Origin of the sequence: Rhodococcus sp. 05-2254-6, from assembly GCF_002258565.1 — a bacterium.
Lineage (GTDB): Bacteria > Actinomycetota > Actinomycetes > Mycobacteriales > Mycobacteriaceae > Rhodococcoides.
Window position 1 is genome coordinate 57,672 of sequence record NZ_NOZF01000140.1, and the last position, 57,671, is coordinate 115,342.

Sequence of the window (57,671 nt, forward strand, 5' to 3'; positions counted from 1 at the left end):
CGTTCTGTGGACCGGATGGGCGTCACGCTGGGGGACCGATGCGTACGCCAACGCGGACGCGGACGGTGTGACGCACCAACCCGGGTTCTCTCCGGAAGCAGCGCAGTGGTTGATCGACACGGGCAGGCTAGCCGACAGAGGTGCCCTCGGCACCGACACCTTCGGACCCGATCTGGGCAACGACGACACCTATCCGGTGTCGGTCAAGCTCTACGACCGGCGTCGGATCAGTCTGGAGAACCTGACCAATCTGGAGTCGATTCCGACCACGGGTGCCTACGTTCTGGTCGGCGGCCCGATCAACCGAGCCGGATCCGGTTCACCTGCAACCATTTTCGGCCTGGTCCCCAGGGTCGCCTGATCGGAGGTGCTCGGCACCGCGGTGAGTGCACCCGCGGTGTCGTAGGCGTAGATGCCGGCCTTGCCCTCGCGTTTGGCCTCGTACATCGCTCGGTCGGCCAGCCGCATCAGCTCGTCCTCGTCGGCGGTGTCGGAGCCGGCCACGCTCGTGCTGTCGTGGGGTGTGCGGTCGAGCTGACCGATCTGCACCACGCCCACGCACACGCCGACCGACACCGAATGGCCGTCGATCTCGTGGGCGGTCCGCATCGTCTCGGCGATGCGGACCGCCGTCGCGCGACCGGCATCGAGGTCGGCGTACACCAGGGCAGTGAACTCGTCGCCGCCGAAGCGGGCCACCACTCCGTCCACGACGCATCGCTCGAGGCGGCGTGCGAGTTCGACCAGTAGTCGGTCGCCGCCGCCGTGTCCGAATCTGTCGTTGACGCTCTTGAAGTCGTCGAGGTCGATGAGCAGCAGGACGGCGCGGCCTCGGCCCGCTCGGGCGTCGTTCACCGCCGCCCGAAGGTGTTCGTCGAACGACGACCGGTTGAGCAATCCGGTCAACCCGTCGTGATGCGCGCGGTACGTCAACTCGGCCTGCGCCCGAGTCAGGCTTCGCAGCAGATTGTCGTTCTGCACCAGGGTGATCACCTGGCGAACGAGTGAGAGCAACACCACTGCAACCCCGAGTACCACCACGGTCGAGTCCAGCTCCCCGGTCTGCACACGCAGTATCGCCAACACGATCCCGATCGCACCCATGAGTGCGTACGGCAACAGCAATTGCGTTCTCGCGCCGGTGACGGCCTCGGTGCAGTCCGACTCGGTGGGCTTCGATTCGTGCAGCGACGATCCGTACAGCGACGAGCTGTGTGTCGACGAGTCACGCGGTGCCGGGTTGTCGTCCACGGTCCTCGGGGCAGCAGCCGCGAGAGCGATGAGCGCTGTGCCTGCGATGAATCCGCCGTCGGTCAGAACCGGCATGAAGTCCGCACCGGTGGCGACGAGATACGCGTAGATGCTGTCGGATATCGCCATCATCAGGATTCCGGCGCCGAGCAGGGTGAGCTGCGTCCGATATCGCGCGGCGATCCTCGGGATCACGGCGAGCAGCACGATCATGGCCACGAGTACCAGGTCGGTGATGGGGTACATGATCGCCACCAGGAACTCGATCGAGTCGGATTCCGACGAATGCACGACCGCGCCGAGCACGGTTGCCCAGGAGAGAACGAAGAGCGACCCGACGACGACGGCCCCGTCGAGCAACGACATCACCCAGACATGGCGTGCACTGGAGGCAGCCCGCCAGGGCGACGGGCCGACGAAGGCCAGCAGGGCAGGCACGGCGAGGATCGGGAAGAGAAAGAATCCGACGTCGGCGACGGACGCGGTCGGCAGCGGCATGCCGAGAGCGGATCGATAGAAGGCCCAGACCGCCATGCCTGCACTCCAGCAGGCCATTCCGGCGGCCATCAGAACGCGCCACTGCCGTTCGGTGCCCGTTCTTCTCGACGCCGTCCGCCAGCAGACGATCGTCGCCGTGATACCTCCCGCGAGCTGTGCGATGTCGTCGATCAGTACGGAGGTTCGTTGGCCGAGAACGTTGGAGCCGGCGAGCAGGACGATGGCGAGGACGCATCCGAGCACGACGGTCACGCATCGCCTCGTCGATCCGGCCACACGGCCTCCCTCGTTGGTGCGCGAGCGTGGTTGCGCGAGCGCGGTAGAGCCGGCCGCTGTTTCGGTCCGTTGGACGAGAGCTCGTACCGACCGCGTCATCCTAGCGAGCGAGAGCCGTCCAGGGCGCGTTCCTCGGAGTCGGAAACGTAGAGGTTGCCTCTGGACCTTGTCAAAGATCTATTGTCGATATATCGTCGATGTGTCAATCGATACTAAGGAGTACGACATGAATTACGCATTCGAAGGTTTCGCACACGAATTCGGACGTCGCGCAGGAGCACGTCGACACATGCGTGGCGCGCCGTTCCAGATGTGGGTCGCGCAGAGTGAGGACCGCGGCCCGTCGGACGATCACGGTCCACGAGAGCGCGGCCGCGGCAGGAGAGGTCACGGTGAACGGAGCAGGCACGGTGCCGGTGGGCCGTTCGGACGGGGACCGGAAGGCATGCGCCCCGGTTTCGGTCCCGGTGGTTTCGGTCCCGGTGGTTTCGGGCCGAACGCAGATTTCGGTCGAGGTCGCGGTCGGGGAGGGCGAGGGCGTCGCGGGGACGTGCGCGCTGCAATCCTCCTGCTGCTCGAGGAACGTCCGATGCACGGATACGAACTGATCCAGCAGATCGCCGAGAAGAGCAACGGCACCTGGAAGCCGAGTCCTGGCTCCATCTATCCGGCCCTGTCGCAACTCGAAGACGAGGGCCTGGTCCTCATCGACAAGGTGGCCGGCCGCAAGACCGCTGCGCTGACCGACGAGGGTCGAACACACATCGAGGCCCATCGTGCCGACCTGGGCAGCCCGTGGGACGACGTGGCAGAGTCCGTCGGAGTCGACGCCCGGGATCTTCGGGCGCTCATCGGCCAGTTGATGGGCGCAGCCGGTCAGGTCGCCGGAGTGGGCACACCGAAACAGGTGGAGCGGGCCGCCGAGATTCTCACCGAAGCCCGCAGGTCGCTGTATCGGATACTCGCCGAGGACGGTTCGACCGATCGAGATCCCGACGACACGGTCGACGCCCCCGACGCGCCGTGACCGGCAGGTGCGGAATCGTCCGCAGTGCTTGCGACTCCCTAGGATGGACACCCGAGATCCTTTCGTCCATCCCAGGGAGTTGCTCGAGTGCGCGTCGTCTTTGCCGGTACACCGGAGCCCGCGGTCCCGTCGCTGCGGGCACTGCTCGAGTCCGAACGCCACGAGGTGATCGCGGTGGTGACTCGGCCCGACGCCGCTGCCGGTAGAGGTCGCAAGACGATGCGCTCACCGGTCGGGCAGCTGGCCGACGAGCACGGAATCCCCGTGTTCACACCCGCGAAGCCCGCGGATCCGGATTTCGTCTCACAGCTCACCGAACTCGCACCCGACGTGTGTCCGGTGGTCGCGTACGGGGCACTGCTGCCGCAGCCGGTGCTGGACATCCCTCGCTTCGGCTGGATCAATCTGCACTTCTCGTTGCTGCCCGCATGGCGAGGTGCCGCGCCGGTACAGGCCGCCATCGCCGCAGGCGACGAGATCACCGGTGCCTCCACCTTCCTGCTCGACGCGGGAATGGACACCGGCCCGGTACTCGGCGTCGTCACCGAGCGGGTACGCGCAACCGACACGACGGGGGACCTGCTCACCCGGCTGGCGTCGAGCGGAGCAGACCTACTCGCTGCCACCCTCGACGCGATCGAGGACGGGACGGCATCGGCGCATCCGCAGCCCGAGGACGGGATCTCCTACGCGAGCAAGGTCAGCGTCGACGCCGCACGCATCGACTGGACGCGGTCTGCTGCATTCGTCGATCGGCACATCAGATCGGTGACCCCCGCACCGGGCGCATGGACCACGATCGGTGAACTCCGCGTCAAGATCTCACCGGTTCAGCACTCCGAGGACACGCTCGCGCCGGGTTCGATCGAGGTGCGCAAGTCCGGGGTGCACATCGGAACAGGTACGACGGCAGTGGTTCTCGGCGAAGTTCAACCGCAGGGCAAGAAGCTCATGAAGGCACTCGACTGGGCGCGCGGCGCTCGGCTGGACGATACGGCGGTAGCGCGATGACAGAACCCGACAGGCCTCGAAAGCGCGAGTCGAGTCCGGCCCGAAAGACCACCAAGAAGTCGCCCGGTGCGCGTGGTCCGAAGGGAAACCGGCCCCCGCAGGGCGGGGGACCCCGTGCCGTCGACGCGATCGACCCGGCCCGTCGCGCGGCCAGGGACGTGCTGAAGGCCGTGCGCGAGCGGGATGCCTACGCCAACCTGGTGCTGCCCGGTTTGCTGCGAGAGCGCAAGCTCGACTCACGCGACGCGGCACTGGCCACCGAACTCGCGTACGGCGCGTCCCGAGCTCGTGGTGTGCTCGACGCGGTGATCGCCCACGCCGCCGGTCGGCCCGCCGCCGAGATCGACGGACCACTACTCGACATTCTGCGGCTCGGCTCGTATCAACTGCTGCGTACACGGGTGGCTCCTCACGCCGCCGTCGCCACGTCGGTGGACCTGGCTCGGTCCGAATTCGGTTCCGGCAAAGCCGGTTTCGTCAACGCCGTGTTGCGGCGCGTGTCCGAACGCACGGCGGCGCAGTGGGTCGACGAACTTGCGCCCGAGGCGGGGGTCGATCCCGTCGGCCACCTCGCGTTCGAGTACGCGCATCCCACGTGGATCGCGCAGGCCTTCGCCGATGCACTCGGTGCCGACGCCGGTGAACTCGCCGCCGTCCTCGAGGCCGACGACGCGCGCCCCTCGGTGCACCTGGTCGCCCGGCCCGGAGAGATCTCCGCCGAAGAACTGGCGCTGATCACCGGGGGAGAAGAGGGGCCCTATTCGCCGTATGCCGTGCACCTCGACGGCGGTGATCCCGGCAAGATCGACGCCGTCCGTGACGGGTTGGCCGGAGTGCAGGACGAAGGCAGTCAACTCGTCGGCCGGGCGCTCACCCTGGCACCGCTCGTCGGCGAGGACGGTGGCCGGTGGCTGGACCTGTGCGCCGGACCGGGCGGTAAAGCTGCCCTGATCGGTGCCATCGCCGAAATCGACGGTGCCACGGTCGACGCCGTCGAACCGACCCCGCACCGAGCCGATCTGGTGTCGAAGACGACGAAAGATCTTCCGGTGACGGTGCACACCGTCGACGGTCGAGCGTCCGGACTCGACGGCGGCTACGACCGAGTGCTCGTCGATGCGCCGTGCACCGGACTCGGTGCCCTGCGACGCAGGCCCGAAGCACGCTGGCGTCGACAACCTTCCGACGTGGCGGCGCTCGTGACTCTGCAGAAAGAACTGCTGGCAGCGGCAATACAGCTGGTTCGCCCCGGTGGAGTGGTGCTGTACTCGACCTGCTCGCCGCATCTGTCCGAAACCACGGCCGTCGTCGCCGACGCGATCCGCCGCTACGGCGTCGAGCCGCTCAGTACCCGTGAGCTGGTGCCGGGTGTCCCACAACTCGGAGACGGCACGTCGGTGCAACTGTGGCCGCACCGACACGGTACGGACGCGATGTTCATGGCGGCGCTGCGTAAACCGATGTAAACAGCATGCCGATGTGATCAGTCGCCGGCCAGGAACGTCTCGGCCACATCCTTCGGGGCGTAGACCAGCCAGCCGTCGACGATCAGTTCTCGCAGTTCGTCGTCGCCGGTGTTGTCGATGTCGACCAGAAAGGCGGCGAACCCGTCGAAATGCGGGATGGTGAAGCACGCCCGCGGGTGGGCGGCGAGGATGGCTTCCTTTTCGTTCGGATCAGCGGTGCGGACCGCGAGGATCGGCCCGCTGGGCGGAATCTCGCTGCCGAACCGCTTCAGATCGGCCTTGCTGAACGGCCGAATCCACACGAAGACGTTCTTGCCCACCGACCATGCCGGATGGCCGTACCGAACACCCTCGGTGACCTCGGGCAACTCGGCGATCACCGTCGCCGCGTAATCCATGGTGGTCATGGGCGAACGATACCGGCTGGGCTAGGCTCGTCAATCGTGGTTTCCCCGATGATTGCCCCCTCGATCCTGTCCGCTGATTTCGCTCGTCTGGCTGCCGAAGCCGAGGCGGTGGCCGGAGCCGACTGGCTGCACGTCGACGTCATGGACGCGCACTTCGTGCCGAACCTCACCCTGGGTCTGCCGGTCGTGGAGAGCTTGCTGAAGGCGACGAACATCCCCCTCGACTGCCACCTGATGATCGAGGACCCGGCCCGCTGGGCTCCGCCCTACGCCGAGGCCGGGGCGTACAACGTCACCTTCCACGCCGAGGCAACCGACGACCCGTCCGCAGTGGCACGCGACATCCGCGCCGCGGGCGCGAAAGCAGGCCTGTCCGTCAAGCCGGGAACACCCATCGAGCCGTACCTCGAGATCCTGCGCGACTTCGACACCCTGCTGGTGATGAGCGTGGAGCCGGGCTTCGGCGGACAGTCGTTCATGCCCGAGGTGCTCTCCAAGGCGAAAGCTGTTCGGGCACTTGTCGATTCCGGTGATCTCCGGCTGATAGTGGAAATCGACGGCGGCATCAACTCCGATACGATCGAGCAGGCCGCGGAGGCCGGAATCGACTGTTTCGTGGCCGGATCGGCCGTCTACAACACCGCCGACCCCGCGGTCGCCGTGCGCGACCTCCGTGCCCGCGCCGCCCGCGCATCACATCACCTGTCGTAATGAACGGCCAGGGCGCAACACTGTCCGTCGCGGACGCCATGGCCCTCGCCGTCGAGGCATCCGAAGCCGCCCGGGGCATCAGCAGTCCCAACCCCCCGGTCGGCGCGGTGATCCTCGATGCCGACGGCATCGTCGTCGGCATCGGTTCGACTCGCCCGCCCGGCGGACCACACGCCGAGATCGTCGCGCTGGCCGAGGCCGGGGACCGAGCTCGCGGCGGTACCGCGGTGGTGACCCTCGAACCCTGCAACCACACCGGCCGCACCGGACCGTGCTCAATGGCCCTGATCGCGGCGGGCATCGCCGCAGTCGTGCATGCCGTCGCAGATCCGAATCCGCTCGCATCGGGCGGCGGAGACACCCTGCGCGCGGCGGGCATTCGCGTCGAACAGGGGACCGGCGAGACCGAGGTGCGGCAGGGTCCGCTGCGAGCCTGGTTGCACAAGCAACGCACCGGGCGGCCGCACGTGACGTGGAAATATGCCGCCACCCTGGACGGCCGTAGCGCGGCGGCGGATGGCACGAGCCAGTGGATCACCGGACCGCAGTCCCGGGCGCACGTCCACGCCGAACGGGCCAAGCTCGACGCCATCGTGGTGGGAACCGGCACCGTACTGGCCGACGACCCGCGCCTGACCGCACGACGTCCCGACGGGACCCTTGCGCCCCACCAGCCCGTCCGCGTCGTCGTCGGATCTCGGCCGATTCCGTCGACCGCGGCAATCCGTGGATCCGACGCACCCACCGTGTTCCTGGACACACACGACCCCGCCGCCGTGATCGACGCTCTGCACGAGCACACCGACATCCAGCTCGAAGGCGGTCCGACGTTGGCCGGAGCGTTCCTCGCCGCCGGGCTCGTGGACCGCGTCGTGGCGTACGTCGCGCCGGCCGTGTTGGGCAGCGGGCCCGCAGCGGTGGAGAATGCGGGTATCGGAACAATTGCCGACGCAATTCGGTTCCGCACGGAGACAGTCACCATGATCGGCAACGACATTCTGATCGGCGTCGTGCCCGAAGGAGCGAAGTAGATGTTCACCGGAATTGTCGAAGAGCTCGGCGAGATCGTGGCCAAGGACGAACTTCCCGACGCCGCGCGGTTCACCGTCCGCGGACCGGTGGTGACCTCGGATGCAGGCCACGGCGACTCCATCGCCGTGAACGGCGTCTGCCTGACCGTCGTCGAGGTACTGCCCGACGGCGGATTCACCGCCGACGTCATGCAGGAAACTCTGAACCGCTCGAGCCTCGGTGCCCTCGATGTGGGCAGCCGCGTCAACCTCGAGCGGGCAGCCGCGCTCGGCAGCCGCCTCGGTGGGCACCTGGTGCAGGGCCATGTGGACGGCACCGGGACCATCATCGGCCGGTCCCCGTCGGAGAACTGGACGGTCGTGCGCATCGCACTGCCCACCTCGGTCGCACGCTACGTCGTCGAGAAGGGCTCGATCACCGTCGACGGCGTCTCGCTCACCGTCTCCGGACTCGGTGCCGACGACGGTGCGCACTGGTTCGAGATCTCCCTGATCCCCACCACCCTCGACCTGACCACTCTCGGCACGGCCGAGGTCGGAACGCCGGTCAACCTCGAAGTCGACGTCATCGCCAAGTACGTGGAGCGGCTGCAGACGATCGACGCACAGTAAGTACTGTTGACGTGCACGCAATCGATGGTGCATCGGAGAATTTCCAGGGCGCTGAGCCAGGCCCGAGACGTATGGAGCACACCGTGGTGACCAGGTTCGACAGTATCGAGCGCGCAGTTGCGGACATCGCTGCGGGCAAAGCAGTGGTGGTCGTCGACGACGAGGACCGCGAGAACGAAGGCGACCTCATCTTCGCCGCCGAGAAGGCCACCCCCGAACTGGTCGCCTTCATGGTCCGCTACACCTCCGGTTACCTCTGCGTTCCGCTCTCCGGTGAGGACTGCGACCGGCTCGGCCTGCCACCGATGTTCGCCACCAATCAGGACAAGCACGGCACCGCGTACACCGTCACCGTCGACGCCCGCGAAGGCATCGGCACCGGAATCTCGGCATCCGACCGGGCGGCCACGATGCGACTGCTCGCCGATCCCGACACCGGAGCCAACGACTTCACCCGGCCGGGCCACGTCGTACCCCTGCGCGCCAAGGACGGCGGAGTGCTGCGTCGCCCCGGCCACACCGAGGCGGCCGTCGACCTCGCCCGCATGGCAGACCTGAGGCCTGCAGGCGTCATCTGCGAAATCGTCAGCCAGAAGGACGAGGGCGCGATGGCACAGACCGACGAACTGCGCGTCTTCGCCGACGAACACGACCTCGCTCTCATCTCCATCGCCGACCTCATCGCCTGGCGTCGCAAGCACGAGAAGCACGTCGTCCGCGTCGCCGACGCCCGAATCCCCACCAGCCACGGCACCTTCCGCGCCGTCGGCTACCAGAGCATCTACGACGAGGTCGAACACGTCGCGCTCGTCCGCGGCGACATCGCGGGCCCCGACGGGGACGGCAACGACGTGCTCGTTCGAGTGCACTCCGAATGCCTCACCGGCGACGTGTTCGGATCACTGCGCTGCGACTGCGGACCACAGCTCGACGCGGCGCTGGAAATGGTCGCCGCCGAGGACCGCGGCATCGTGCTGTACATGCGCGGACACGAAGGTCGCGGCATCGGTCTGCTGCACAAGCTCCAGGCCTACCAACTCCAGGACGCAGGCTCCGACACCGTCGACGCCAACCTGCAGCTCGGACTCCCCGCCGACTCGCGCGACTACGGAATCGGTGCCCAGATCCTCGTCGACCTCGGCGTGTCCTCGATGCGGCTGCTGACCAACAACCCCGCCAAACGAGTGGGACTCGACGGCTACGGACTGCACGTGACCGAGCGAGTGCCGATGCCGTTGCGCGCCAACGCCGAGAACCTCACCTACCTGCGCACCAAGCGCGACCGCATGGGCCACGACCTCACCGGGCTCGACGACTTCGAAAATGGTCATTCCGCAGGCTCCACTCCTGCCAACGAGAATGGGGCCACATCATGAGCGGCGAAGGCGAACCCACCCTGCAGCTGGCAGGCGCGAGTGATCTCAAGCTGGCGATCGTGGCCGGTCAATGGCACCAGAAGATCTCCCAGGCGCTGCTCGACGGTGCACTTCGCAAAGCCGAGTCGGCGGGGATCGAGGACGTCACGGTCATCCGTGTCGCCGGAGCCATCGAACTGCCCGTCGTCGCGCAGGCGCTGGCCCGCAACCACGACGCCGTCGTCGCTCTCGGCGTCGTCATCCGTGGCGGCACACCGCATTTCGAGTACGTCTGCGACGCCGTGACGGCCGGGCTGACGCGTGTCTCGCTCGACGAGGGCACTCCGGTCACCAACGGCGTGCTCACCACCAACGACGAGCAGCAGGCGCTCGATCGCGCCGGACTGCCCGGTTCGTTCGAGGACAAGGGCGCACAGGCCACGGCGGCCGCGATCGACACGGCGCTGACTCTCAAGCATCTCCGCCAACCCTGGACGAATCAGGAGTTCACGTGACCGGCAGCGCACCGTCCGCCGAGTGGGACATGGTGGTGAAGTCGCGTAAGTCGGCCCGCTACGCCATCGCGACCGCGGTACTGCTCGTGGTGGCGCACTCGACCGTCGCCGTCCTGCTGCGAGTGTCGCCGACCGGGGTGTACTTCAGAACCGCCGACCAGCTCGCGATGGCGGGAATCGGAGTCCTTCTGGGAGGCCTGGCGCTAGTGCTGACGCGCCCGCGCATTCGCGTCGGGCCGGCCGGTGTCGCGGTACGGAACCTGTTGTCGGAGCGTCTCATCGAATGGGATCTGGTGCGTGGCCTGTCCTTCCCGGACGGAGCCATGTGGGCCAGAGTCGACATTCCCGACGACGAGTTCATCAACGTGATGGCCATCCAGTCCAACGATCGTGACCACGCGGTCGCGGCGGTGAGACAGTTCCGCACACTCGAGCGTAAGTACGCGCCCGCCGCCTCGGTTCCGGACATCGAGGTCGATCGGGACTGACGTCGGAACTCCGCACCACAGCTGAGCTGCGGATGCGGAGAACGTCGGACCCGACGGCTAACGTGGTTGCCGTGTCCGACCCCGCTACCTACCGCCCGGCCACCGGAACCATCCCGGTGGAGCCGGGGGTGTACAAATTCCGCGATCCGCACGGTCGCGTCGTCTACGTAGGAAAGGCCAAAAGCCTCCGCAGTCGGCTCAATTCCTACTTCGCAGACATCGCCTCGCTGCATCCTCGCACTCGCCAGATGGTCACCACCGCGGCTTCGGTGGAGTGGACGGTGGTGACCACCGAGGTCGAGGCCCTGCAGCTCGAGTACAACTGGATCAAGGAGTTCGATCCACGGTTCAACGTCCGATATCGCGACGACAAGAGCTACCCGATGCTCGCGGTGACGATGAACGAGGAATACCCGCGGTTGTTCGTCTACCGCGGACCGAGGCGCAAGGGCGTGCGGTATTTCGGCCCCTACGCGCACGCGTGGGCGATTCGGGAGACGCTGGATCTTCTGTTGCGGGTGTTCCCCGCCCGCACGTGCTCGACCGGAGTGCTGAAGCGCCACAATCAGATCGGCAGGCCCTGCCTGCTGGGTTACATCGACAAGTGCTCGGCACCGTGTGTCGGCCGAGTCAGCGCCGACGAGCATCGGCGCACCGTCGAGGACTTCTGTGACTTCCTGGCCGGTAAGACGGACAAGCTCGTTCGTCAGCTCGAGAAGAAGATGCAGGCTGCGTCCGAGGACCTCGATTTCGAGACCGCCGCGCGTCTGCGAGACGACGTCGGTGCGCTGCGTCGAGCACTGGAGAAGCAGGCAGTGGTGCTCGGCGACGGCACCGACGCCGATCTCGTCGCCTTCGCCACCGATGCCCTGGAAGCGGCAGTTCAGGTATTCCACGTCCGCGGCGGCCGTGTGCGAGGGCAACGCGGCTGGGTGGTGGAGAAGGCAGGCGAGGTGATCGAACGCCAGGACGAGGCCGATCTGCCCGCCCTGGTCGAACAGTTCCTGACGCAGTTCTACGGCGAGCAGGCAGCCCTGTCCGCACAGGCACCGGGCGGCGACGACGGTGGATCCAATGCCGTCCCGAGGGAAGTACTGGTTCCGGTCCTGCCGGACAACGCCGACGAGGTTCAGGTCTGGCTCAGTGAACTCCGGGGCTCGAACGTGACCTTGCGAGTTCCGCAACGCGGCGACAAGAAGGCGTTGGCCGAGACCGTCGAGCGCAACGCCAAGGAGGCCCTGCAGCAGCACAAGCTCAAGCGTGCAGGCGACTTCACGTCCAGATCGGCTGCGCTGCAGGGTATTCAGGAGGCGCTGGATCTGGATTCCGCACCACTGCGCATCGAGTGCATCGACATCTCCCACGTGCAGGGAACCGACGTGGTGGCCTCGCTCGTCGTCTTCGAGGACGGACTGCCCCGCAAGAGCGACTACCGCCACTACGCGATCAAGGAAGCGGCAGGCGACGGGCATTCCGACGACGTGGCGAGCATCGCCGAGGTGACTCGTCGCCGATTTTTGCGACATTCGGCCGACGGTACGGCCGAGGGAACAGGGGGCGATCTGGCCCCCGAAGCGGCCTTGGATCCGCAGACCGGCAGACCGCGAAAATTCGCGTATCCACCCAACCTGTTCGTCGTCGACGGCGGTGCCCCTCAGGTGGCCGCCGCCGCAGCGGTAATGGACGAGCTCGGCGTGACCGACGTCGCTGTGGTCGGTCTGGCGAAGCGTCTCGAGGAGGTATGGGTTCCGGGGGAGGAGGATCCGGTCATCCTGCCGCGCACGAGCGAATCGCTTTATCTGCTGCAACGGGTCCGAGACGAAGCGCACCGGTTTGCGATCACGTTCCATCGCAGCAAGCGATCACGGCGGATGACGGCGTCGGCCCTCGATTCGGTTCGCGGACTCGGTGAGTCGCGTCGAACAGCGTTGGTGGCACACTTCGGTTCGGTCGCCAACCTCAAGCGTGCAACGGTCGCGGAGATCGTCGAGGTTCCGGGAATCGGAGAGACCACGGCCAAGTCGGTGCTGGCCGCGCTGGGTTCCGACACGGACGACGCCGATGTAGGCGATGATGGCAACGCAAGTGCAACGACATCGGGCGAGAACACGGCGGAACATGCGATCGCACCGCGTGTGGAATCGGCGGGACAGGCTTCGTAGTGAGCGAACACCAGACACAGAGACATCCACCGTCCGAAGAACACCTCGAGCAGTCCATCGAGGGGGAGTCGCAGCACGACGAGATCGAGGTGGCGTTGGTCACCGGGGTGTCCGGTGCAGGATTGCGCACTGCGGCCAAGATTCTCGAGGATCTCGGCTGGTACGTCGCCGACAACCTACCGCCGGAGCTCATCTCCAAGATGGTCGATCTCGGACGCGAGTCCAAGCCCAGAATCGAGCGTCTGGCACTGGTGATGGACGTTCGAAGCCGCCTGTTCACCGGCGATCTGGGCTGGGTGGTGAAAGAACTCGACTCCAAGGGCGTGCGCAACAGAGTGCTCTTCCTGGATGCGTCCGACGCCGTGCTGATCCGTCGATTCGAGTCCAACCGGCGTAGCCATCCCCTGCAGAACGACGGTCAGGACGGAACGCTGACCGAGGGCATCACCGCCGAACGGTTGCGACTCGCTCAGGTCAAGGCAGCTGCGGATCTCACGGTGGACACCACGTCCCTGTCCGTGCATCAACTCCGGCGCAAGATCGAGACGGTGTTCGGCGCGGCCGAGACCACCGGAGTGGGCGTCACCGTGCAGTCGTTCGGCTTCAAGTACGGCCTGCCGATGGACGCCGACCTGGTCTGCGACGTGCGCTTTCTGCCCAACCCACATTGGGTGCCCGAGCTGCGCGAACATACCGGCCAGGACGCGGACGTTCGCGACTACGTGTTGGGGCAGGACGGGGCACGCGATTATCTGCAGACGTACACGCACCTGCTGAATCTGACCATCGAGGGATACGTGCGGGAAGGCAAGAGGTACATGACGGTGGCCGTTGGCTGCACCGGAGGGAAGCATCGAAGTGTCGCGATGACCGAGGCACTGGCGGCAATTCTCGCCGACCAGGGTGATGTGTCGGTGCGCGTGCTGCATCGGGATCTGGGTCGCGAATGAGCGAGGTCGACACCGAAGTACCGACAGCGGGCCCCAGGATCGTCGCGCTCGGCGGCGGGCACGGCCTGTACGCCACGCTGTCGGCGGCCCGGCTGCTCGGTCCCGACGTCACCGCCATCGTCACGGTCGCCGACGACGGGGGATCCTCGGGGCGTCTGCGGGCCGAGCTCGGCGTCATTCCGCCCGGAGACCTGCGCATGGCACTGGCTGCGCTGGCACGATCGGACGAGAGGACGCAGCTCTGGACGGACGTCCTGCAGCACCGCTTCGGCGGCACGGGCGCTCTGGCCGGGCATTCGGTGGGCAACCTCATCCTCGCCGGCCTCACCGAGGTACTGGGCGATCCGATCGCCGCACTCGACGAGATGGTGCGGATGCTCGGAATCGACGGACGGGTGCTTCCGATGTCGCCGATCGCACTCGACATCGAGGCCGATGTCTCCGGTCTGGAGGACGACCCACGTGTGAGCCGCGTCATTCGCGGACAGGTTGCGGTGGCGACGACTCCGGGCAAGGTTCGCCGCGTTCGACTGTTGCCACCCGAACCGCCTGCCTCGGCGGATGCACTCGCTGCGATCGATAAGGCCGACCTCGTGGTGCTCGGACCGGGATCGTGGTTCTCCAGCGTCATCCCGCACGTGTTGGTGCCCGATCAGCTCGCCGCGCTCGCTCGCACGAGCGCGCCGAAGGTACTGGTGTTGAACCTGGCACCGGAGCTGGGGGAGACCACCGGATTCTCCGCCGAGCGCCATGTCCACGTACTCTCCCAACACGCACCGGATTTGGGAATCGACTACGTGTTGGTCGATTCCGCCTCGGTCCCGGAAGGCAGCAACCGCGAGCACGTGGCGCGGGCAGCGGCCCGGCTCGGTGCCGAGGTCGTCTACGTCGACGTTGCCGAAAACGGCACCCACGCACATCATTACGGCAAGCTTGCTGCGGCTCTCGGTTCCATCGTGTCGTCCACCGACGGCACCGCACCGACTACCGCACGCAGAGAGGGGATCACTTCGTGGCCATGACAGCGGAGGTCAAGGACGAGCTGAGCAGGCTCACCGTCAGTCAGGTCAGTTGCCGCAAGGCCGAGGTGTCCGCACTCCTGCGATTCGCCGGCGGATTGCACATCGTGGCAGGCCGCGTGGTGGTCGAGGCAGAGGTGGATCTCGGGTCCATTGCGAGACGGCTGCGTCGGGAGATCTTCGAGCTGTACGGCTACTCCTCCGACGTGCACATGCTCGGAGCAGGCGGGCTCCGCAAGACCTCTCGCTACGTGGTGCGCGTGGCCAAGGACGGCGAGGCACTGGCGCGGCAGACCGGCCTGTTGGACCTGCGCGGTCGCCCGGTTCGCGGCCTGCCCGCCCAGGTGGTCGGCGGCACGGTGGGGGACTCCGAGGCGGCATGGCGGGGCGCATTCCTGGCGCACGGTTCACTCACCGAACCGGGTCGATCCTCGGCTCTGGAGATCAGCTGCCCGGGTCCCGAGGCAGCTCTCGCGCTCGTCGGAGCCGCTCGACGCCTCGGCGTGGCCGCCAAGGCACGCGAGGTCCGCGGCACCGATCGAGTGGTCGTCCGCGACGGCGAGGCGATCGGGGCACTGCTCACCCGCATGGGCGCACAGGACACCCGGTTGATCTGGGAAGAACGACGGATGCGACGCGAGGTCAGGGCAACCGCGAACCGGCTCGCCAACTTCGACGACGCCAACCTGCGCCGCTCGGCCAGGGCCGCCGTCGCCGCCGCAGCGCGCGTCGAGCGGGCCCTGCACATCCTCGGCGAGGACGTGCCGGATCATCTGGCCGCCGCGGGCTCGCTCCGGGTACAGCATCGCCAGGCGTCGCTCGAGGAACTCGGCCAGTTGGCCGACCCGCCGATGACCAAGGACGCTGTGGCAGGCCGAATTCGACGCCTGCTGTCCATGGCCGACCGCAAGGCGAAGGAAACCGGAATTCCGGACACCGAGTCCGCCGTCACCGCCGAGTTGCTCGACGAGGCATGACCGGCCCGATCACGTGATGCGCGCGCTCTGCCTGCGCGCACACTAGGGTGGGAACCGCGTGTGGCACCCCGCACGCAGGCACAATCAGACATCTGTTTTCACAACTTTTAGGAGCGAACAGTGACGATCCGGGTAGGCGTCAACGGCTTCGGCCGCATCGGGCGTAACTTCTTCAGGGCTGTCGATGCGCAGAAGGCGCTCGGTACCACCGACATCGAAATCGTTGCTGTCAACGACCTGACCGACAACGCATCGCTCGCACACCTGCTCAAGTACGACTCGATCCTGGGTCGCTTGCCGCACGATGTCTCGCTCGAGGGCGAGGACACCATCGTCGTCGGTGGCCAGAAGATCAAGGCGCTGTCGCTGCGTGAGGGCCCGTCCGCACTTCCGTGGGGTGACCTGGGTGTCGACGTCGTCGTCGAGTCCACCGGCATCTTCACCGACGCTGCCAAGGCACAGGGCCACATCGATGCCGGTGCCAAGAAGGTCATCATCTCCGCGCCCGCCAAGGGCGAGGACATCACCATCGTGATGGGCGTCAACGACGACAAGTACGACGGCAGCCAGAACATCATCTCCAACGCGTCGTGCACCACCAACTGCCTCGGCCCCATCGCCAAGGTTCTCGACGACGAGTTCGGCATCGTCTCGGGTCTGATGACCACCATTCACGCGTACACGCAGGACCAGAACCTGCAGGACGGCCCGCACAGCGACCTGCGTCGCGCCCGCGCTGCAGCCCTGAACGTGGTCCCGACCGGCACCGGCGCGGCCAAGGCCATCGGCCTGGTTCTCCCGCAGCTGCTCGGCAAGCTCGACGGCTACGCGCTTCGGGTACCGATCCCCACCGGCTCGGTCACCGACCTGACTGCGCTGTTGAAGAAGAAGGCAAGCGCCGACGACATCAACGCCGCCATGAAGGCCGCAGCCGAGGGCCCCCTCAAGGGCATCCTGAAGTACAACACCGATCCGATCGTCTCCTCGGACATCGTCACCGACCCGCACTCGTCGATCTTCGATGCGCCGCTGACGAAGGTCATCGACGATCAGGTCAAGATTGTCTCCTGGTACGACAACGAGTGGGGCTACTCCAACCGCCTCGCCGACCTCATCGGTCTCGTCGGCAAGTCCCTCTGACACCGATGGCTGTCAAGACACTGCAGGATCTGCTCGATGCCGGTGTCGAAGGCCGTGGCGTCCTCGTGCGATCGGACTTCAATGTCCCGCTCGAGGACGGCACGATCACCGACCCCGGCCGCATCCAGGCGTCGATCCCGACTCTCCGGGCACTGGTCGAGGCGGGTGCCAAGGTCATCGTGACCGCGCACCTCGGTCGTCCCGACGGCAAGCCCGACGCGAAGTACAGCCTGGCTCCGGTCGCAGCGAAGCTCGGCGAACTGCTCGGACGCCACGTTCAGCTCGCGGGCGACGTGGTGGGTCAGGACGCCGAGGCTCGGGCCGAGGGTCTGACCGACGGCGACGTGCTGCTGCTCGAGAACATTCGCTTCGATCCGCGCGAGACCAGCAAGGACGAATCCGAGCGAGCTGCTCTGGCTCGTGAGCTCGTTGCTCTGGCCGGCGACGACGCGGCCTTCGTCTCCGACGGATTCGGCGTCGTGCACCGCAAGCAGGCATCGGTCTACGACGTGGCGCAGTTGCTGCCCCACTACGCGGGCACTCTCGTCGCGGCCGAGGTCGAGGTACTGGCCAAGCTCACCGAGGACGCTGCGCGTCCCTACGCGGTGGTGCTCGGCGGCTCCAAGGTCTCGGACAAGCTCGGCGTCATCGAGGCGTTGGCCCCCAAGGTCGACACCCTGGTCATCGGCGGCGGCATGGCGTTCACTTTCCTTGCCGCGCAGGGATATTCGGTCGGCAACTCGTTGTTGCAGGAGGACCAGATCGGGGTCTGCAAGGACCTGCTCGAGCGTTTCGGTGACGTGATCCACCTGCCCGTCGACATCGTCGTCGGAGACAAGTTCGCGGCGGACGCCGAGGCGAAGACCGTGAAGGCATCCGAGATTCCGGACGGCTGGATGGGTCTGGACATCGGACCCGATTCGGTCAGCCGCTTCGCCGTCGTTCTTTCGAATGCCAAGACCGTCTTCTGGAACGGACCGGCCGGAGTGTTCGAGTTCGACAAGTTCTCGGCCGGCACCAAGGGCATCGCCGAAGCGATCATCGGAGCCACCGAGAAGGGCGCGTTCAGCGTCGTCGGTGGCGGCGACTCGGCCGCTGCGGTACGCACCCTCGGACTGCCCGACGACGGCTTCTCGCACATCTCCACCGGCGGCGGTGCATCCCTCGAATACCTCGAAGGCAAGCAGCTCCCCGGCCTATCCGTCCTGGAGGCGTAACGCATGGCACGTAAGCCGCTCATCGCGGGCAACTGGAAGATGAACCTCAACCACCTCGAGGCCATCTCGCTGGTGCAGAAGATCGCATTCTCGTTGCCCGAGAAGTACTTCGACAAGGTCGACGTGACGGTGATCCCGCCGTTCACCGACATCCGCAGCGTGCAGACCCTGGTCGAGGGCGACAAACTGCTGCTCACCTACGGTGCGCAGGACGTCTCGTCCGAGGACAAGGGTGCCTTCACCGGCGAGATCAGCGGATCGATGCTGGCCAAGCTGGGGTGCACCTTCGTCGTCGTCGGTCACTCCGAGCGACGCACGCTGCACAGCGAGGACGACGCCGTCGTGCTCGCCAAGACGAAGGCGGCCCTGAAGAACGGCCTCACTCCGATCGTGTGCATCGGCGAGGGTCTGAACATCCGTGAGGCCGGCGAGCACGTGGCCTACAACGTGGCACAGCTGCGCGGGTCACTCGAAGGACTGTCGGCCGACGACATCTCCAAGGTCGTCATCGCCTACGAGCCGGTATGGGCCATCGGTACCGGCCGGGTCGCGTCGGCGTCGGACGCTCAGGAAGTGTGCGGTGCCATTCGTGAGGAACTGAAGGCGCTGTCCTCGGACGAGGTCGCCGCGGGCGTGCGAGTGCTCTACGGCGGCTCGGTCAACGCGAAGAACGTCGGTGAGATCGTCGGACAGCCCGACGTCGACGGTGCCCTCGTCGGTGGCGCTTCGCTCAAGGCGGACGAGTTCGCCACGTTGTCGGCCATCGCCGCAGGCGGACCCCTGCCCTGATCGGCCATCGGCAACGCTGTATCGGACGGTTTTCGGACACCTCGCTTCGGCGGGGTGTCCGAAGCCGTTCGCGGGGCCAGGTAGGCTGCTGAAGGCATCGAATCGAGTTTGAGGTGGACATGGATCTGTTTCTGGATATTCTGCTGGTCGTCACCAGCCTGGCACTGATCTTGCTGATCCTGCTGCATCGCGGCAAGGGCGGCGGATTGTCCAGCCTGTTCGGTGGCGGAGTGCAGTCCAGCCTCTCCGGTTCCACCGTCGTCGAGAAGAACCTCGATCGCCTCACGGTCTTCACCGGCATCATCTGGCTCATCGCCATCCTCGGTATCGGCCTGGAGATCAAGTACACCTGATCGGATTCGGCTCCGAGTGCGAGTTGGTGACGGAGCGACGATACTGGGTGGATGAGCGAATCCTCCTACGAGTCAGTCGGTTCCCCAGCCTTCGTCCCACCGACAGCTCAGGGTCGGGAGTTGACAGAGCCTCTCCGTGAGGACATCCGCTATCTCGGCGGCATCCTGGGTGAGATCATTCGCGAGCACGAGGGCGACGACGTCTTCGAGCTGATCGAGTCGGCTCGCGTCGAATCCTTCGCGGTACGCAGGTCGGAGATAGAACGCGACGATTCCGTCGGACGCTACACCGACGTCGAAGTGGCACAGGCAGTTCCACTGATTCGCGCGTTCAGTCACTTCTCGCTGCTGGCCAATCTTGCCGAGGATCTACACCGCGAACGTCGTCGAGCGATTCACCTCGACCGCGAGGACCCGCCACAGGACAGCAGTCTCGACGCCACCTGGCTCAAGATCGATGCCGCAGCACCGTCGCGCGAGCAGGTGGGCGCGGCCCTGACGGATGCGTTGGTCGCGCCGGTGATCACCGCGCACCCCACCGAAACACGTCGACGCACCGTGTTCGATGTGCAGTCGAAGATCACCGAGCTGATGCGGCGCCGCGATGTCGCCGCTGCGGCACGTGAGGGCAAGGCCGCCACTGCGGCGAAGGAACTGGCCGCCATCGACGTACAGATCCGCAGGCAGGTACTGACCCTGTGGGAGACGGCTCTGATTCGGTTGTCACGGTTGAGGATTCAGGACGAAATCGAGGTCGGCCTCCGGTATTTCGAGTCCTCCCTGTTCGATGTCATGCCGGCGTTGAACGCCGACGTGCGGGCAGCGCTGCGGGCACGGTGGCCCGAGGAGGATCTACTGCCGCGCCCCATTCTCCGGCCCGGTTCCTGGATCGGCGGCGACCGCGACGGCAATCCGAACGTGACCGCAGAGGTGGTCCACACCGCGACCCATCAAGCGGGATACGTGGCGTTCGAGCATTACCTCGACGAATTGGTCGCGCTGGAGAAGGAATTGTCGATGTCCGCGCGTCTGGTGGATGTCACCGAGGATCTCGAGGCTCTGGCCGGCGCATCGACCGAGCCGGACGACCGTCGATCGGACGAGCCGTATCGCGTCGCCGTCGCCGGTATCCGGGCGCGGCTCACGGCCACCGCCCGGGCTGTGCTCGACGCGGTGCCGGTCTCCGGGATCGACCTAGGTGCGGAGAAGTACGCCGGTCCGCAAGACGTTCTCGACGACCTCGACGTGATCGATCGGGCTCTACGCGCCGACGGGGATGCATTGATCGCCGACGATCGTCTGCTGCGGCTTCGGCAGTCGGTCGAGACGTTCGGATTCCATCTGCAGGCGTTGGACATGAGGCAGAACTCCGAGACCCACGAAGAGGTGGTCGCCGAGCTGTTGGCCTGGGCCGGTGTCCACTCCGATTACATGTCCCTCGGCGAGGACGAGCGGGTCTCGGTTCTGTCGCAGGAACTTGCGACCAGGCGGCCGCTCGTCGGCCCCAACGCGCAGCTCAGTGAACTCGCCACCAAGGAACTGGGCATCGTCAGGGCCGCCAAAGAGGCCATCGATCACCTCGGCCCCGACACCATCCAGAACTACATCATCAGCATGTGTCAGTCGGTCAGTGACATGCTCGAAGCGGCGTTGCTGCTCAAGGAAGCAGGCATCTTCGACCCCGGCACCGACGGCTCGGCACCCACGTCGACGGTGGGTGTCGTGCCACTGTTCGAGACCATCGAGGATCTGCAGCAGGGCGCCGCCACCCTGCTCGCCACGCTCGACGTTCCGATCTACCGCGCGCTGGTGGCCGGGCGCGGCATGAACCAGGAAGTCATGCTGGGGTATTCGGACTCGAACAAGGACGGTGGATACCTCGCGGCGAACTGGGCGCTGTACCGCGCCGAGTTGGATCTGCTCGAGGCCTCACGCAAGACGGGTATTCGCTTGCGGCTCTTCCACGGTCGCGGCGGTACGGTCGGCCGCGGCGGCGGTCCCAGCTACGACGCGATCCTGGCGCAGCCGCCCGGAGTGGTACAGGGTTCGTTGCGGCTCACCGAGCAGGGCGAGATCATCGCGGCGAAATACGCCGAGCCGTCCATGGCGCGCCGAAATCTCGAGTCTCTGGTCGCGGGAACTCTCGAATCGACTCTGCTGGATGTGGAGGGTCTCGGAGACGGCGCAGAAGCCGCATACGACATCCTGGACGACCTCGCCGCGAAGGCGCGTGCGGCCTACGGCCGGCTGGTGCACGAGGAGCCCGGTTTCGTCGAGTACTTCCGAACGTCCACACCGGTCGCCGAGGTCGGTGAGCTGAACATCGGCTCCCGTCCGGCATCGAGAAAGCCGACGAACTCGGTGTACGACCTGCGTGCCATTCCGTGGGTGATGTCGTGGAGTCAGTGCCGGGTGATGCTGCCCGGCTGGTACGGCACCGGTTCGGCATTCGAGGAGTGGGTCGGCGACGACGATTCCAAGCTCGAGGTGCTGACCGAGCTGTACCGAAAGTGGCCGTTCTTCCAGACCGTTCTGTCCAACCTCGCGCAGGTCATGGCCAAATCGGATCTGGGCATCGCGGCTCGGTACGCGGAGTTGGTTCCCGACGCAGACCTGCGCGCGCGGATCTTCGGGATGATCGAAGCCGAACATGCAACGACGGTGCGGATGTACCTGAAGATCACCGGTCACAGTCGCCTGCTCGAAGACAACCCGTCGCTGGAGCGCTCGGTGCACAATCGCTTCCCGTACCTGGAGCCGCTCAATCAGATGCAGGTCGAGATGCTGCGTCGATACCGCAACGGTGACGACGACGAACGGGTCAAGCGAGGAATTCTGCTGACGATGAACGGTCTCGCGACGGCGCTGCGCAACAGCGGTTAGCCACGCACGAGGGGCGAGGAACCGGTTGTCGGTCGATCGCGTCCAACGAGGTATGACGCAGTGCAGTAGTTCGATCGATACCTGGAGAGACGGATCCGCCTACCGCGGGAGCAGTAGGCGGATCGGTCGTTCGATATCAGGATATGCCCGGGGCGTCGGCGACTACGACTGCGAGCGGCCGGGATGCGACCCCGACGCTGCCGACCCCGATTAGTCGGGTGGAATCAGACGGTGTCCAGCTTGGACGCTGCGCCGGCATCGAGGAACCAGACCGTCGATTCGGTGCCCAGCGCGCCTGCCGACGGGACGTCGTCGGAATCGGCTCCGCCCACCGCAGCGGCGACGGCGTCGGCTTTGTTCGCTCCGGAGACGAGCAACCACACGTGCTGTGCGCGGCGAACCGCAGGCAGTGTCAGTGTGATGCGCACCGGCGGGGGCTTGGGGGAGTCCTCGACCGCCACGACGAAGCGGTGCTGTTCACGCACTGCATCGGTGTGGGGGAAGAGTGAATTGATATGGCCTTCGCCGCCCATACCGAGGAGATGGACGTCGAACCGGGGCGTCGGCTCACCCTCCGATCCGGAATGCAGGATCTGTGCGTACGTTGCCGCGGCCACCTCGGGGTCGCTTCCGTGCGGTCCGTCCGATGCGGCCATCCGGAACACCCGATCCGGGTGGACATCGACGTGATCGAGCAGCGCCTCCGAGGCCTGGACCTCGTTGCGTTCGGGATCACCCGAGGGTAGGAAGCGTTCGTCGCCGAAATAGATGTCGACTTTGCCCCAGTCGATCGATCCGGAGTCCTCACGTAGCGCTTGCAGCAGCGCGATTCCGGTGCCGCCGCCGGTGATCACCACCGATGCGAAGCCGCGCTCGGCCTGCGCGGCCGTGACCACGTCGACGAAGCGAGATCGTGCAGCGTCGACCAGGGCCTGCGCGTCCAAGTACTGGAGTACCGATGTCTTACTCATAGCTCACTTTCGACAGTCCGTGCAGGGCGAGTTCGTAGATCTCATCCGTGTCGAGTCTGCGCAGTTCCTCGGCGAGGCACTCGCGAGTGTTGCGACGCGCCAGTGCGACCTCCGCGTCGGGCTGACCGGTGCGTCGCAGGGTTGCGGTCTTGCCGGTCTGCGGACGCGTCAGCGAGATGCTGCTGTTCTCTCTGATCAGCTCCACCTTCAGCTCACCCGCACGGCGGTGGACCGGCACGTCGAGTTTGGCGGCCAGCCAACCTGCCAGGATGTCGAGTGCGGGTTCTTCGGCCAGTCCGGACACCGTGGCCGAGACGACCGCCTCGAACGGAGCCTGGTCGAGCGCGGTGGCCAACAGGCCGCGCCAGTACGTGATGCGACTCCAGGAGAGATCGGTGTCGCCCTCGGTGTAGCTGCTGAGCCGACCCTTGATCGTCGCCGTGGTGTCGGGCGAGTTCGTGGCATCGGTGATCCGCCGAATTGCCAAGCGTCCCAGCGGATCCTTCGCCGGAACGGTCGGTGCCTCGTCCGGCCACCACGCCACGATCGGGGTATCGGGCAGCAGGAACGGGATCACCACACTGTGCTCGTGATCGGCGAGTTCGCCGTTCAGGCGCAACACGACGACCTCCGATGCACCGGCGTCTCCGCCCACCCGGATCTGTGCGTCGAGGCTCGATTCGGCGGATCGGTCTCCGTGGATGAGCACGATGACGCGGCACGGGTGCTCGCGGCTGGCCTCGTTCGCTGCGTCGATCGCCCGTTCGGCCTTGGCCGGATCACGGCTGGCGACGATCAGTGTCAGCACCCGGCCGATGGTCACCGCACCGCCTGCTTCGCGCACCTCCACCAACTTCTTGCCGACCTCGGCCGTCGTCGTGGCGGGGATGTCGACAATCACGGTCTTCTCCATTCGCGTCCGGTGCGGTGCATCATCTCGTCACCCGAGGAAGGCCCCCAGGTACCGGCTTCGTACGGTTCCGCGGTGCCGCCGGAAGCCCAGAATTCCAGAATGGGATCGAGGATCTTCCACGACAGTTCCACTTCGGCATTGACCGGGAACAGCGACGGCTCACCGAGCAGCACGTCGAGGATGAGGCGTTCGTACGCCTCGGGCGAGGATTCGGTGAACGCCTGGCCGTAGCTGAAGTCCATGCTGACGTCGCGCACCTGCATGCTCGATCCCGGCACCTTGGAGCCGAACCGCATCGTCACGCCCTCGTCGGGTTGGACTCGGATCACCAACGCGTTCTGACCGAGTTCCTCGGTCATCGTGGCGTCGAACGGCAGGTGTGGAGCGCGCTTGAACACCATCGCGATCTCGGTGACTCGACGCCCGAGTGCCTTGCCGGTACGAAGGTAGAACGGCACCCCACCCCAGCGTCGCGTATCCACCTCCAGGGTGATGGCGGCGTAGGTTTCGGTGTTCGACTCGGAGTCGAAGCCCTCTTCCTCCTTGAGGCCCTTCACTTTCTGGCTGCCCTGCCACCCCGCGGAATACTGACCGCGCGCCGAGGTTCGATCGAGTGGCTCGGCGAGTTTGGTGGCCGAGAGCACCTTGATCTTCTCCGATTGCAGCTCCTTGGGGTTGAAGCTCACCGGCTCCTCCATCGCTGTGATGGCGAGAAGCTGCAGAAGGTGGTTCTGGATGACGTCGCGGGCGGCGCCGATTCCGTCGTAATACCCTGCGCGACCGCCCAATCCGATGTCCTCGGCCATCGTGATCTGGACGTGGTCGACGTAATGCGCATTCCAGATCGGATCGAACAGCTGGTTGGCGAAGCGCAGTGCCAGGATGTTCTGCACCGTCTCCTTGCCGAGATAGTGGTCGATGCGAAACACGGTGTCCTCGGGGAACACTCGGTTCACGACCGCGTTGAGCTCTTTCGCGCTCTGCAGATCGTGTCCGAACGGCTTCTCGATGACGACGCGTCTCCAGTTGCCGTCCTTGCTCTGCGCCAGGCCCGAGCGCGACAGCTGCTCGAGGACGACCGGGAACGCGCTCGGCGGAATGGACAGATAGAAGGCGTGATTCCCGCCGGTGCCGCGGGTCTCGTCGAGTTCGGTCAGTGTTCGTGACAGCTCGTCGAACGCGGCGTCGTCGTCGAAGGAGCCTTGGACGAACCGGAATCCTTCGGCGAGGGTGTTCCACACCTCCTCGCTGAACGGTGTTCGCGCGTGATCGCGCACGGAATCGTGCACGATCTTGGCGAAGTCCTGGTTCTGCCATTCCCGCCGGGCAAATCCGACCAGGGCGAAACCGGGGGGTAGCAGCCCCCGGTTCGCCAGGTCGTACACCGCAGGCATGAGCTTCTTACGCGCGAGATCGCCGGTCACCCCGAAGATGACCATGCTGCACGGGCCCGCGATACGGGGGAGCCGCTTGTCTCGGGCGTCGCGGAGAGGGTTGCGCCAGTCCGCGGAGTGGAGAGGTTCGGTTTCTGCGGTGGGCACAGTCGATCAGCTCTTCTGACCTGCTTGGCGAAGCTGTTCGCCGGTGGCCTCGAGCAACTCGTTCCAGGCAGCCTCGAACTTCTGGACGCCTTCGTTCTCCAACGTCAGGAAGACATCGGAGATGTCGATACCCAGTGCCGAGATGCGGTCGAAGATCTCCTGGGATTCCGGTCCCTTGCCCGAGACCGTGTCGCCGACGATCTCGCCGTGATCGGCAACCGCGTCCATGGTCTTCTCCGGCATCGTGTTCACCGTGTTCGGCGAGACGAGCTCGGTGACGTACATGGTGTCGGGGTAGGCGTCGGACTTGACGCCGGTCGAGGCCCACAGCGGACGCTGCGGACGTGCGCCACTGCCGACGAGCTCGCGGAACCGAGGAGCGACCTCGAAGATCTGCTGGTACGCCACGTATGCGAGACGAGCATTGGCCAGCGCGGCCTTGCCCTTGAGCGCCTCGGCATCGGGAGTGCCGATCGCATCGAGTCGGGAATCGATCTCGCTGTCCACGCGGGAGACGAAGAACGACGCGACCGAGTGGATCTTGTCGAGGTCGTGACCGGCCGCGCGGGCCTTCTCAAGACCCTCGAGGTACGCGTTCATCACCAGCTCGTAGCGCTCGACGGAGAAGATCAGCGTGACGTTGACGCTGATGCCCTCGCCGATCACCTTGGCGATTGCGGGAATTCCGGCCTCGGTGGCCGGAATCTTGATGAGCAGGTTCGGGCGGTCGACGATCTTCCACAGCTCGACGGCCTGCTCGTACGTCTTGTCGGCGTCGTGGGCCATGCGGGGATCGACCTCGATCGACACCCGGCCGTCGACGCCTGCACTCGCCTCGTACTGAGGCATCAGGATGTCGCATGCTTCCCGGACGTCGTCCGTGGTGACCGTGCGGATCGTGGTCTCGACGTCGGCACCTTCACCGGCGAGCTTGGTCACCTGCTCGTCGTAGGCCTCGCCCGTGCTCAGGGCTGCCTGGAAGATCGACGGGTTGGTGGTCACTCCGACGACGCTCTTGGTGTCGATCAGGTCCTGGAGGTTGCCCGAGCGGATGCGGTCGCGGGACAGGTCGTCCAGCCATACCGAGATGCCGGCGGCGGAGAGCTCTGCAAGATTCTTGTTCTGGGTCATGAATTATCCCTTCACATTGGTGATGGAGCGCTGTGCGGCTGCGGTGACGGCCTCGGCCGTGAAGCCGAACTCGCGGAAAAGTGTTGCAGCGTCGGCAGATTCGCCGTAGTGCTCGAGCGAGATGATCTCGCCGAAGCCACCGACGATCTTCCACCACGGCATCGCGATGCCGGCCTCGATCGACACCCGGGCCTTGACGGTGGGCGGGATCACCTGATCGCGGTAGTTCTGATCCTGGCTCTCGAACCACTCGACGCACGGCATCGAGACGACGCGGGCGGCGATGCCCTGCGCCTCGAGCTGCTTCTGCGCCTCCACGGCGTACTGCAGCTCGGAGCCGGTGCCGATCAGGACGACGTCCGGGGTCGCCTTGGACGACTCGACGAGAATGTATCCACCCTTCGAGACGCCCTCGTAGCTGGTGCCCTCGAGAATCGGGATGCCCTGACGCGTCAGCGCGAGACCGACGGGTCCGCTGCTGCTGGACTTGGCCAGCACGGCCTGCCATGCGAATGCGGTTTCGTTGGCGTCACCGGGGCGAACCACCGACAGGTTCGGAATCGCCCGCAGCGCCGCGAGATGCTCGACCGGCTGGTGCGTCGGTCCGTCCTCGCCGAGGCCGATGGAGTCGTGCGTCCACACGTAGATGGGGTCGATGTCCATCAACGACGCGAGTCGAACTGCCGGCCGCATGTAGTCGCTGAACTGCATGAACGTTCCGCCGTATGCGCGGGTCGGGCCGTGCATGACGATGCCGGACAGGATGGCACCCATCGCGTGCTCACGGATGCCGAAGTGCAGCGTGCGGCCGTACGGCTCGGCGTCCCAGTCGTCGGTGGAGATCGACGTGGGGCCGAAGGACTTCGCACCCTTCATCGTGGTGTTGTTGCTGCCGGCCAGGTCAGCGGAGCCGCCCCACAGCTCCGGGAGGACAGGTCCGACGGCGTTGAGGACCTCGCCCGACGCCGCACGTGTCGCGACGGCTTTGCTGCCGGGCTCCCAGGTGGGCAGAACGTCGGTCCAGTTCTCGGGCAACGTGCCCTGGGTCAGGCGGTCCAGTAGCTTCTTGCGCTCGGGCTCGCGCGCGGCCCAGGCGTCGAATTCGACGGTCCACTCGGCGTGAGCCTTACGGCCGCGTTCCTGCAGCTTGCGGGTGTGGCCGATGACCTCGTCGGTGACCTCGAACGTCTTGGCGGGGTCGAAATCGAGTGCCTGCTTGACCTTAGCGATCTCCTCGTCGCCCAGTGCGGCACCGTGAACAGCACCGGTGTTCATCATGGTGGGGGCCGGGAAACCGATGATGGTGCGCAGGACGATGATCGACGGCTTGTCGGTGACAGCCTTGGCAGCCTCGACGGCCTCTTCGATGGCAGTCACGTTCTCACCGCCCTCGACCACCTGCACGTGCCAGCCGTAGGCCTCGTAGCGCGCGGCCGTGTTCTCGGACAGGGCGATGTCGGTGGAGTGCTCGATCGAGATCTTGTTGTCGTCGTAGAACAGGATCAGGTTGCCGAGCTGCTGCGTACCGGCCAGCGACGACGCCTCGGACGTGACGCCTTCTTCGATGTCGCCGTCGGAGGCGATCACGTAGATGAAGTGGTCGAACGGACTCTCGCCGAGTGCGGGCTCGGGATCGAACAGGCCACGCTCGCGGCGCGCCGCCATGGCCATACCCACGGCGGAGGCGAGTCCCTGACCGAGCGGGCCGGTGGTGATCTCGACGCCGTCGGTGTGGCGGAACTCGGGGTGCCCGGGAGTCTTGGACTTGTAGGTGCGCAGCGCCTCGATGTCGGCGAGCTCGAGTCCGAAGCCGCCCAAGTAGAGCTGCAGGTAGAGCGTCAGGCTCGAGTGACCGCACGAGAGGACGAATCGGTCGCGGCCGATCCAGTGCGTGTCGGTGGGATCGTGGCGCATGGTGCGCTGAAAGAGGGTGTAGGCCAGAGGGGCCAGGCTCATCGCGGTTCCGGGGTGGCCGTTGCCGACCTTCTGCACTGCGTCCGCTGCCAGAACACGAACGGTGTCGACCGCTCGGGTGTCCAGGTCCGTCCAGTCGCTCGGGTGGTGCGCCGTGGTGAGGACGTCAATATCGTCTGTGATCGACACGAGCAGAAATCTCCTGACATTCGTTCGAGTTGTGGCTCCGAGGAATCGTCGCTCGGCGTCCGCTGCAATGCGCCTGGGTGGAGCGCGCGCGCAGTCGGTGCCGAAGGACGTCCCCCACCAGCCTAGTTCCGTCCGACCCTACTGTCGTGCCTTCCCCCGGGCGATTGCGCGCGGGTTACTCGTAGGCGACGTATTCCTCACTTTGGGTGCCCTGCGAATTGGAGGTGCAAACCCAGCCGTCTACCATCGGTCGTAGTAGGCGTACGTTCGTCGGCTGCCGCGATAGTGAACGCGGGGGTCGGCGCGTGCGCGAAGGCGCCGAAGTGTCGCCATGAAGAGTCAACCCGCGTGCCGGTGGCATGCGAGCAAGTGGCCGAGCGCCAGAGAACGACAGTCGTGCGAGGAGACGCAGTGCGAATTGGGCAGCAGCCGGGCGGACACGGTTTCGCCGGCGGCCCCGGATTCGGAGCAGACGACGAGGGTGAGCCCACGCAGGCCGCGCCGGCGACGTCCGCCCCGCGCAGAGCACTCGCACTCTTTCTTGCGTATGTCGCGCTCACGAAGCCCCGGGTCATCGAACTCCTCCTCGTCACGACCATTCCGGCGATGCTGCTGGCCGACCGAGGAAACGTCGATCCCTGGCTGATCCTCACCACCCTCTTCGGCGGAATGCTGGCCGCAGCCAGCGCCAACACTCTGAACATGGTCGTCGACGCAGACATCGACAAGGTGATGAAGCGCACCGAGAAGCGCCCACTCGCGCGCGGTGCCATGCCCGTCTCGCACGCCCTGATCTTCGGGCTCGTCCTGGGTGTGTTCTCGTTCTTCTGGCTGTGGGCCACCACGAATCTGCTCAGCGGTGTGCTCGCCGTCGTGACGATCTGCTTCTACATTTTCGTCTACACGCTCGTGCTCAAACGGCGCACCTCGCAGAACGTGGTGTGGGGCGGCGCGGCCGGATGTATGCCGGTGATGATCGGTTGGTCCGCCGTGACCGGCACGATCGGGTGGCAGGCGCTGGTGATGTTCCTGGTGATCTTCCTGTGGACGCCGCCGCACACCTGGGCACTCATGCTCCGCTACAAGGAGGACTACCAGGCCGCCAACGTGCCGATGCTGCCTGCTGTCGCCTCGGAAACGAAGGTCACCAAGCACATCGTGCTCTACGCGTGGGCCACCGTTGCCGCAACGCTCGCGTTGGCCCCGGGCTCGGGCATCGTCTACGCAGCCGTCGCTGTGGCGTCGGGAGTGTGGTTCCTCGTCGTGGCCCACCGTCTCTACGCAGGCGTGCGTGCGGGAACACCGGTCAAGCCGCTCAAGCTGTTCATTCTCTCGAACGAATACCTGGCACTGGTGTTCTGCGGCTTGGCCGTCGACTCCGTTCTCGGCTGGCAGACGCTCGCTCAGATCCTTTCCTGAGCGAGCCGTCCGGCACAGTCGGCGTCAGGGAACCAGCACGATGGACCCCATCGTCTTGCGTGACTCCAAATCGATGTGGGCCCGAGCAGCATCCTCCAGCGCGTACTGCGCACCGATCTCGACCGTCAGAGCGCCGCTGGCCATCGCTGCGAACACATCTCCGGCGCGCCACTCCAGTTCGGCCCGGTTTCGGATGTGATGTGCGAGCGTGGGCCGGGTCAGGAACAGGGAGCCCGCGCCGTTCAGGCGCTGCGGATCCATGGGCGGGACGGGACCGCTCGCGGCACCGAACAGAGCCAGAGTCCCTCTGATCCGAAGCGACGCAAGACTTGCCTCGAACGTGTCGGCACCCACGCCGTCGTACACCGCATGGACACCCTCACCGTCGGTGATCTCACGCACGCGGGCGGCGATGTCGTCCTCGTAGCGCAACACGTGGGCGGCACCGGCCTGCGTCGACCGCTCGGCCTTGGCATCCGTGGAGACCGTGGTGATCACGTTCACGCCCTTCGCCACCGCCATCTGCGTCAACAACAGTCCGACGCCACCTGCGCCTGCATGTACCAGCACTGTGTCGCCCCGCTGGGCGGGATAGGTGGACTCGATCAGGTAATGCGCAGTCATGCCCTGGAGCAGCGCCGAGGCGGCCTGATCGGCAGGAACACCGTCGGGAACCGCGATGGCCGAGGAAGCGTCCACCAGGACGTATTCGGCGTAGCTGCCGGGTGCTGCGGCCCAGGCGACGCGAGCTCCCGGAGCAAAGTCCGTGACGTCCGCCCCGACCTGATCGATCACTCCGGACCCCTCGTCGCCGGGAACGTAGGGGAGTGCGCGCGGATACAGGCCGCGCCGAAAGTACGTATCGATGTAGTTGATGCCGATGGCGTCCGTCCTGACCAGGAGTTGAGCAGGTCCTGGCGTCGGTATCGGAACATCGACGACGTTCATGACCTCGGGTCCGCCGGTGTTGTCTATTCGAATGGCACGCATGAAGTCCGTTCTACACCGGCGCGTCGCACCCGGTGGCATCGATCCGCTCGATGTACGCACGCGGGCGAAGTTACCGATCAGTAACGACTGGACGGGTCGATGCGGGGACTGCGAACGGCCTCGGTATCGTGTCGGCATGGCTACCGAAATCGACAGTGCGGGCATCGAGAAGAACGAGTCGAACGACGTTCCCAAGGGAACGCTTGCGGCGGTGAAGAGCTTCCTCGCCGACCACGGCAACTCTGCCAACGTGGTGATTCAGCCGGTCGGTCGCGCCGGGACTCGGCTCACCATGGTCGGTGCCGACGGAGTTCTGGGGGACCAGGTGGTGGCGACGACCGCCATCGCCCGCGCGATCGTCGACGGTCTCGACCAGTTGACCGAGGCCGAATGGGACCGCGAGTTGACCAGTTCGGTCAATCCGGCACCCGGACACCACGAGAAGATGGCCGGGTGGGTAGCCCATCAGAAGAAGTTCCCGAAGGCGCGTAACCAGGCGATCGTCTGAGCGGAGAAAAGTCGCAAAACTTGTTCGATTCAGCGGGAACCATCTGGGCACCCGGTGCGTCGAAGTCAGTGGAGGGGCAGTCGGCCATCTGAGGGGGAGGTCGGCTGCCCCTCCACCCTGTTCGAAGATCGATCGATCGTCACGAGTGAACTGCGACGTCCTCGGCGGTCTCGATCTTGTCGGTCGCGGCTGGGCCGCGAGTTCGGCAGGCCGCCCAGACGGCAGCGGTGGCGGCGGTACACGCGCCCGCACCGGCCACATGGAAGGCGACGAGTACGGCTGGAACCCCGGTGAAGTACTGGACCAATCCGATCAGAGACTGTGCCAACACCAGAACGATCAGGACATTGAGTCGAAACGTGACCGTCTTGGGCGCACGAACGGCATACAGGGCGAAGGCCAGTCCGACGAGCAGCCCCAGGTAGCCGACCAGGAACTGCGAGTGCGCGTGCACCAGCGTCACGATCTCGATACCGAGGCGCGGTACCGGTTCCTCGATGCTCTTGTCGCCTGCGTGCGGACCAGCTCCGGTCACCATGGTGCCCGCGATCAGCACACCCGCCAGAGCGATCCCGGACAGTCCCGTCAGCGCTCGCAGAGCACCGGGCACCGTCGGCGTCGACTCCGATGCCGCATCGCTCTCGCCCACCTTGGCGTACAGCAGCGTGGCCAGCCAGACCATCGCCATCGAGACGACGAGGTGAACGGCGACGGTCCACCACAGCAGTCCGGTCAGCACGGTGAATCCACCGATCACGGCCTGCACGACGGTACCGAGTGGCATCAGCCACGCGAAGAACAGCACTCCGCGACGACGCCGCGCCCTGGTGACGGCGATGACGACAGCGGCAGCAGCGAGCACGACCACGAACGTGAGCAGGCGGTTACCGAACTCCACGGCCTGATGCAGAATCGGCACCTCGGACACTCCGACGGGGGTGAAGCTCCCGGGGAAGCACTGCGGCCAGGTGGGGCAACCGAGACCGGATCCGGTGACGCGAACGACTGCACCGGTGACGGCGATGCCGCCCTGCGTCAGGATCGCGATGAAAGCCAGAATTCGCTGTACGCGAAGCGACGGCAGTGGCAGGAGATCGACGACGCGCAGGAATACGCCATAGAGCTTCCGTGGGAGGTAAGGCACTCCACGATGGTAAACGCCGATCAACTACACAGCGTCGTTGGGTAGCGAGCGTGACTCAGGTGAACTTGAACGTGCGGACGGCGAGCGTGCTGCACACCGCAGCCCACACCAGCAGTACGACCACACCGAACACGTCGAACGACGACGCCACACCCCTGCTCAGTGCCTCGCCCAGTGCGCCGGACGGAACGATGCGTGCCACGTTCTGCAGTCCCTGGGGGATCTGGTCGTCGACGAACACAGCGCTTCCGACGCCCAGCATCACGAACCAGGCGACGTTCGCCAGCGCCAGCACGATCTCGGCGCGCAGGGTGCCGCCCAGCAGCAACCCCATGGACGCGAAGGTGACGGTTCCCAGAGCGATGATGACGGCACCGAGCAACAGCCCCGTCGCGCTCGGGCGCCATCCGAGAGCGACTCCGATCGAGCCGAGCAGAATCGACTGCAGGATCACCACGATCACCACGGCGGCGGATTTGCCGCCGATGATGCCCCACCGCGGAAGTGGTGTCGCCCCGAGCCGCTTGAGAGCGCCGTAGCGGCGATCGAAGCCGACGGCGATCGCCTGACCGGTGAACGCCGTCGACATGATGGCAACCATCATCACGGCCGGGACCACTCGGGCAACTCGGTCGACGCCGAGCTCGCCGAAGGGCAGCAGGGTCAATCCGATCAGCAACGTGATCGGGATGAACATCGTCAGCAGCAACTGTTCACCGTTGCGCAGCAACAACTTCAGCTCGAGGCGGGTCTGCGCGAGCAACATACGTGCAGCCGACGCGGGCTGCGGGCGAGGCGCGAACAGACCTGTCTCGAATCGGTTGTCGGCGAGCCGGGCTTCTCTGCGCACGGTCACTTCCTCAATTCTCTGCCGGTCAGTTCGAGGAACACGTCCTCGAGGCGGCGCTGGTCGACCTGCAGTTCGGTCGCCAACACGTCCTGCTGTGCACACCAGGACGTGACGATCACCAGGATCTGCGGCTCGATCACACCGGCGACCACATAGGAACCGGGCGTCGGTTCCGACGGTACGTAACCCGGGGGAAGAGCCGCGTCGAGCATGGAGAGTTCGAGTCCAGGGGGTGCGGTGAAGCGCAGTTGGCCCTCGGCACCCTGCTTGGTCAGCTCCGAGGGAGTGCCCGAGGCGACGACGCGGCCGTTGTCGATGATCGTCAGCCGGTCTGCGAGCTGCTCGGCCTCGTCCATCAGATGTGTCGTGAGCAGAACGCCGACTCCGTCTCGGCGCAGGGCGTCGATCAGCTCCCACACGAGCAGCCGGGCCTGGGCGTCGAGCCCGGCGGTCGGTTCGTCCAGGAACACCAGTTCGGGCCGTCCGACGATGGCGCACGCCAGAGCGAGCCGCTGCTGCTGCCCACCGGAGAGCCGCCGGTACGGGGTGCGGACGGCCGAGGTGAGGCCGAGGCAGTCGAGGAGCCATGCCGGATCGAGGGGGTCGGCGGAGTACGAGGCGACGAGTTGGAGCATCTCGCCGGCTTTGGAACCGGGGTATGCACCTCCGCCCTGGAGCATGACGCCGATGCGTGGCCGCAGCTGCGCCGACTGCGCGACGGGGTCGAGTCCGAGGACTCGGACCGAGCCGCCGTCGGGGACGACGAATCCTTCGCACATCTCGACGGTGGTGGTCTTTCCGGCTCCGTTGGGGCCCAGCAGTGCGAGAACCTCGCCGGGGCCGATGTTCAGGCTCAATCCGTCGACGGCACTGACACCGTCGTACGACTTGCGTACGTCGGTCAGCTGTACGACAGGTTGCGTCGCGTCGGACGTCCCGGAGATCACGAGGACTCAGCGTATTCGTCTGCGCTGCGGTCGCGTGCCGGTGGTCCGGTGCGGGTGGGCCACGGCATCCGGTTTCGCGTGAACAGGTAGAGCACTGCGATCGTCAGGATGGTCATGACTGCGGCCTGCACGATCTGGAACGGCTGGTACTCACTGCCGTTCGGCATCAGGATCACACTCACCAACGACGAGAAGGCGATGGCCGGACGCCGGAACGAGGAAGTGGTGGCCCATGCCGCCAGCGGAATCACCGCCCACAGCAGGTACCAGGGTTGGACCACGGGGAACAGCAGGACGACGGCACCGAGCGCGACGCCGAGTGCGCCGACCGGATGTAGCCGGCCGCGCAGAACGGCGATCAGCATGCGGACGACGATGATTCCCGCGACGACGGCAGCGATCGGGCGAGTGAGACCCAACACGGCGGTGGTGTGGTCGCCGAGGCCGAGGAGTACACCGACGAATCCGGTGCCCAGCCCGAGAATCGTGGGAATCGACATCCAGCTGCGCACCACGCCGGCGGTCCCCAGAGTGTTGATCCAGCCGAAGCCGAGCCCACTGCCCAGGCTCACCGCGACTTGGACCGCGACGGCGATCGAGCCGAGCAGGATTGCCGCGTACACCACGGATCTGAGGGTCCCGCCCCACCGCCTCGACAGGGCCATCCCCACGAAACCGAGTGCGATGAGCGAGGGAATCTTGATCGCAGACGACAGCGCGATCAGGCCTGCTCCGCCGACGAGGAATGCAATATCGGTGCTGCGGAGGGGACCCGAGCGCTCGATCGCGCGAAGCGCCAGTTCGGTACCGGCCAGCATGAGCCCGATCATCAGGGCCTCGTTGTGGATACCGGCGACCAGGTGGAACAGCAGCAACGGGTTCGCGGCACCGAGCCACAGTGCCGTCACCGACGCAACCCCGCAGCGTCGGGCGAGGCGGGGCAGCGACCAGACGATCAACGCCACGCCCGCCAGTGCGAGCAGACGATGCAGAAAGATGCCGGCGACGATGTTCTCGCCGGTCAGGTACGTGATGCCACGCCCCATCCACAGGAACAGTGGGCCGTAGGGTGCCGGGGTCTCCCGCCAGATGTTGGGAACCGTTCGGGTCAGTACGTTGTCGGCCCCGAGTGCATCGACCGGACCGACCTCGTACGGGTCGAGTCCGCGTGCGGTGATCTCGCTCTGAGCCAGGTACGAGTAGACGTCGCGCGAGAACATCGGCGGTGCCACGCACAACGGCAGGATCCACAGCAGCAACGTGCGGTCCATCTGGGAGCGGGTGAGTCGCCGCGGGGTCGCTCCCGATCGCAAGCGTCCCAACGCGAATCTTCCCAGCAGCAACCACGCGAGCACCACGATGACGGTTCCGGTCATCGTGACGGTCAGTGCGGTGGTCGCCATCCGGGACGGCAGGCTCAGAAGTCGGACGCCTGCGATCGGGTTCTGCAGCACCGGCTGCGCGCCTGCGCCGAGTGCTCCGATCGCCATCAGCAGTGCGCCCGCGGCACCGAAACGACGGATGTTCCTGAGCTGGTTCGTCTCCGCCGGATTCAGCCCCGGTGCCTCCTGCTCGTCTCCGTGCAGGGTGGCGACCACCCCGCCCGGAGGCGTGGGCTCGAGGCCGATGACTCGACGTGCCGGGGCCACGACGAACCTGTGGACGAATGCAGTCGGCGTGGACTTCGATGTGCCGGACACCGGGGGAGACCCGGGACCGCCCGCAGAAGGTGAGCTCTCGAAACTGGGCTCACTGTCGGTCGATGGCACAGTGGGAGCGTAGCGGGGCACTCGCTCACCACCTGCACCGTGCTCCACCCGACGACATGCGCATCGGCCGCCGCGCTGGGTGAGCAGCCCGCATAGGGCACCCTTGCTGGACCGAGTACAGCAATTCCGTCACACTGGTGTTGTGAAAACAACCGAGAGCTCGCTCGTGCGTCCGGGAAGTGTCGAGTCGTCGGCCTCCGGCGCAGGCGTTTCGTCGGTGCGACCCACGTCGGCGCCCGAGGGGCAGACGCGGAGCGCTGTGGTCACGCTGCTGCTCGAGGAAGGCCCCATCACCGCCTCGGACATCGGCACTCGACTGGGGTTGAGCGCGGCGGGTGTCCGACGTCACCTGGACGCACTCATCGACGCGGGCGAGGCCCGCATCACCACCCCCGCAGGTGCGCGGCAACGGGGCCGCGGCCGACCGGCGAAGTACTTCCAGCTCACTGCAGCCGGACGCAACCGTCTCGGCCACACCTACGACGATCTTGCCGGTGCCGCCATGCGGCAGTTACGCAAGATCGGCGGGGATGCGGCCATCGAGACATTCGCGCGGCAACGCGTCAACACCATCGTGGCCGACGTGGAGCCGGCCACGGGTTCCGATGCGCATGCCGTGGAGGACGCTGCCGACCGAATCGCCGACGCGTTCAGCGCGGCGGGCTTTTCTGCCACCACCCGTCAGGTGGGCAACGGTGTGCAGATCTGCCAGCACCACTGCCCGGTGTCGCATGTCGCCTCCGAGTTTCCGGAGCTGTGCGAGGCCGAGCAGACCGCGTTTGCCGAGATCCTCGGCACGCACGTGCAGCGTTTGGCGACCATCGCCAACGGCAATTGCGCATGCACGACGCACGTACCGCTGTCACCGACGCGGTATTCGAACACCGATAGTTCCGACAAGAAGACTCCCGACGCGCAGCCCCGTGTCGGAGAACGCCCACGCCTCCGGAAGGAGCCCGCATGACCGTCACACCAGACCAGGTGACACCCACCGCGCCGCTGACCCAGGACGAGACCATCGCCTCGCTCGGCACCTACGGATACGGCTGGGCCGACTCGGACGTAGCCGGTGAGAGCGCCAAGCGCGGTCTTTCCGAGGCCGTCGTCCGCGACATCTCGCAGAAGAAGAGCGAGCCCGAGTGGATGCTCGAGGCGCGCCTGAAAGCGCTCAAGACGTTCGAGCGCAAGCCGATGCCGAACTGGGGTTCCAACCTCGACGGCATCGACTTCGACAACATCAAGTACTTCGTGCGGTCCAGCGAGAAGCAGGCTGCCACGTGGGAAGACCTGCCGGAAGACATCAAGAACACGTACGACAAGCTCGGCATCCCCGAGGCGGAGAAGCAGCGCCTCGTCTCCGGTGTCGCTGCCCAGTACGAGTCCGAGGTGGTCTACCACTCGATCCGTGAGGATCTCGAGGCCCAGGGAGTGTTGTTCCTCGACACCGACACCGCCCTGAAGGAGCAGCCGGAGCTGTTCCGGGAGTACTTCGGCACCGTCATCCCCGCAGGCGACAACAAGTTCTCCGCACTCAACACCGCGGTGTGGTCCGGTGGATCCTTCATCTACATCCCGCCGGGCGTCCACGTGGACATCCCGCTGCAGGCCTACTTCCGGATCAACACCGAGAACATGGGTCAGTTCGAGCGCACGCTGATCATCGTCGACGAGGGTGCCTACGTGCACTACGTCGAGGGCTGCACCGCACCGATCTACAAGTCGGATTCGCTGCACTCCGCCGTGGTCGAGATCATCGTCAAGAAGGGTGGTCGGTGCCGCTACACGACCATCCAGAACTGGTCGAACAACGTCTACAACCTCGTCACCAAGCGTGCCAAGGCCGAGGCGGGCGCAACCATGGAGTGGGTCGACGGCAACATCGGCTCCAAGGTCACCATGAAGTACCCGGCCGTCTGGATGACCGGTGAGTACGCCAAGGGTGAGGTTCTCTCGGTCGCGTTCGCAGGCCCGGACCAGCACCAGGACACCGGCTCGAAAATGCTGCACCTGGCACCGCACACGTCCTCGAACATCGTCAGCAAGTCCGTCGCTCGCGGCGGTGGCCGGACGTCGTACCGCGGTCTGATCCAGATCAACAAGGGTGCACACGGCTCGCGCTCGACGGTCAAGTGCGACGCGTTGCTCGTCGACACGATCAGTCGTTCCGACACGTACCCGTACGTCGACATCCGCGAGGACGACGTGTCGATGGGCCACGAGGCCACCGTCTCGAAGGTCAGCGACGATCAGTTGTTCTACCTGATGAGCCGCGGCATGACCGAGGACGAGGCCATGGCGATGGTCGTGCGCGGCTTCGTCGAGCCGATCGCTCGCGAACTGCCGATGGAATACGCGCTCGAGCTCAACCGGCTCATCGAGCTGCAGATGGAAGGGTCGGTCGGATAAGTGAACAACCCCCTCACCGGAGTCATGGGTGCTGTGGCATCCGAGAATCCAGAGTCGGCCAAGGAAGACAAGTCGAAGCTCGTCGAGAACAAGGGCGCTCAGTTCACGTCCTACGACGTGAATGCGTTCGAGATCCCGTCCGGCCGTGACGAGCTGTGGCGTTTCACGCCGCTGCGTCGGCTGCGCGGCTTGCACGACGGTTCCGCTGTCGCCGACGGGGCCGCTCGGGTCACCGTCGGCGCCCCGGAGTCGGTGGTCGTGGAGACCGTCGGCCGCGACGACGAGCGACTGGGCAAGGCCGGGGTCCCGGCCGATCGTATTGCTGCGCAGGCTTTCTCCGCATTCACCGAGGCCACGATCGTCTCCGTGCCGAACGAGGTCGAGGTGGCCGATCCGATCGAGATCACCGTCGACGGTCCCGGTGTCGACCACGTCGCCTACGGCCACGTGCAGATCAGGCTCGGCACGTTCGCTCGCGCCACCGTCGTGATCGACCAGCGAGGTAGCGGAACGTACGCCGAGAACGTCGAGTTCGTTCTCGGCGACAGCTCGCAGTTGCACGTCGTACTGATCCAGGACTGGCAGTCCGACGCCGTGCACGTCGCAGCACACCACGCGATGCTCGGACGCGACGCCGTGCTGCGGCACTACAACGTCAGTCTCGGCGGCGACCTGGTGCGCATCAGCCCGACCGTGCGCTACAGCGCACCCGGCGGCGACGCGAACATGCTCGGTGTGTATTTCGCCGACGCAGGCCAGCACCTCGAGCAGCGACTGCTCGTCGACCACTCGGCACCGCACTGCAAGTCCAATGTGATGTACAAGGGCGCGCTGCAGGGCGAAACCGGACCCGGAACCGTCGACGCGCACACCGTGTGGATCGGAGATGTTCTGATCCGAGCCGAGGCCGAGGGCACCGAGACCTACGAGCTCAACCGGAACCTGGTCCTGACCGACGGCGCTCGCGCCGACTCGGTGCCGAACCTCGAGATCGAGACCGGGGAGATCGTCGGAGCAGGCCACGCCAGCGCCACCGGCCGGTTCGACGACGAGCAGCTGTTCTACCTGCGCGCTCGTGGCATCTCGGAGGAGGTTGCTCGTCGACTCGTCGTCCGGGGCTTCTTCCACGAGATCATCGACAAGATTCCGGTCCCCGCCGTACGCGAGCGTCTCGACGCCGCCATCGAGACCGAACTCGCCGTCGCCGGCGCGTAGGTCTCACCCGAACCTTTCTCGACTGCACAAAGGAACTGTGATGTCCACACTCGAAATCCGCGATCTGCACGTCAGCGTCGCCAACTCCGACTCGACCGCGGAGCCCATCAACATCCTCAAGGGTGTCGACCTCACCGTGAAGTCCGGTGAGACGCACGCGATCATGGGGCCCAACGGTTCCGGCAAGTCCACGCTGTCCTACGCCATCGCGGGCCACCCCAAGTACACGGTGACCTCCGGCACCATCACCCTCGACGGTGAAGACGTGCTCGAGATGAGTGTCGACGAGCGCGCCCGTGCCGGCCTGTTCCTGGCGATGCAGTACCCGGTGGAGGTGCCCGGCGTCTCGATGTCGAACTTCCTGCGTACCGCCGCCACCGCCGTGCGCGGTGAGGCCCCCAAGCTTCGGCACTGGGTCAAGGAAGCCAAGACCGCCATGAGCGAATTGGAGATCGAGGCCAACTTCCTCGAGCGCAACGTCAACGAGGGCTTCTCCGGCGGCGAGAAGAAGCGTCACGAGATTCTCCAGCTGGGACTGCTCAAGCCGAAGATCGCCATCCTCGACGAGACCGACTCCGGCCTCGACGTCGATGCTCTGCGCGTGGTGTCCGAGGGCGTCAACAAGTACAAGGAGCGTGAAGACGGCGGAGTGCTGCTGATCACGCACTACACCCGCATCCTGCGCTACATCAAACCCGACTTCGTCCACGTCTTCGTCAACGGCGAAATCGTGAAGTCCGGCGGTGCAGAGCTGGCCGACGAGCTCGAAGCCAATGGATACGCCGGTTACGCGCAGGCCGCGACCACCGGAGCATGAGTATGGCTGCACCCGCAGCTGCGGCGGTGGCGACATCGTTCGATGTCGCCACGGTTCGTCGCGATTTCCCCATCCTCTCGCGCACCGTCCGCGACGGGAAGCCGTTGGTGTACCTCGATTCCGGTGCCACTTCGCAGCGGCCCGTGCAGGTACTCGACGCCGAGCGTGAGTTCCTGACCACGTGCAACGCCGCTGTGCATCGCGGGGCGCATCAGTTGGCCGAAGAGGCCACCGACGCCTACGAGGGTGCGCGCGCGGCCATCGCGTCGTTCGTCGGGGCGGATGTCGACGAGATCGTGTTCACCAAGAACGCGACCGAGTCGCTCAACCTCGTGACGTACGTGCTTGCCGATCAACGATTCGATCGTCACCTCGGTCCCGGCGACGAGATCGTCGTCACCGAACTCGAGCACCACGCCAATCTCGTTCCGTGGCAAGAGCTTGCTGCTCGAACCGGTGCAACGCTGCGCTGGTACGGCGTGACCGACGACGGACGCATCGATCTCGACTCGCTCGAATTGTCTTCCGCCGTCAAGGTTCTCGCCTTCACGCATCAATCCAACGTGACCGGCGCGGTGGCCCCGGTCGAGGAGTTGGTGCGTCGGGCCAGGGCGGTCGGTGCGCTCGTCGTTCTCGACGCATGCCAGTCGGTGCCACACATGAAGGTCGATTTTCACGCGCTCGATGTCGACTACGCCGCGTTCTCGGGTCACAAGATGCTCGGTCCCTCGGGAGTGGGCGTGCTCTACGGCAAGACGGCGCTCCTCGCGGCGATGCCTCCGTTCATCACCGGCGGTTCGATGATCGAGACCGTCACCATGGAGAAGACGACGTTCGCCGCGCCTCCGCAACGATTCGAGGCCGGGGTTCCCATGACCTCGCAGGTGGTCGGACTCGGTGCCGCTGTGCGGTACCTGGAGAACATCGGCATCGATGTCATCGCCGCGCACGAAAAGGCTTTGGTCGCAGCAACTCTCGCCGAGTTCGCGAAAATCGACGGTGTTCGCGTGATCGGCCCGACCGAGAACGTCGACCGCGGTTCGGCAGTGTCGTTCGTGGTCGACGGCATTCACGCCCACGACCTCGGACAGATCCTGGACGACGAGGGCGTCGCCATTCGCGTCGGGCATCACTGCGCGTGGCCGCTGCACCGACGGTTCGGTGTGGCTGCGACAGCGCGCGCCTCGTTCGCGCTGTACAACACGGTCGAGGAAGTGCAGGTTCTCGCACAGGCGATTCGCCGCGCGCAAACGTTCTTCGGAACCGCTCGCTCCGACGACCACGGCGGGGGAGGGCAGCTCTAGATGCGGATGGAACAGATGTATCAGGAAGTGATCCTAGATCACTACAAGCACCCGCACGGCCGTGGACTGCGTGAGCCCTTCGGCGCGGAGGTACATCACGTCAACCCCACCTGCGGCGACGAGGTCACCCTGCGTGTTCAGATCGAGGATGGCGCCGTTGCAGACGTCTCGTACGACGGCCAGGGCTGCTCGATCAGTCAGGCAGCGACGTCCGTTCTCACCGATCAGGTCGTCGGCCTGAGCGTGGCCGACGCGCTGAAGACGGTCGACGCGTTCAGCGACATGGTCGGCAGCAGAGGTACCGTCGAGGGTGACGAGGACGTCATCGGCGATGGCATTGCGTTCGCCGGTGTGGCCAAGTATCCGGCTCGCGTGAAATGCGCTCTGCTGGGATGGATGGCTTTCAAGGACGCGGTTGTTCTAGTAGTGGACGCAGATTCGACAGCCACGACGGGCGAGACCGCCCGGTCGGCACTTTCCGGAGGACAGTAATCATGACCGAAGCAACAGAGACGACGCAGGCAGTGACAGCCGAGACCACGCCGGTGGAATTGACCGCCGACGAGATCAAGGTGCTCGAGGACCTCGAAGAAGCGATGCGCGATGTCGTCGATCCCGAGCTCGGAATCAATGTCGTCGATCTGGGACTGGTGTACGACATCAAGATCGACGCCGACGACATCGTCACCGTCGACATGACGCTCACCTCGGCGGCATGCCCGTTGACGGACGTCATCGAGGATCAGGCGCGCGGCGCGCTCGTGCGCAGCGGACTGGCCGCCGATCTCAAGATCAACTGGGTCTGGATGCCGCCATGGGGCCCGGACAAGATCACCGACGACGGTCGCGAGCAGCTCAGGGCCCTCGGCTTCACCGTCTGACGCACGGCCGAATCGGCCCCCTCACGCACCCTTCGCTTCGTCGGCTTTCGAGTCGGCGGACTTGGCCGAGGCTTTCTTCGCAGCCGCCTTCTTGGCCGGAGCCTTCTTAGCAGCTGCCTTCTTGGCGGGTGCCTTCTTTGCCGGAGCCGATGTGGCCGACCCGGACTTCGCGTTCTTGCCTGCCGCCTCGACGCTCCGCTGCAAGGCCGCCACGAGATCGACGACCTCGGCGTCCTCGCCGTCGTCGTCTTTTTCCGTTTCGGTGTGGATGACCTTCTCACCGCCGTTGGCGAGCGTCTCGTCGATCAGCTTGCGCAGTTCGGTCTGATAGTCGTCCGTGTACTCGGTCGGATCGAATTCCGAGGACATGCTTTCCACGAGGGACGTCGCCATCTTCACTTCCTGCGGGCGCGCGGACGGCGCGTCCTCGAGCGAAGGAAATTCAGCCGCCCTGACTTCGTCCGGCCACAGCAGTGTCTGGATCACCAGGACGTCGTCGCGCACGCGCAGTGCGGCCAGGCGGGTCTTCTGGCGCAGAGTGAAATGCACCAACGCGGTGCGCTCTGTTTCTTCGAGAGTCTCGCGCAGCAGCACATAGGCCTTCGGTGAGGCAGAGTCCGGCTCGAGGAAGTAGCTCTTGTCGTACAGGATCGGATCGATCTGCTCGGTCGGCACGAATTCCAGAACCGGAATCTCGTGTTTCTCCGCCGCAGGCAGCTTGTCGAAGTCGTCGTCGGTGAGAATGACGCGTTCACCGTCGGGGGAGTCATAGGCCTTGTCGATATCGGCGAACTGCACCGACTTGCCGCATTCTTGACAGATCCGGTCGTACTTGATGCGACCGCCGTCCTTCGCATGCACCTGATGGAACCGAATGTCGTGCTGCTCGGTGGCCGAGTAGACCTTCACCGGAACATTGACCAGTCCGAAGGCGATCGAGCCCTTCCAAATGCTGCGCATCTGTCCATGATCGCCGACCGGGCGCCCGTGTGTCGACCGTTGGCGAGAAACTCAGCTACGGCCCGGCGAGCGCGCGATCGTGCGCGCGATCGCGAGCCTGGCCGACGCCGGAAGCGTCGGAAACATCTTCAGCATCGCGGTCATCGTCCCGAAGGCGTCGTCGTGGCCCGATAGGTAGGAGCGCTGCAGTTCGACCGGGAGCGAGAAGAAGCTGGTGAAGAACTGGGGGACCATCTCGGGTTCGAGAGCCAGTGCCGTGCGCAGTCCGAGGTTACGAAGTTTCTGGACCGTCCAGACGTGCACCGGGCGGTTCGCGCGCGACCGACCGCCACCTCGGAAACGCTCGACGAGGTGATCCGCCGACGCCAGCGACGCCGCGACGCTGTACCCGGTGGCGGGATGCATCAGGTTCGAGCGAGACCCGAACAGCACCGGACCGCCTCGCCCGGTGTGCAGTCGGGACCGAGGCGGCGGTTCGACCGAGAAGCGGACTCGTTCGACATCCTCCTTGCCGGTCGGTTCCAGGTTGCGATGGGTCAGACGGTGGTGCAGCCGCGACCGAAGAACTGCGAGTTCCAGGGGGGGTCGGCCCACCAAGCAGGTCTCTTCGAGCAGGATTCGATCGTCGTCGAGTGCCACGGCGTACAGAAAACTCGGGGCTTCACCGTGCCGAGCGCCGTTGTCGGTGCGCCAGTCCATGAACCACGCGTCGGCCCCTTCGAGGATCGGTTCGGCGCGGTCGCGTTCGACGACGATCCCGTAGGCGGTCTGCTGGGCGAGGTCGCGCGAATCGAGTGTGCCACGGGCGTCGACGACGTGACGGGCATCGACGATCGAGCCGTCGGCGGTCGTCACCCGGGAACCGGTGACGTCGACAGCTGTCGCGGCCAGCACCCGCACGCGGTCGACCGACAAGGCCGCTTGCAGCGCAGGTGTGTCCAGCACGCAGTACGTCCTGTCGATGATCCGCTGGTGATCGGTCCACACCGCGGGTTTGCGCGCAGTCGAGGCGACCGCGGTCTCGGGCAACCACGACGGCAACTCGTCGGCCCAGGCGGAGTACGTCGGTGTCCACGTGCGCGACGGGTGTGGATCGACTGCGATCACATCGAGTCCGGCCTCGGCACATCGATGGGCGACCGACCGCCCGGCTGGACCGAGGCCGACGACCGCGACGTCGGCCGAGAAATCGTTCACATTCCGCCGGTGGCGAGCAAACCACCGTCCACGCGCACGGTCTCGCCGGTGATCCAGGACGACGCGTCCGAGACCAGGAAGGCCACCAACGCAGCGACATCCTCCGGATTTCCCAGGCGCTTCATCGGGTAGCCGGCCGCTGCCGCGTCTTCTCCGTTGGCGACGAGGGCCTCGGCGAATTTGGTCTTCACCACGCCCGGTGCCACGGCATTGACGCGAATTTTCGGACCGAGCTGCCAGGCGAGCTCCTCGGTGAGGCGGATCAGAGCGGCCTTGGATGCGCCGTACGCGGCGATCACCCCGGTCGAGCGGATGCCGGCCACGCTCGCGATGTTGACGACCGCGCCGCCGTGCTCGCCCATCCAGGCATGGAAGGCCTGCTGGACGAAGCCGAGAGTCCCCACCACGTTCGTGTCGAAGATCTTGCTCACGCCCGCCAGGTCGGCATCCATCAGCGAACCGTAGACGGGATTGATACCGGTGTTGTTGACCAGGATGTCCAGCGAACCGAAGGTCTCCACCGTGCTCGCCACCGCGGTGCGTCGGTGCTCCGGGTCGCCTGCGTTGCCGTCGATCGCGAGCACGGAATCGCCGAGCTCTGCTGCCGCCGCAACGAGTGGTTCGCGCTTGCGGGCGGTGATGGCGACGTTCGCGCCGCGAGCGAGCAGTTCCGCGGCGATGGCCTTGCCGATGCCTCGGCTGCCGCCGGTGACGAGTGCGGTGCGCCCGGCCAGGTCGGGGATCGGCGCGCTGGACGGGCTGACGGTTTCGGGGGCGTCGGTCATCGATCAGACGTTACCGGTGTCACCGTCGTTCCTGGGTGAGGGCACGTGAATGCTGAGCTAAAATGGGGGTTTGCTGTGCCGTTCGACGGCACACCTGAGTTCGCCCGTCGGTCGACGGGCAACGGTCTTGTTCGGCAAACGCTAGGAGCGCACGCGTGATCACCGCCACCGACCTGGAAGTTCGTGCCGGTGTGCGGACCCTTCTGTCCACCGAGGGGCCCGCGCTCCGCGTACAGGCAGGCGACCGCATCGGGTTGGTGGGCCGCAACGGTGCAGGCAAGACCACCACGCTGCGCATCCTGGCAGGTGAGGGTGAGCCGTACGCGGGCGAGGTCGTGCGTACCGGAGAGCTCGGCTACCTTCCGCAGGATCCCAAAGAGGGCGACCTCGACGTGCTGGCCAAGGATCGAGTGCTCTCGGCCCGGGGCCTGGACACCCTCCTGCACAGCATGGAGAAGCAGCAGGCACTGATGGCCGAGGTCGCAGACGAGGCGCTGCTCGACAAGGCCGTGCGCAAGTACGGCGAACTCGAAGAGCGGTTCGCATCCCTCGGCGGCTACGAGGCCGAGAGCGAGGCGGCCCGAATCTGCAACAGCCTCGGTCTGGCCGACCGCATCCTCGGTCAACCGCTGCGGACCCTCTCCGGTGGTCAGCGCCGACGCGTCGAACTGGCTCGAATTCTGTTCGCCGCGTCCGACGGCAGTGGCGGACGCTCGAACACCACATTGCTGCTCGACGAGCCCACCAACCACCTCGACGCCGATTCCATCACCTGGTTGCGCGGATTCCTGCAGAGCCACGAGGGCGGACTCATCGTGATCAGTCACGATGTCGAACTGCTCGGAGACGTGGTGAACCGGGTGTGGTTCCTCGACGCAGTGCGCGGCGAAGCCGACATCTACAACATGAACTGGAAGAAGTACCTCGACGCCCGCGCCACGGACGAGCAACGTCGCCGCCGTGAGCGCGCCAACGCGGAGAAGAAGGCCGGCGCACTGCGAGTGCAGGCCGCCAAGATGGGGGCCAAGGCAACGAAAGCCGTTGCGGCACAGAACATGGCAAAGCGCGCGGACAAGCTGCTCGCCAACCTCGACGCCGAGCGGGTGTCCGACAAGGTGGCGCACATCCGTTTCCCCGAGCCCGCACCGTGCGGCAAGACGCCGCTGATGGCGAAGAACCTCACCAAGATGTACGGATCGCTGGAAATCTTCGCGGGCGTCGACCTGGCCATCGACCGAGGCAGCCGTGTAGTGGTGCTCGGGCTCAACGGTGCAGGCAAGACGACGCTGCTGCGAATCCTCGCCGGAACCGAGAAGGCCGACACCGGCGAGATCGAACCCGGCCACGGCATGCGCGTCGGATACTTCGCACAGGAGCACGACACCCTCGACGATCACGCGTCGGTCTGGGAGAACATCCGGCACGCGGCACCGGACACCGGCGAGCAGGAACTGCGGTCGCTGCTGGGAGCCTTCATGTTCACCGGACCCCAGCTCGACCAGCCTGCAGGGACACTGTCGGGCGGTGAGAAGACCCGCCTGGCACTCGCCGGATTGGTGTCCTCGGCGGCGAACGTGCTGCTGCTCGATGAACCGACCAACAACCTCGACCCGATCTCACGCGAGCAGGTCCTCGACGCGCTCCGCAGCTACAAGGGTGCCGTCGTGCTGGTCACGCACGATCCCGGTGCCGCCGAAGCGCTCTCACCCGAGCGGGTGATTCTGCTTCCCGACGGTACCGAGGACCACTGGTCGCAGGAGTACCTGGAACTGATCCAGCTGGCCTGACCCGCTCGCCGGGGTCATTCCGACCGGTCTTGCCTGCGAACCGATTCCTCGACAAGGTCCAGGATCGCCGAGAGGTTGGACCTGCCGTGACCCGACGCGATGCGCGCCACCAAGCCGTCCAACACGAGATCCAGGTAGTCGGCGAGAACGTCGTTGGGAATGTCGTCGCGCAGTCTTCCTGCGGTCTTCTGACGCTCGAGTCGCCCCAGTGTCGCGTCGGTGAGCTCTGCAGACCGTTCGGCCCAGCTGCTCCGGAAGTCCGCGTCCGTGCGTAGTCGTCGGGTGATCTCGAGCCGCGTTCCGAGCCACTCGAATTGTTCGGGTTGCGCCAACATGTCTCGCATCACCTGCACCAGACCCTGGGTGGACGCGACCTCTGCCATGCGTCGGGCATCTTCCTGCGCCAGCGCGAGGAAGAGACCGTCCTTGTCCTTGAAGTGGTGGAAGATGGCTCCGCGCGACAGGCCGGTGGCCTCTTCCAGGCGCCGTACCGTCGCGCCCTCGTAACCGAACTCGCCGAAGCACTTGCGCGCGCCGTCGAGAATTTCGCTTCGACGGGCGGCCAGGTGGTCTTCGCTGACCTTGGGCACGTGTGGGTTTCCTACTTTCGATGAGGGCCTCGACCGATACGGCGATGGGCCCGGAAACACGTTGTCGGTTCCGGGCCCATCGCCGTTCGAGGCATACGTCAGACGACGCGCACTCAGCCTCTGATCATGTTGCGCAGCACGTACTGCAGGATGCCGCCGTTGCGGTAGTAGTCCGCTTCACCCGGGGTGTCGATGCGAACCACAGCCTCGAATTCGACCTTGGAGCCGTCTTCCTTGGTGGCGATGACGGTCATCGTCTTCGGGGTGGTGCCTTCGTTCAGCTTCGCGACGCCGACGATGTCGAACGTCTCGGTGCCGTCCAGCTTGAGCGACGCTGCGCTCTCACCGGCCGGGAACTGCAGGGGAACGACGCCCATGCCGATGAGGTTGGAGCGGTGGATGCGCTCGAACGACTCGGTGATGACGGCCTTGACGCCGAGGAGCGATGTGCCCTTGGCCGCCCAGTCGCGCGAGGAGCCGCTGCCGTACTCCTTGCCGCCCAGCACGACCAGCGGGATGCCGGCCTTCTGGTAGTTCTGCGATGCGTCGTAGATGAAGGACTGCGGTCCACCGTCCTGCGTGAAGTCACGGGTGTAGCCGCCCGAGACGTCGTCGAGGAGCTGGTTCTTCAGGCGAATGTTCGCGAACGTTCCGCGAATCATGACCTCGTGGTTTCCACGACGCGAACCGAGCGAGTTGTAGTCCTTGCGCTCGACACCGTGCGAATCGAGGTACTGCGCGGCAGGCGTGCCTGCCTTGATGGGGCCTGCCGGGCTGATGTGGTCGGTGGTGACCGAATCGCCGAGCAGGGCCAGCACGCGTGCGCCCTTGATGTCCTCGACCGGAGCCGGATCCATCGTCATGCCGTCGAAGTACGGAGGCTTGCGCACGTACGTGGAGTTGGGATCCCACTCGAACGTGTCGCCCTCGGGGGTGGAGAGGTTCTGCCAGCGGCTGTCGCCGGCGAAGATGGTGTCGTAGGACTTGGTGAACATGTCCCGGCTGATCGAGGACTGGATGGTCTCTTCGATCTCCTGCGTGGACGGCCAGATGTCCTTCAGGAACACCGGGTTGCCCTCGTGATCCTCACCGAGGGCGTCGGTCTCGAAGTCGAAGTCCATCGTGCCCGCGAGGCCGTACGCGATGACCAGCGGCGGTGAGGCCAGGTAGTTCATCTTGACGTCGGGGGAGATGCGGCCCTCGAAGTTGCGGTTACCCGACAGCACAGCGGTGACCGAGAGGTCGTTGTCGTTGATCGCCTTCGAGATCGGCTCGAGCAAGGGACCGGTGTTGCCGATGCACGTGGTGCAGCCGTAACCGCCGAGGTAGTAGCCGAGCTTCTCGAGGTACGGCCAGAGGCCGGCCTTCTCGTAGTAGTCGGTGACGACCTGCGAGCCGGGTGCCATGTTGGTCTTGACCCAGGGCTTGGTGGACAGGCCCTTCTCGACGGCGTTGCGGGCGAGCAGTGCTGCGCCGAGCATGACCGACGGGTTCGAGGTGTTGGTGCAGGAGGTGATGCCCGCGACCACGACGGCGCCGTGATCGAGCACGAATTCGCCTGCCTCGTCGGTGGTGACGCGAACCGGCTTGCTCGGGCGACCCTCGGAACCGTATGCGGCAGAACGCACGTCGACGGAATCCTCTTCGGCGAAGCTCAGCGACGCGGAGTCGCTGGCCGGGAAGGATTCGTCGAGGGCCTCGTCGAGCTTGCTGTCACCCTCGTGCTTGGGGTGGTTCTCCTCGACGTAGTTGTGGATGTCCTTGCGGAACGCAACCTTGGACTCGGACAACAGGATTCGGTCCTGCGGGCGCTTCGGGCCTGCGATGGACGGAACGACCGTGTTGAGGTCGAGCTCGATGTACTCGGAGTACACGGCCTCGTTCTTCGGGTCGTGCCACATGCCCTGTTCCTTGGCGTACGCCTCGACGAGAGCGAGCTGCTCGTCGCTGCGGCCGGTCAGGCGCAGGTAGTTGATGGTTTCCTCGTCGATCGGGAAGATCGCTGCGGTGGAACCGAACTCGGGGCTCATGTTGCCCAGGGTGGCGCGGTTCGCCAGCGGAACCTCGGCCACGCCTTCGCCGTAGAACTCCACGAACTTGCCGACGACGCCGTGCTTGCGCAGCATCTCGGTTGCGGTCAGCACCACGTCGGTCGCGGTGACGCCGGGCTGGATCTCACCGGAGAGCTTGAAGCCGACGACGCGGGGGATGAGCATCGAGACGGGCTGGCCGAGCATGGCCGCCTCTGCCTCGATGCCGCCGACGCCCCAGCCCAACACGCCGAGGCCGTTGACCATCGTGGTGTGCGAGTCGGTGCCGACACAGGTGTCGGGGTAGGCCTGGCCCTTGCGGGTCATGATCGTCGGTGCGAGGTACTCGATGTTGACCTGGTGCACGATGCCCATGCCCGGGGGGACGACCTTGAAGTCGTCGAATGCGCCCTGTCCCCAACGCAGGAACTGGTAGCGCTCACCGTTGCGCTCGTACTCGAGGTCGACGTTGCGCTCGAGAGCATCGGCGCGGCCGAAGACGTCGAGGATGACCGAGTGGTCGATGACCATGTCGGCGGGGGAGAGGGGGTTGACCTTGTTGGGGTCGCCGCCCAGGGTGGTGACGGCTTCACGCATGGTGGCGAGGTCGACGATGCACGGAACACCGGTGAAGTCCTGCATGATGACGCGTGCAGGGGTGAACTGGATTTCGAAGCTCGGCTCTGCGGACGGATCCCACGAGGCAATCGAACGAATGTGGTCGGCGGTGATGTTCGCACCGTCCTCGGTGCGAAGGAGGTTCTCCGCGAGGACCTTCAGTGCGTAGGGCAACTTCTCGGCACCGGGCAAAGCCGACAGTCGGAAGATCTCGTACGAGTTCTCGCCGACTTCGAGGGTGCCCTTTGCACCGAATGAATCTTTACTTGCGGTCACTTCAGCTCCACTCGTCTATGAGGCACACCGCCGACGGGGCTGTGTCGACGGTTGAAGCGAGGCTCCGGCTGCGGGCCTCGGCCTCGAATCTCGGTAACGAGAGTTCGAGGCGGACGCACAGTCGGTGTCTCGATGGAAGTCTAACAGTACGCTTGTCCTGTGAAAACCTGCGGTCCGGTCCTCGGTGGGTGTCGCGAGACCGATCCACAGGACGATCCTCACGTAGTGCTCCCGGCTGCGCAATGAAGGGCGACCTCAGTAGTTGCGTCGGACCTGCGGGCCTACCAGGTACGGGCACGGAGGTGACGTAGGGTTCGATCCGACTGGTTCCTACCGACTGGACGAGAGATGCCTGAGCCGATTCACGCCGTTTCCCCACTTGCCACCGACATACCGGCAGGTCTGGACGTCGACAGCATCGTCGCCACGGTCCGCGAGTCCGGTGTCAGTGCCCCCGCCGACGAAGAAGCAGGGTTGTCTGCGGCCGTCGCGCGCGCCGAGGACCACGGCATCGACCTGAGCATCGTGATCGTGCCGACCGAACCTCGCCACGACTCGCAACTTCGAGACCTCGCGACCGCGGTCGGAGCGCGCGAGGGCGGCACGGTTCTCGTGCTCAGTCCCGGTCAGGTGGGCTCGTTCAGCGACTCGATCAGTCGGGTGACCCTCGAAGCAGGCCAGGACCGTACCTACACCGGCAACCACGTCGTCGCCGCGGACAACTTCGTCGACACCCTCGTCGAGGACCAGACGCCGTGGGGCCTGCTCACCGGCGGACTGGTCGTCGTCGTCGCCGCGGTCGCGACCCTGACCGCTGCCGTCAAGGTCCGCAGATACCGCTCTCGTTCGGAGTCGAAGGATCACGCTCACAGCGAGCCCGTCAGCGACTGAGCACTCTCCTCCGCGTGTCGTTCGAGTGACCGACACCCGCACTGTCGGACCCGGTCGCGATCGTGGCCGCGAGGTCGTCCGAAAAAGTCGGAAAAATTGTTTCCGGTAAACCCCGAGTTCACGGCGTTGTGCCTGGTGGAATTACCAATGTGTCATTTGTGACTGGAGTTTCCTTAGGGTGCGAAGTGTCGTACGGTGCCATTGGCACTGCTGGGGAAGGAGTGTCGCAGAAGGCGGTTGTCATCCGTGGGGAACTCGGGAGGCCACTGCTTCGGGTGTGACTGACGTGGTTCGCACCTGTCGTATCGCTGCGTGTTTCTTTCCTGCCCGGCGAGAACGCTCACCGTCACCTGCGATCGGGGTGGAGGACGGAGAGCACCTCGACGGCACGACGGTTCGACGCGAACCCGAGTGAGTGCCGGACCCGAGGGAGACATTTGTGAGCCGACGTCAAGTCCGCGGAACTCACCGCCGTGCACTCGTCCGTACCCGATTCGTGCTGGTGGGCGCAGGCCTCGTTCTCGCGTTGACGGCGACCCTTCCCGGGGTTGCCGCCGCGGTACCTCCGCCACCGCCCAACCCCTCGGACACCGACCTCGCCGCCGCAGGCAGCGCCGTCGATTCGAGCCTCGGCCAGGTGGGCCAGCTGATCGACGCGATCGCGTCGGCCAACCAGCAACTCGCCCAACTCGACGACGAGGTGGCGTCGAAGCGAGAAGGCGTCAACAAGGCCCTTGTCGATCTGCAGAATGCGCGTGACGCGGCCGATGTCGCTGCGGCCGTCGTCGGTGCCGCGCAGCAAGCTCTCGTCGATGCGGGCACCCAGATCCAGGCAGCCCAGAAGAAGTTCGACGAGTTCGCCAAATCCAGCTACACCCAGGGCTCCGGGGTTGCCTCGATGGCGTCGTTCCTCGGATCCAGCGGACCGGACGACGTCCTGGACCGGGCCCAGGTCCTCAAGGTGCTCTCCAACAGCCAGAACGCGGTACTCGACGGGTTGCAGCGGGCCCGTACCGAGCAGGCGAACCGCGATTCGGCGGCCCGTGAATCCAAGCAGCAGGCCGACGCGGCCGCGTCGGAGGCCGAGGCCAAGAAGGCCGAGGCCGAGCAGGCCATCGCAGAGGCGCAGGCAGCGCTGCAGGCAGAGGCCGACCGGAAGGCCACGATCGAATCGCAGCGTGACTCGGCGCAGGCCGAACTCGATGCCGCCCGCAGCAACGTCGCCGGTCTGCAGGATCAGCGAGCGGCGTACGGCACCTGGGAGGCGCAGAAGGCGGCCGAGGACGCGGCCATCGCCGCCGCCACGGCTGCAGCGAAGGAAGCTGCCGTGCAGGCAGCGGCGCGAGTATCGGCCAACCTGGCGGCGCAGCAACGTGCGGCGGCCATCGCCGAGGGCCAGCGTTCACACGTGGACGTGGACGAGGATTCGAGCTCATCGACCGACTCGGACAGTTCCACTGCGACCACCCCGACCACGCCCACCCCCACTACGCCGAAGACGCCCTCCAAACCGAAGACGTCCACGACCCCGTCGGTGACCGGAAGCGCAGCCGTCGAGTTGGCGATCGACCGCGGCATGAGTCAACTCGGCGTGCCGTACTCGTGGGGTGGCGGCGACGAGAACGGACCGACCAAGGGCATCAGGGACGGCGGAGTAGCGGACAGCTACGGCGACTACAACAAGATCGGCTTCGATTGCTCGGGGCTGATGATCTACGCCTTCGCGGGCCTGGGGATCTCGTTGCCGCACTACACCGGTTACCAGTACACAGCGGGCAAGCAGGTGCCGTCCTCGGAGATGAAGCGGGGCGACATGATCTTCTACGGACCCAACGCCAGCCAACACGTCGCGCTCTACCTCGGCGACGGCAAGATGCTCGAAGCTCCGCAGTCGGGTTCGGTGGTCAAGGTGTCCGACGTGCGATACAGCGGAATGACGCCGTACGCCGTGCGCATGGTGTCCTGAGCCCGGATCCGGCGCGCGCGTCGGGGGTGCCTTTCGGCGCGCGTGCCGAACACCTGGAATAGTTGATTGCGGCGGTATGAAACGTGCCCGACGACGATCGACTGAAAGCGGTGAATTCTTGGTGACATCACGTGACGGCCGGATTTCGAACGACGAGGGGTCGACGCGAGTCGAGTCCGAGACGTCGAATCCACCGGGTGTGGAGCCGAAGCGGGTGGACAGTCCGGCCTTGGCCGAGGACGTCCAGCTTCTCGAGAAAGCCGTGTACGAGGTCAAGCGCGTGATCGTCGGTCAGGATCGGCTGGTCGAGCGCATTCTGGTGGGGTTGCTCGCCCGCGGACACGTGTTGCTCGAGGGTGTTCCCGGCGTCGCGAAGACCCTTGCCGTCGAGACGTTCGCACGCGTGGTCGGTGGCTCGTTCTCGCGAGTTCAGTTCACACCCGACCTGGTTCCCACCGACCTCGTCGGCACTCGAATCTACCGTCAGGGTCGTGAGGAGTTCGACACCGAACTCGGACCCGTCGTGGCCAACTTCGTGCTGGCCGACGAGATCAACCGTGCACCGGCCAAGGTTCAGTCCGCTCTGCTCGAGGTCATGGCAGAACGACACGTGACCATCGGCGGCAAGACGTTCCCGATGCCGGATCCGTTCCTGGTGATGGCAACGCAGAACCCCATCGAGAACGAAGGTGTGTACCCGCTTCCCGAAGCGCAGCGAGACCGATTCCTGTTCAAGATCGTCGTCGACTACCCGACGGTCGAGGAAGAGCGCGAGATCGTCTACCGCATGGGAATCAAGGCTCCCGAGCCCAAGCAGATCCTGGACCCGGTCGAGTTGGTTCGCCTGCAGAATCTGGCCAGCTCGGTGTTCGTGCACCATGCGCTCGTCGACTACGTGGTCCGGGTCATCTCTGCTACTCGAACTCCCGAGCAGTTCGGCATGGACGACGTGGCCAGCTGGATCGCCTACGGTGCATCGCCGCGTGCGACGCTCGGCATCATCGCCGCCTCCCGCGCACTGGCTCTGCTCCGTGGTCGCGACTACGTCGTTCCCCAGGACGTTCTCGAGGTCATCCCCGATGTGCTCCGGCACCGTCTCGTGTTGTCCTACGACGCTCTGGCCGACGAGGTGACCCCGGAGACGGTCATCTCCCGGGTGCTGCAGACCGTCGGGTTGCCGCAGGTGTCACCGCAGGCGGTACCGGTGCCGCAGGGCAACGGAGCCGGTCCGGACGCCCCGCACTTCGACGGACGTCAGCCACAAGGTCCCTACCCGAGCCAGGGTCAGCATCCCGGCCAGTTTCCCGCTCCGGGGCAGTTTCCCGCGCAGGGTCAGATGCCTCCGTCGCAGCAGCCCGGACCCCAGCACCAGCCACAGGGCGGTCAGTACGGTCAGCCGGCACCGTCGTTGCAGAAGCCGTCGGGTGACGGATCGGCGATCGGTACGCCGGGGCAGTGAGCGGATCCGACACCGCTTCCGTGACCGCATCCCGTGCCGTCGTGTCTCGGCCGCCGTCCTTCCGATCGGGTGAACTCCGCGATCCGAAACTGGCTGCCGCGCTGCGGACCTTGGAGCTGACCGTCCGCCGCCGATTGGACGGGGTGCTGCACGGCGATCATCTCGGGCTGATTCCCGGTCCCGGTTCGGAACCGGGCGACGCCAGGGAATACCAGCCGGGCGACGACGTCCGCCAGATGGACTGGTCGGTCACCGCGCGTACGACGCATCCGCACGTGCGGCAGTCCGTGGCCGACCGCGAGCTGGAGACCTGGCTCGTCGTCGACTTGTCGGCCAGCCTCGACTTCGGCACCACCGGGTGCGAGAAGCGCGATCTCGCGGTCGCGGCCTCGGCCGCCATCACTCATCTGTCCGGCGGTGGCGGTAATCGAATCGGCGCGGTGGTGGCCACCGGTTCCGAGACCAACCGCATTCCGGCACGCGGCGGACGCGTGCACACTCAGTCGATGCTCCGTGCCATTGCCACGACGCCGGCTGCGGCCGACGGTGTGCGCGGTGACCTGCGCGCTGCCATCGAAGCGCTGCGACGGCCCGAACGCCGCCGCGGGATGGCTGTGGTGATCAGTGACTTCCTCGGACCGATCGATTGGGAGCGCTCGCTTCGGGCCATCTCCGCTCGACACGACGTGCTGGCCGTCGAGGTACTCGACCCACGTGATCTGGAACTGCCCGACGTCGGTGACGTGGTTCTCCACGATCCGGAATCCGGCCGCACTCGCGAATTCAGTACCACGCCTCGGCTGCGTGCAGATTTCGCGCGCGCAGCTGCAGCACACCGCGACGATGTCGAGAAGGCGCTACGTCGGTGCGGTGCACCCCGATTGACGCTCCGCACCGACGGTGACTGGATCGCAGACGTCGTTCGGTTCGTGACCGCACGCAGGCACACCATCGGGTCCGGGTTCACCAACACTGCGCGGGCACCGCGATGAGCCTGACCGATTTCGCATCGCCGTGGTGGCTGGGCTTTCTCCTCGTCGTCATCGCACTGACGGTCGGCTACGTCGTGATCCAGCGGCGCAAGCAGAAGCACGTGCTGCGGTTCTCCAACATGGAACTGCTCGAGTCCGTTGCGCCGGATCGGCCCAATCGACTGCGACACCTGCCGACGGCACTGGTTCTGGTCGGCCTGATGTTCCTGACCGTCGCGTTGGCCGGTCCCACAGCGGACCAGCGGGTGCCACGGAACCGAGCGACCGTCATGCTCGTCATCGACGTGTCGCTGTCGATGGAGGCCACCGACGTGGAGCCGACTCGGTTGGCAGCCGCGCAGGAAGCAGCCAAATCCTTCGCCGACGGTCTGACGCCCGGCATCAATCTCGGGTTGGTCGCGTTCGCCGGAACGGCGTCCGTCCTGGTCTCGCCCACGGCCAACCGCGAAGCCACCAAATCCGCCATCGACAGGTTGCAACTCAGCGAACGAACGGCCACCGGCGAGTCGATCTTCACCTCGCTCCAGTCGATCGACACTCTCGGCGCGATACTCGGCGGCGGCGACGCGGCGCCGCCTGCGCGCATCGTGCTGCTCTCGGACGGTAAGCAGACCGTTCCGCAGAACCTCGACGACCCCCGCGGCGGGTACACCGCAGCGCGTGCCGCCAAGGACAAGAACGTGCCCATCTCCACCATCTCGTTCGGCACGAGCTACGGCTCCGTCGAAATCGAGGACGAGAACGGCGTCGAACGAGTGCCCGTACCGGTCGACGATCCGTCGTTGCGGGAGATCGCGAATCTGTCCGGCGGCAGCTTCTTCTCCGCGTCGTCGCTCGAGGATCTCAGAGACGTCTACGACACCCTCGAGGAACAGATCGGGTTCGAGATCACCCGCGGAGACGCGTCGCGTCCGTGGCTGATACTCGGCGTCCTGTGCATCTCGGCTGGCCTCGGTTCGGCATTGGTGATGCGGCAACGTCTCCCGTGATCGTTGTTCTTACTCACCAGTAAGTTTCGCTTTGTCATTCCAGGACGAACAGATAGGTTGCTAGGCATGTCCACACCTGACTTC

The 57,671-nt window shown here is 65.8% G+C and carries 52 protein-coding genes (2 of these 52 cut by a window edge); 35 read left to right on the top strand and 17 right to left on the bottom strand.

All coding sequences use genetic code 11. The features are described from left to right. Window positions 1-361, top strand: partial view of a cyclase family protein gene (locus tag CH256_RS18240; RefSeq protein ID WP_068050541.1) — the 3' portion only. It extends 491 nt beyond the left edge of the window; only the last 361 of its 852 coding nucleotides appear in the window; its start codon lies off the left edge, out of view; it ends in the stop codon at window positions 359-361. On the opposite strand, the gene CH256_RS18245 is transcribed toward CH256_RS18240, so the two are convergent. Further along, window positions 277-2,001 carry a diguanylate cyclase domain-containing protein gene (locus CH256_RS18245; protein WP_256989476.1) on the bottom strand — a complete coding sequence of 575 codons (1,725 nt, stop codon included), beginning with the start codon at window positions 1,999-2,001 and terminating at the stop codon, window positions 277-279. The genes CH256_RS18240 and CH256_RS18245 overlap by 85 nt on opposite strands. Window positions 2,002-2,314: 313 nt before the next feature. On the opposite strand from CH256_RS18245, the gene CH256_RS18250 reads away from it, so the two are divergent. The 3 genes from CH256_RS18250 to CH256_RS18260 all read left to right on the top strand — a co-directional run bounded on the left by CH256_RS18250 (window position 2,315) and on the right by CH256_RS18260 (window position 5,529). Beyond that, window positions 2,315-3,052, top strand: coding sequence for a PadR family transcriptional regulator (locus CH256_RS18250; RefSeq protein ID WP_256980970.1), 738 nt, complete (start codon window positions 2,315-2,317; stop codon window positions 3,050-3,052). A gap of 87 nt (window positions 3,053-3,139) precedes the next feature. Beyond that, window positions 3,140-4,063 (top strand): methionyl-tRNA formyltransferase, encoded by a 924-nt coding sequence (fmt, locus tag CH256_RS18255; protein WP_094641886.1) that lies wholly within the window; start codon window positions 3,140-3,142, stop codon window positions 4,061-4,063. After that, window positions 4,060-5,529, top strand: a complete 1,470-nt coding sequence (locus tag CH256_RS18260; protein WP_094670222.1) for an RsmB/NOP family class I SAM-dependent RNA methyltransferase — start codon at window positions 4,060-4,062, stop codon at window positions 5,527-5,529. The genes fmt and CH256_RS18260 overlap by 4 nt, the downstream gene beginning before the upstream one ends. A gap of 17 nt (window positions 5,530-5,546) precedes the next feature. Here CH256_RS18260 and CH256_RS18265 read toward each other — a convergent pair whose 3' ends face one another. Next, window positions 5,547-5,936, bottom strand: a complete 390-nt coding sequence (locus tag CH256_RS18265) for an MmcQ/YjbR family DNA-binding protein (protein ID WP_094670223.1) — start codon at window positions 5,934-5,936, stop codon at window positions 5,547-5,549. Between the two features lie 36 nt (window positions 5,937-5,972). Here CH256_RS18265 and rpe point away from each other — a divergent pair, with 36 nt between their 5' ends. The 15 genes from rpe (at window position 5,973) to ppc (ending at window position 22,138) form a co-directional block, all read left to right on the top strand. Next, complete coding sequence (rpe, locus tag CH256_RS18270) at window positions 5,973-6,647, top strand: ribulose-phosphate 3-epimerase (protein ID WP_068050536.1); 675 nt, start codon at window positions 5,973-5,975, stop codon at window positions 6,645-6,647. Next, window positions 6,647-7,678, top strand: a complete 1,032-nt coding sequence (gene ribD, locus CH256_RS18275; protein WP_094670224.1) for a bifunctional diaminohydroxyphosphoribosylaminopyrimidine deaminase/5-amino-6-(5-phosphoribosylamino)uracil reductase RibD — start codon at window positions 6,647-6,649, stop codon at window positions 7,676-7,678. The genes rpe and ribD overlap by 1 nt, the downstream gene beginning before the upstream one ends. Beyond that, the gene (locus CH256_RS18280; protein ID WP_094670225.1) at window positions 7,679-8,290 is read left to right on the top strand and encodes a riboflavin synthase; all 612 of its coding nucleotides are present in this window, start codon (window positions 7,679-7,681) and stop codon (window positions 8,288-8,290) included. Window positions 8,291-8,376: 86 nt separating this feature from the next. Next, window positions 8,377-9,666, top strand: a complete 1,290-nt coding sequence (locus tag CH256_RS18285) for a bifunctional 3,4-dihydroxy-2-butanone-4-phosphate synthase/GTP cyclohydrolase II (RefSeq protein WP_094670245.1) — start codon at window positions 8,377-8,379, stop codon at window positions 9,664-9,666. After that, window positions 9,663-10,160, top strand: a complete 498-nt coding sequence (ribH, locus tag CH256_RS18290; RefSeq protein WP_032398003.1) for a 6,7-dimethyl-8-ribityllumazine synthase — start codon at window positions 9,663-9,665, stop codon at window positions 10,158-10,160. The genes CH256_RS18285 and ribH overlap by 4 nt, the downstream gene beginning before the upstream one ends. A 29-nt stretch (window positions 10,161-10,189) precedes the next feature. Further along, entirely contained in the window at window positions 10,190-10,648 is a 459-nt protein-coding gene (locus CH256_RS18295) for a PH domain-containing protein (RefSeq protein WP_068050542.1), read from the top strand. Window positions 10,649-10,719: 71 nt separating this feature from the next. Next, a complete protein-coding gene (gene uvrC / locus CH256_RS18300) occupies window positions 10,720-12,810 on the top strand; it encodes an excinuclease ABC subunit UvrC (protein ID WP_094670246.1) in 2,091 nt (696 codons plus the stop codon). A gap of 56 nt (window positions 12,811-12,866) precedes the next feature. Then, window positions 12,867-13,760 carry an RNase adapter RapZ gene (gene rapZ, locus CH256_RS18305; protein WP_094642373.1) on the top strand — a complete coding sequence of 298 codons (894 nt, stop codon included), beginning with the start codon at window positions 12,867-12,869 and terminating at the stop codon, window positions 13,758-13,760. Next, on the top strand, window positions 13,757-14,782 hold the full coding sequence (locus CH256_RS18310; protein ID WP_068050530.1) for a gluconeogenesis factor YvcK family protein: 1,026 nt from the start codon (window positions 13,757-13,759) through the stop codon (window positions 14,780-14,782). The genes rapZ and CH256_RS18310 overlap by 4 nt, the downstream gene beginning before the upstream one ends. Beyond that, the gene (gene whiA / locus CH256_RS18315) at window positions 14,773-15,756 is read left to right on the top strand and encodes a DNA-binding protein WhiA (RefSeq protein ID WP_068050529.1); all 984 of its coding nucleotides are present in this window, start codon (window positions 14,773-14,775) and stop codon (window positions 15,754-15,756) included. Before CH256_RS18310 ends, whiA begins: the two co-directional genes overlap by 10 nt. A gap of 120 nt (window positions 15,757-15,876) precedes the next feature. After that, window positions 15,877-16,896, top strand: a complete 1,020-nt coding sequence (gene gap / locus CH256_RS18320) for a type I glyceraldehyde-3-phosphate dehydrogenase (RefSeq protein WP_032365753.1) — start codon at window positions 15,877-15,879, stop codon at window positions 16,894-16,896. A 5-nt stretch (window positions 16,897-16,901) separates the two neighbouring features. Further along, window positions 16,902-18,113, top strand: a complete 1,212-nt coding sequence (locus CH256_RS18325) for a phosphoglycerate kinase (RefSeq protein WP_032377823.1) — start codon at window positions 16,902-16,904, stop codon at window positions 18,111-18,113. A gap of 3 nt (window positions 18,114-18,116) precedes the next feature. Further along, window positions 18,117-18,902 (top strand): triose-phosphate isomerase, encoded by a 786-nt coding sequence (gene tpiA / locus CH256_RS18330; protein ID WP_068050527.1) that lies wholly within the window; start codon window positions 18,117-18,119, stop codon window positions 18,900-18,902. A 119-nt stretch (window positions 18,903-19,021) separates the two neighbouring features. Next, window positions 19,022-19,255, top strand: a complete 234-nt coding sequence (gene secG, locus CH256_RS18335) for a preprotein translocase subunit SecG (RefSeq protein ID WP_068050526.1) — start codon at window positions 19,022-19,024, stop codon at window positions 19,253-19,255. A 51-nt stretch (window positions 19,256-19,306) separates the two neighbouring features. Further along, window positions 19,307-22,138 carry a phosphoenolpyruvate carboxylase gene (gene ppc / locus CH256_RS18340; RefSeq protein WP_094670226.1) on the top strand — a complete coding sequence of 944 codons (2,832 nt, stop codon included), beginning with the start codon at window positions 19,307-19,309 and terminating at the stop codon, window positions 22,136-22,138. A gap of 224 nt (window positions 22,139-22,362) precedes the next feature. Here ppc and pgl read toward each other — a convergent pair whose 3' ends face one another. From pgl to tkt, 5 genes are read right to left on the bottom strand one after another with little or no spacing between them, the layout of a single operon-like run. Further along, window positions 22,363-23,109, bottom strand: coding sequence for a 6-phosphogluconolactonase (pgl, locus tag CH256_RS18345; protein ID WP_094670227.1), 747 nt, complete (start codon window positions 23,107-23,109; stop codon window positions 22,363-22,365). Next, the gene (gene opcA, locus CH256_RS18350) at window positions 23,102-24,010 is read right to left on the bottom strand and encodes a glucose-6-phosphate dehydrogenase assembly protein OpcA (protein ID WP_170946023.1); all 909 of its coding nucleotides are present in this window, start codon (window positions 24,008-24,010) and stop codon (window positions 23,102-23,104) included. Before opcA ends, pgl begins: the two co-directional genes overlap by 8 nt. Then, window positions 24,007-25,563, bottom strand: coding sequence for a glucose-6-phosphate dehydrogenase (zwf, locus tag CH256_RS18355; RefSeq protein WP_094641873.1), 1,557 nt, complete (start codon window positions 25,561-25,563; stop codon window positions 24,007-24,009). The genes opcA and zwf overlap by 4 nt, the downstream gene beginning before the upstream one ends. Before the next feature lie 6 nt (window positions 25,564-25,569). Continuing rightward, complete coding sequence (gene tal, locus CH256_RS18360) at window positions 25,570-26,694, bottom strand: transaldolase (protein WP_094641871.1); 1,125 nt, start codon at window positions 26,692-26,694, stop codon at window positions 25,570-25,572. A gap of 3 nt (window positions 26,695-26,697) precedes the next feature. Next, a complete protein-coding gene (tkt, locus tag CH256_RS18365; RefSeq protein WP_068050519.1) occupies window positions 26,698-28,797 on the bottom strand; it encodes a transketolase in 2,100 nt (699 codons plus the stop codon). A 411-nt stretch (window positions 28,798-29,208) separates the two neighbouring features. Between tkt and CH256_RS18370 the strand changes: the two genes are divergently transcribed. After that, window positions 29,209-30,216 (top strand): heme o synthase, encoded by a 1,008-nt coding sequence (locus CH256_RS18370; protein WP_068050518.1) that lies wholly within the window; start codon window positions 29,209-29,211, stop codon window positions 30,214-30,216. Window positions 30,217-30,240: 24 nt separating this feature from the next. Here CH256_RS18370 and CH256_RS18375 read toward each other — a convergent pair whose 3' ends face one another. After that, on the bottom strand, window positions 30,241-31,206 hold the full coding sequence (locus CH256_RS18375) for a quinone oxidoreductase family protein (protein ID WP_094641869.1): 966 nt from the start codon (window positions 31,204-31,206) through the stop codon (window positions 30,241-30,243). A gap of 136 nt (window positions 31,207-31,342) precedes the next feature. On the opposite strand from CH256_RS18375, the gene CH256_RS18380 reads away from it, so the two are divergent. Beyond that, window positions 31,343-31,714 (top strand): hypothetical protein, encoded by a 372-nt coding sequence (locus CH256_RS18380; RefSeq protein WP_068050522.1) that lies wholly within the window; start codon window positions 31,343-31,345, stop codon window positions 31,712-31,714. A 139-nt stretch (window positions 31,715-31,853) separates the two neighbouring features. Here the strand turns inward: CH256_RS18380 and CH256_RS18385 are convergent, their stop codons facing one another. From CH256_RS18385 to mptB, 4 genes are read right to left on the bottom strand one after another with little or no spacing between them, the layout of a single operon-like run. Next, a complete protein-coding gene (locus tag CH256_RS18385; RefSeq protein ID WP_094670228.1) occupies window positions 31,854-32,858 on the bottom strand; it encodes a COX15/CtaA family protein in 1,005 nt (334 codons plus the stop codon). A 55-nt stretch (window positions 32,859-32,913) separates the two neighbouring features. Beyond that, the gene (locus tag CH256_RS18390; protein ID WP_373454844.1) at window positions 32,914-33,708 is read right to left on the bottom strand and encodes an ABC transporter permease; all 795 of its coding nucleotides are present in this window, start codon (window positions 33,706-33,708) and stop codon (window positions 32,914-32,916) included. A gap of 2 nt (window positions 33,709-33,710) precedes the next feature. Beyond that, window positions 33,711-34,655: an ABC transporter ATP-binding protein gene (locus tag CH256_RS18395; RefSeq protein WP_176460513.1), complete on the bottom strand. Its 945-nt coding sequence runs from the start codon at window positions 34,653-34,655 to the stop codon at window positions 33,711-33,713. Then, a complete protein-coding gene (gene mptB / locus CH256_RS18400; protein WP_373454845.1) occupies window positions 34,652-36,355 on the bottom strand; it encodes a polyprenol phosphomannose-dependent alpha 1,6 mannosyltransferase MptB in 1,704 nt (567 codons plus the stop codon). Before mptB ends, CH256_RS18395 begins: the two co-directional genes overlap by 4 nt. A 286-nt stretch (window positions 36,356-36,641) precedes the next feature. On the opposite strand from mptB, the gene CH256_RS18405 reads away from it, so the two are divergent. Genes CH256_RS18405 through CH256_RS18435 form a run of 7 tightly spaced genes read left to right on the top strand, consistent with a single transcriptional unit; the run spans window position 36,642 to window position 43,047 of the window. Beyond that, entirely contained in the window at window positions 36,642-37,388 is a 747-nt protein-coding gene (locus CH256_RS18405) for a helix-turn-helix transcriptional regulator (RefSeq protein WP_373454846.1), read from the top strand. Then, a complete protein-coding gene (gene sufB, locus CH256_RS18410) occupies window positions 37,385-38,830 on the top strand; it encodes a Fe-S cluster assembly protein SufB (protein WP_032377835.1) in 1,446 nt (481 codons plus the stop codon). Before CH256_RS18405 ends, sufB begins: the two co-directional genes overlap by 4 nt. Window positions 38,831-38,854: 24 nt before the next feature. Beyond that, window positions 38,855-40,045, top strand: coding sequence for a Fe-S cluster assembly protein SufD (gene sufD / locus CH256_RS18415; protein WP_094642369.1), 1,191 nt, complete (start codon window positions 38,855-38,857; stop codon window positions 40,043-40,045). A 40-nt stretch (window positions 40,046-40,085) separates the two neighbouring features. Next, on the top strand, window positions 40,086-40,862 hold the full coding sequence (gene sufC / locus CH256_RS18420; protein WP_094641863.1) for a Fe-S cluster assembly ATPase SufC: 777 nt from the start codon (window positions 40,086-40,088) through the stop codon (window positions 40,860-40,862). Between the two features lie 2 nt (window positions 40,863-40,864). Next, a complete protein-coding gene (locus CH256_RS18425; protein ID WP_094670230.1) occupies window positions 40,865-42,166 on the top strand; it encodes a cysteine desulfurase in 1,302 nt (433 codons plus the stop codon). Beyond that, entirely contained in the window at window positions 42,167-42,658 is a 492-nt protein-coding gene (sufU, locus tag CH256_RS18430; protein WP_094670231.1) for a Fe-S cluster assembly sulfur transfer protein SufU, read from the top strand. Window positions 42,659-42,660: 2 nt separating this feature from the next. Continuing rightward, window positions 42,661-43,047 carry a metal-sulfur cluster assembly factor gene (locus CH256_RS18435; RefSeq protein ID WP_068050507.1) on the top strand — a complete coding sequence of 129 codons (387 nt, stop codon included), beginning with the start codon at window positions 42,661-42,663 and terminating at the stop codon, window positions 43,045-43,047. Between the two features lie 21 nt (window positions 43,048-43,068). On the opposite strand, the gene ku is transcribed toward CH256_RS18435, so the two are convergent. From ku to CH256_RS18450, 3 genes are read right to left on the bottom strand one after another with little or no spacing between them, the layout of a single operon-like run. Next, complete coding sequence (ku, locus tag CH256_RS18440; protein WP_068050506.1) at window positions 43,069-44,007, bottom strand: non-homologous end joining protein Ku; 939 nt, start codon at window positions 44,005-44,007, stop codon at window positions 43,069-43,071. Window positions 44,008-44,058: 51 nt separating this feature from the next. Continuing rightward, entirely contained in the window at window positions 44,059-45,204 is a 1,146-nt protein-coding gene (locus tag CH256_RS18445) for a lycopene cyclase family protein (protein WP_094670232.1), read from the bottom strand. Further along, a complete protein-coding gene (locus CH256_RS18450) occupies window positions 45,201-45,989 on the bottom strand; it encodes an SDR family oxidoreductase (RefSeq protein ID WP_068050504.1) in 789 nt (262 codons plus the stop codon). The genes CH256_RS18445 and CH256_RS18450 overlap by 4 nt, the downstream gene beginning before the upstream one ends. A gap of 155 nt (window positions 45,990-46,144) precedes the next feature. Here CH256_RS18450 and CH256_RS18455 point away from each other — a divergent pair, with 155 nt between their 5' ends. After that, window positions 46,145-47,776 (top strand): ABC-F family ATP-binding cassette domain-containing protein, encoded by a 1,632-nt coding sequence (locus tag CH256_RS18455; protein ID WP_068050503.1) that lies wholly within the window; start codon window positions 46,145-46,147, stop codon window positions 47,774-47,776. A 14-nt stretch (window positions 47,777-47,790) separates the two neighbouring features. On the opposite strand, the gene CH256_RS18460 is transcribed toward CH256_RS18455, so the two are convergent. Both CH256_RS18460 and CH256_RS18465 read right to left on the bottom strand, forming a co-directional pair. Continuing rightward, entirely contained in the window at window positions 47,791-48,366 is a 576-nt protein-coding gene (locus CH256_RS18460; protein WP_068282405.1) for a TetR/AcrR family transcriptional regulator, read from the bottom strand. 113 nt (window positions 48,367-48,479) lie between these two features. Then, complete coding sequence (locus CH256_RS18465; protein ID WP_068050501.1) at window positions 48,480-51,290, bottom strand: aconitate hydratase; 2,811 nt, start codon at window positions 51,288-51,290, stop codon at window positions 48,480-48,482. Between the two features lie 348 nt (window positions 51,291-51,638). On the opposite strand from CH256_RS18465, the gene CH256_RS18470 reads away from it, so the two are divergent. The 6 genes from CH256_RS18470 to fabG1 form a co-directional block, all read left to right on the top strand. Continuing rightward, the gene (locus tag CH256_RS18470; RefSeq protein ID WP_094670233.1) at window positions 51,639-52,181 is read left to right on the top strand and encodes an Rv1476 family membrane protein; all 543 of its coding nucleotides are present in this window, start codon (window positions 51,639-51,641) and stop codon (window positions 52,179-52,181) included. A gap of 439 nt (window positions 52,182-52,620) precedes the next feature. Then, the gene (locus tag CH256_RS18475) at window positions 52,621-54,147 is read left to right on the top strand and encodes an NlpC/P60 family protein (RefSeq protein WP_094670234.1); all 1,527 of its coding nucleotides are present in this window, start codon (window positions 52,621-52,623) and stop codon (window positions 54,145-54,147) included. A 121-nt stretch (window positions 54,148-54,268) separates the two neighbouring features. Then, window positions 54,269-55,606 carry an AAA family ATPase gene (locus CH256_RS18480; RefSeq protein WP_256989478.1) on the top strand — a complete coding sequence of 446 codons (1,338 nt, stop codon included), beginning with the start codon at window positions 54,269-54,271 and terminating at the stop codon, window positions 55,604-55,606. Between the two features lie 20 nt (window positions 55,607-55,626). After that, window positions 55,627-56,598 carry a DUF58 domain-containing protein gene (locus CH256_RS18485; protein ID WP_068050497.1) on the top strand — a complete coding sequence of 324 codons (972 nt, stop codon included), beginning with the start codon at window positions 55,627-55,629 and terminating at the stop codon, window positions 56,596-56,598. Then, a complete protein-coding gene (locus tag CH256_RS18490; RefSeq protein WP_068050495.1) occupies window positions 56,595-57,587 on the top strand; it encodes a VWA domain-containing protein in 993 nt (330 codons plus the stop codon). The genes CH256_RS18485 and CH256_RS18490 overlap by 4 nt, the downstream gene beginning before the upstream one ends. A 66-nt stretch (window positions 57,588-57,653) precedes the next feature. After that, window positions 57,654-57,671, top strand: partial view of a 3-oxoacyl-ACP reductase FabG1 gene (fabG1, locus tag CH256_RS18495; RefSeq protein ID WP_068050494.1) — the start only. 705 nt of this gene lie beyond the right edge of the window; the window shows 18 of its 723 coding nt (coding positions 1-18); the start codon lies at window positions 57,654-57,656; its stop codon lies beyond the right edge, outside the window.

What these genes read in the sequence shown, in the direction of transcription:
- CH256_RS18375 (WP_094641869.1), bottom strand. Translation starts at nt 31,206, where the DNA reads ATGCGTGCCATTCGAATAGACAACACCGGCGGACCCGAGGTCATGAAC.
- sufD (WP_094642369.1), top strand. Translation starts at nt 38,855, where the DNA reads ATGGGTGCTGTGGCATCCGAGAATCCAGAGTCGGCCAAGGAAGACAAG.
- pgl (WP_094670227.1), bottom strand. Translation starts at nt 23,109, where the DNA reads ATGAGTAAGACATCGGTACTCCAGTACTTGGACGCGCAGGCCCTGGTC.
- CH256_RS18435 (WP_068050507.1), top strand. Translation starts at nt 42,661, where the DNA reads ATGACCGAAGCAACAGAGACGACGCAGGCAGTGACAGCCGAGACCACG.
- CH256_RS18280 (WP_094670225.1), top strand. Translation starts at nt 7,679, where the DNA reads ATGTTCACCGGAATTGTCGAAGAGCTCGGCGAGATCGTGGCCAAGGAC.
- CH256_RS18325 (WP_032377823.1), top strand. Translation starts at nt 16,902, where the DNA reads ATGGCTGTCAAGACACTGCAGGATCTGCTCGATGCCGGTGTCGAAGGC.
- secG (WP_068050526.1), top strand. Translation starts at nt 19,022, where the DNA reads ATGGATCTGTTTCTGGATATTCTGCTGGTCGTCACCAGCCTGGCACTG.
- ppc (WP_094670226.1), top strand. Translation starts at nt 19,307, where the DNA reads ATGAGCGAATCCTCCTACGAGTCAGTCGGTTCCCCAGCCTTCGTCCCA.
- tal (WP_094641871.1), bottom strand. Translation starts at nt 26,694, where the DNA reads ATGACCCAGAACAAGAATCTTGCAGAGCTCTCCGCCGCCGGCATCTCG.
- CH256_RS18425 (WP_094670230.1), top strand. Translation starts at nt 40,865, where the DNA reads ATGGCTGCACCCGCAGCTGCGGCGGTGGCGACATCGTTCGATGTCGCC.
- ribD (WP_094670224.1), top strand. Translation starts at nt 6,647, where the DNA reads ATGAACGGCCAGGGCGCAACACTGTCCGTCGCGGACGCCATGGCCCTC.
- CH256_RS18295 (WP_068050542.1), top strand. Translation starts at nt 10,190, where the DNA reads ATGGTGGTGAAGTCGCGTAAGTCGGCCCGCTACGCCATCGCGACCGCG.
- sufC (WP_094641863.1), top strand. Translation starts at nt 40,086, where the DNA reads ATGTCCACACTCGAAATCCGCGATCTGCACGTCAGCGTCGCCAACTCC.
- CH256_RS18310 (WP_068050530.1), top strand. Translation starts at nt 13,757, where the DNA reads ATGAGCGAGGTCGACACCGAAGTACCGACAGCGGGCCCCAGGATCGTC.
- sufB (WP_032377835.1), top strand. Translation starts at nt 37,385, where the DNA reads ATGACCGTCACACCAGACCAGGTGACACCCACCGCGCCGCTGACCCAG.
- CH256_RS18260 (WP_094670222.1), top strand. Translation starts at nt 4,060, where the DNA reads ATGACAGAACCCGACAGGCCTCGAAAGCGCGAGTCGAGTCCGGCCCGA.
- CH256_RS18380 (WP_068050522.1), top strand. Translation starts at nt 31,343, where the DNA reads ATGGCTACCGAAATCGACAGTGCGGGCATCGAGAAGAACGAGTCGAAC.
- CH256_RS18490 (WP_068050495.1), top strand. Translation starts at nt 56,595, where the DNA reads ATGAGCCTGACCGATTTCGCATCGCCGTGGTGGCTGGGCTTTCTCCTC.
- ku (WP_068050506.1), bottom strand. Translation starts at nt 44,007, where the DNA reads ATGCGCAGCATTTGGAAGGGCTCGATCGCCTTCGGACTGGTCAATGTT.
- ribH (WP_032398003.1), top strand. Translation starts at nt 9,663, where the DNA reads ATGAGCGGCGAAGGCGAACCCACCCTGCAGCTGGCAGGCGCGAGTGAT.
- tpiA (WP_068050527.1), top strand. Translation starts at nt 18,117, where the DNA reads ATGGCACGTAAGCCGCTCATCGCGGGCAACTGGAAGATGAACCTCAAC.
- sufU (WP_094670231.1), top strand. Translation starts at nt 42,167, where the DNA reads ATGCGGATGGAACAGATGTATCAGGAAGTGATCCTAGATCACTACAAG.
- CH256_RS18450 (WP_068050504.1), bottom strand. Translation starts at nt 45,989, where the DNA reads ATGACCGACGCCCCCGAAACCGTCAGCCCGTCCAGCGCGCCGATCCCC.
- CH256_RS18265 (WP_094670223.1), bottom strand. Translation starts at nt 5,936, where the DNA reads ATGACCACCATGGATTACGCGGCGACGGTGATCGCCGAGTTGCCCGAG.
- CH256_RS18250 (WP_256980970.1), top strand. Translation starts at nt 2,315, where the DNA reads ATGCGTGGCGCGCCGTTCCAGATGTGGGTCGCGCAGAGTGAGGACCGC.
- CH256_RS18470 (WP_094670233.1), top strand. Translation starts at nt 51,639, where the DNA reads ATGCCTGAGCCGATTCACGCCGTTTCCCCACTTGCCACCGACATACCG.